General features: G+C 31.1%; 55 protein-coding genes (2 of these 55 cut by a window edge). 42 read left to right on the forward strand and 13 right to left on the reverse strand.

What is annotated here, in order from left to right:
* Both aroF and pheA read left to right on the forward strand, forming a co-directional pair.
* Window positions 1–907, forward strand: partial view of a 3-deoxy-7-phosphoheptulonate synthase gene (gene aroF, locus B8965_RS06965; RefSeq protein WP_084053121.1) — the 3' portion only. Its footprint begins 107 nt before the window's first position; the window shows 907 of its 1,014 coding nt (coding positions 108–1,014); its start codon lies off the left edge, out of view; its stop codon occupies window positions 905–907.
* A 16-nt stretch (window positions 908–923) separates the two neighbouring features.
* Complete coding sequence (gene pheA, locus B8965_RS06970; RefSeq protein ID WP_143334244.1) at window positions 924–1,757, forward strand: prephenate dehydratase; 834 nt, start codon at window positions 924–926, stop codon at window positions 1,755–1,757.
* A gap of 54 nt (window positions 1,758–1,811) precedes the next feature.
* Here the strand turns inward: pheA and B8965_RS06975 are convergent, their stop codons facing one another.
* Window positions 1,812–2,624 carry a septal ring lytic transglycosylase RlpA family protein gene (locus B8965_RS06975; RefSeq protein WP_341451584.1) on the reverse strand — a complete coding sequence of 271 codons (813 nt, stop codon included), beginning with the start codon at window positions 2,622–2,624 and terminating at the stop codon, window positions 1,812–1,814.
* A gap of 108 nt (window positions 2,625–2,732) precedes the next feature.
* The gene (cls, locus tag B8965_RS06980; protein WP_084053122.1) at window positions 2,733–4,193 is read right to left on the reverse strand and encodes a cardiolipin synthase; all 1,461 of its coding nucleotides are present in this window, start codon (window positions 4,191–4,193) and stop codon (window positions 2,733–2,735) included.
* A gap of 215 nt (window positions 4,194–4,408) precedes the next feature.
* Between cls and B8965_RS06985 the strand changes: the two genes are divergently transcribed.
* Complete coding sequence (locus B8965_RS06985; protein ID WP_084053123.1) at window positions 4,409–5,020, forward strand: rhomboid family intramembrane serine protease; 612 nt, start codon at window positions 4,409–4,411, stop codon at window positions 5,018–5,020.
* Between the two features lie 2 nt (window positions 5,021–5,022).
* Window positions 5,023–6,399: an RNA polymerase factor sigma-54 gene (rpoN, locus tag B8965_RS06990; RefSeq protein ID WP_084053124.1), complete on the forward strand. Its 1,377-nt coding sequence runs from the start codon at window positions 5,023–5,025 to the stop codon at window positions 6,397–6,399.
* 77 nt (window positions 6,400–6,476) lie between these two features.
* On the opposite strand, the gene B8965_RS06995 is transcribed toward rpoN, so the two are convergent.
* From B8965_RS06995 to B8965_RS07005, 3 genes are all read right to left on the reverse strand, one after another.
* Entirely contained in the window at window positions 6,477–7,868 is a 1,392-nt protein-coding gene (locus tag B8965_RS06995; RefSeq protein WP_084053125.1) for a sodium:solute symporter family transporter, read from the reverse strand.
* 2 nt (window positions 7,869–7,870) lie between these two features.
* Window positions 7,871–8,827 (reverse strand): agmatinase, encoded by a 957-nt coding sequence (speB, locus tag B8965_RS07000; RefSeq protein ID WP_084053126.1) that lies wholly within the window; start codon window positions 8,825–8,827, stop codon window positions 7,871–7,873.
* Window positions 8,828–9,065: 238 nt separating this feature from the next.
* Window positions 9,066–10,451: a sigma-54 interaction domain-containing protein gene (locus B8965_RS07005; RefSeq protein WP_159446300.1), complete on the reverse strand. Its 1,386-nt coding sequence runs from the start codon at window positions 10,449–10,451 to the stop codon at window positions 9,066–9,068.
* 327 nt (window positions 10,452–10,778) lie between these two features.
* Between B8965_RS07005 and B8965_RS12460 the strand changes: the two genes are divergently transcribed.
* Window positions 10,779–10,922, forward strand: coding sequence for a hypothetical protein (locus tag B8965_RS12460; protein ID WP_159446301.1), 144 nt, complete (start codon window positions 10,779–10,781; stop codon window positions 10,920–10,922).
* Between the two features lie 44 nt (window positions 10,923–10,966).
* On the opposite strand, the gene B8965_RS07010 is transcribed toward B8965_RS12460, so the two are convergent.
* Window positions 10,967–11,158 carry a PspC domain-containing protein gene (locus B8965_RS07010; protein WP_084053128.1) on the reverse strand — a complete coding sequence of 64 codons (192 nt, stop codon included), beginning with the start codon at window positions 11,156–11,158 and terminating at the stop codon, window positions 10,967–10,969.
* Window positions 11,159–11,338: 180 nt separating this feature from the next.
* Between B8965_RS07010 and crcB the strand changes: the two genes are divergently transcribed.
* The 14 genes from crcB to B8965_RS12955 all read left to right on the forward strand — a co-directional run bounded on the left by crcB (window position 11,339) and on the right by B8965_RS12955 (window position 25,027).
* On the forward strand, window positions 11,339–11,716 hold the full coding sequence (crcB, locus tag B8965_RS07015) for a fluoride efflux transporter CrcB (RefSeq protein ID WP_084053129.1): 378 nt from the start codon (window positions 11,339–11,341) through the stop codon (window positions 11,714–11,716).
* 49 nt (window positions 11,717–11,765) lie between these two features.
* On the forward strand, window positions 11,766–12,479 hold the full coding sequence (sigI, locus tag B8965_RS07020; RefSeq protein ID WP_159446302.1) for an RNA polymerase sigma-I factor: 714 nt from the start codon (window positions 11,766–11,768) through the stop codon (window positions 12,477–12,479).
* Window positions 12,469–13,587: an anti-sigma-I factor RsgI family protein gene (locus B8965_RS07025; protein WP_084053131.1), complete on the forward strand. Its 1,119-nt coding sequence runs from the start codon at window positions 12,469–12,471 to the stop codon at window positions 13,585–13,587. Before sigI ends, B8965_RS07025 begins: the two co-directional genes overlap by 11 nt.
* Window positions 13,588–13,777: 190 nt before the next feature.
* Window positions 13,778–14,428 carry a response regulator transcription factor gene (locus tag B8965_RS07030; RefSeq protein ID WP_084053132.1) on the forward strand — a complete coding sequence of 217 codons (651 nt, stop codon included), beginning with the start codon at window positions 13,778–13,780 and terminating at the stop codon, window positions 14,426–14,428.
* 2 nt (window positions 14,429–14,430) lie between these two features.
* Complete coding sequence (locus B8965_RS07035) at window positions 14,431–15,837, forward strand: sensor histidine kinase (RefSeq protein ID WP_084053133.1); 1,407 nt, start codon at window positions 14,431–14,433, stop codon at window positions 15,835–15,837.
* 123 nt (window positions 15,838–15,960) lie between these two features.
* Window positions 15,961–16,179 (forward strand): hypothetical protein, encoded by a 219-nt coding sequence (locus tag B8965_RS07040; protein WP_084053134.1) that lies wholly within the window; start codon window positions 15,961–15,963, stop codon window positions 16,177–16,179.
* Window positions 16,180–16,255: 76 nt separating this feature from the next.
* Window positions 16,256–18,079: a hypothetical protein gene (locus B8965_RS07045; protein WP_084053135.1), complete on the forward strand. Its 1,824-nt coding sequence runs from the start codon at window positions 16,256–16,258 to the stop codon at window positions 18,077–18,079.
* 112 nt (window positions 18,080–18,191) lie between these two features.
* Entirely contained in the window at window positions 18,192–18,830 is a 639-nt protein-coding gene (locus tag B8965_RS07050; protein ID WP_084053136.1) for a thiamine diphosphokinase, read from the forward strand.
* 11 nt (window positions 18,831–18,841) lie between these two features.
* Window positions 18,842–19,588: an ABC transporter permease gene (locus B8965_RS07055; protein ID WP_084053137.1), complete on the forward strand. Its 747-nt coding sequence runs from the start codon at window positions 18,842–18,844 to the stop codon at window positions 19,586–19,588.
* 13 nt (window positions 19,589–19,601) lie between these two features.
* Window positions 19,602–20,597: an ABC transporter substrate-binding protein gene (locus B8965_RS07060; RefSeq protein WP_084053138.1), complete on the forward strand. Its 996-nt coding sequence runs from the start codon at window positions 19,602–19,604 to the stop codon at window positions 20,595–20,597.
* 3 nt (window positions 20,598–20,600) lie between these two features.
* On the forward strand, window positions 20,601–21,335 hold the full coding sequence (locus tag B8965_RS07065; RefSeq protein ID WP_084053139.1) for an ABC transporter ATP-binding protein: 735 nt from the start codon (window positions 20,601–20,603) through the stop codon (window positions 21,333–21,335).
* Between the two features lie 114 nt (window positions 21,336–21,449).
* Window positions 21,450–22,487, forward strand: coding sequence for an N-acetyl-gamma-glutamyl-phosphate reductase (argC, locus tag B8965_RS07070; protein WP_084053140.1), 1,038 nt, complete (start codon window positions 21,450–21,452; stop codon window positions 22,485–22,487).
* A gap of 17 nt (window positions 22,488–22,504) precedes the next feature.
* Window positions 22,505–23,392: an acetylglutamate kinase gene (argB, locus tag B8965_RS07075; RefSeq protein WP_084053141.1), complete on the forward strand. Its 888-nt coding sequence runs from the start codon at window positions 22,505–22,507 to the stop codon at window positions 23,390–23,392.
* Between the two features lie 246 nt (window positions 23,393–23,638).
* Window positions 23,639–25,027, forward strand: a complete 1,389-nt coding sequence (locus B8965_RS12955; protein WP_084053142.1) for a methyl-accepting chemotaxis protein — start codon at window positions 23,639–23,641, stop codon at window positions 25,025–25,027.
* 90 nt (window positions 25,028–25,117) lie between these two features.
* On the opposite strand, the gene nuoB is transcribed toward B8965_RS12955, so the two are convergent.
* The 6 genes from nuoB to B8965_RS07110 are packed head-to-tail and all read right to left on the reverse strand — an operon-like array spanning window position 25,118 to window position 32,236.
* Window positions 25,118–25,834, reverse strand: coding sequence for an NADH-quinone oxidoreductase subunit NuoB (nuoB, locus tag B8965_RS07085; RefSeq protein WP_084053143.1), 717 nt, complete (start codon window positions 25,832–25,834; stop codon window positions 25,118–25,120).
* 9 nt (window positions 25,835–25,843) lie between these two features.
* Window positions 25,844–27,409 (reverse strand): NADH-quinone oxidoreductase subunit D-related protein, encoded by a 1,566-nt coding sequence (locus tag B8965_RS07090; RefSeq protein WP_084053144.1) that lies wholly within the window; start codon window positions 27,407–27,409, stop codon window positions 25,844–25,846.
* Window positions 27,410–27,421: 12 nt separating this feature from the next.
* Window positions 27,422–28,864 carry a proton-conducting transporter transmembrane domain-containing protein gene (locus B8965_RS07095; RefSeq protein ID WP_159446303.1) on the reverse strand — a complete coding sequence of 481 codons (1,443 nt, stop codon included), beginning with the start codon at window positions 28,862–28,864 and terminating at the stop codon, window positions 27,422–27,424.
* Between the two features lie 26 nt (window positions 28,865–28,890).
* Complete coding sequence (locus B8965_RS07100; protein WP_084053146.1) at window positions 28,891–29,517, reverse strand: hypothetical protein; 627 nt, start codon at window positions 29,515–29,517, stop codon at window positions 28,891–28,893.
* 12 nt (window positions 29,518–29,529) lie between these two features.
* On the reverse strand, window positions 29,530–30,459 hold the full coding sequence (locus tag B8965_RS07105; protein WP_084053147.1) for a respiratory chain complex I subunit 1 family protein: 930 nt from the start codon (window positions 30,457–30,459) through the stop codon (window positions 29,530–29,532).
* Between the two features lie 10 nt (window positions 30,460–30,469).
* On the reverse strand, window positions 30,470–32,236 hold the full coding sequence (locus tag B8965_RS07110; protein WP_084053148.1) for a proton-conducting transporter transmembrane domain-containing protein: 1,767 nt from the start codon (window positions 32,234–32,236) through the stop codon (window positions 30,470–30,472).
* Window positions 32,237–32,552: 316 nt separating this feature from the next.
* On the opposite strand from B8965_RS07110, the gene ilvD reads away from it, so the two are divergent.
* The 5 genes from ilvD (at window position 32,553) to holA (ending at window position 39,592) form a co-directional block, all read left to right on the forward strand.
* The gene (gene ilvD, locus B8965_RS07115) at window positions 32,553–34,229 is read left to right on the forward strand and encodes a dihydroxy-acid dehydratase (protein WP_084053149.1); all 1,677 of its coding nucleotides are present in this window, start codon (window positions 32,553–32,555) and stop codon (window positions 34,227–34,229) included.
* A 123-nt stretch (window positions 34,230–34,352) separates the two neighbouring features.
* Window positions 34,353–35,024, forward strand: a complete 672-nt coding sequence (locus B8965_RS07120) for a helix-hairpin-helix domain-containing protein (protein WP_084053150.1) — start codon at window positions 34,353–34,355, stop codon at window positions 35,022–35,024.
* Window positions 35,025–35,050: 26 nt separating this feature from the next.
* Complete coding sequence (locus B8965_RS07125) at window positions 35,051–37,333, forward strand: DNA internalization-related competence protein ComEC/Rec2 (RefSeq protein WP_084053151.1); 2,283 nt, start codon at window positions 35,051–35,053, stop codon at window positions 37,331–37,333.
* A gap of 26 nt (window positions 37,334–37,359) precedes the next feature.
* On the forward strand, window positions 37,360–38,556 hold the full coding sequence (locus B8965_RS07130) for a D-alanyl-D-alanine carboxypeptidase family protein (RefSeq protein WP_084053152.1): 1,197 nt from the start codon (window positions 37,360–37,362) through the stop codon (window positions 38,554–38,556).
* A 22-nt stretch (window positions 38,557–38,578) separates the two neighbouring features.
* The gene (gene holA, locus B8965_RS07135) at window positions 38,579–39,592 is read left to right on the forward strand and encodes a DNA polymerase III subunit delta (RefSeq protein ID WP_207651168.1); all 1,014 of its coding nucleotides are present in this window, start codon (window positions 38,579–38,581) and stop codon (window positions 39,590–39,592) included.
* Between the two features lie 25 nt (window positions 39,593–39,617).
* Here holA and rpsT read toward each other — a convergent pair whose 3' ends face one another.
* On the reverse strand, window positions 39,618–39,884 hold the full coding sequence (gene rpsT, locus B8965_RS07140; protein WP_084053154.1) for a 30S ribosomal protein S20: 267 nt from the start codon (window positions 39,882–39,884) through the stop codon (window positions 39,618–39,620).
* A gap of 168 nt (window positions 39,885–40,052) precedes the next feature.
* Here rpsT and B8965_RS07145 point away from each other — a divergent pair, with 168 nt between their 5' ends.
* The 18 genes from B8965_RS07145 to B8965_RS07230 all read left to right on the forward strand — a co-directional run.
* Window positions 40,053–40,382 carry a phage holin family protein gene (locus B8965_RS07145; RefSeq protein ID WP_084053155.1) on the forward strand — a complete coding sequence of 110 codons (330 nt, stop codon included), beginning with the start codon at window positions 40,053–40,055 and terminating at the stop codon, window positions 40,380–40,382.
* Window positions 40,383–40,443: 61 nt separating this feature from the next.
* Window positions 40,444–41,559, forward strand: a complete 1,116-nt coding sequence (gene spoIIP, locus B8965_RS07150) for a stage II sporulation protein P (protein WP_159446305.1) — start codon at window positions 40,444–40,446, stop codon at window positions 41,557–41,559.
* A gap of 56 nt (window positions 41,560–41,615) precedes the next feature.
* Entirely contained in the window at window positions 41,616–41,984 is a 369-nt protein-coding gene (locus B8965_RS07155; protein WP_084053157.1) for a hypothetical protein, read from the forward strand.
* A 14-nt stretch (window positions 41,985–41,998) separates the two neighbouring features.
* On the forward strand, window positions 41,999–43,567 hold the full coding sequence (murJ, locus tag B8965_RS07160) for a murein biosynthesis integral membrane protein MurJ (protein ID WP_084053158.1): 1,569 nt from the start codon (window positions 41,999–42,001) through the stop codon (window positions 43,565–43,567).
* Window positions 43,568–43,644: 77 nt separating this feature from the next.
* Window positions 43,645–45,444 carry a translation elongation factor 4 gene (gene lepA / locus B8965_RS07165; RefSeq protein ID WP_084053159.1) on the forward strand — a complete coding sequence of 600 codons (1,800 nt, stop codon included), beginning with the start codon at window positions 43,645–43,647 and terminating at the stop codon, window positions 45,442–45,444.
* Between the two features lie 11 nt (window positions 45,445–45,455).
* Entirely contained in the window at window positions 45,456–46,592 is a 1,137-nt protein-coding gene (gene hemW / locus B8965_RS07170; RefSeq protein ID WP_084053160.1) for a radical SAM family heme chaperone HemW, read from the forward strand.
* Window positions 46,593–46,690: 98 nt separating this feature from the next.
* Entirely contained in the window at window positions 46,691–47,713 is a 1,023-nt protein-coding gene (hrcA, locus tag B8965_RS07175; protein WP_084053264.1) for a heat-inducible transcriptional repressor HrcA, read from the forward strand.
* Between the two features lie 77 nt (window positions 47,714–47,790).
* A complete protein-coding gene (locus B8965_RS07180; RefSeq protein ID WP_084053161.1) occupies window positions 47,791–49,332 on the forward strand; it encodes a TCP-1/cpn60 chaperonin family protein in 1,542 nt (513 codons plus the stop codon).
* Between the two features lie 30 nt (window positions 49,333–49,362).
* The gene (grpE, locus tag B8965_RS07185) at window positions 49,363–49,893 is read left to right on the forward strand and encodes a nucleotide exchange factor GrpE (protein ID WP_084053162.1); all 531 of its coding nucleotides are present in this window, start codon (window positions 49,363–49,365) and stop codon (window positions 49,891–49,893) included.
* Between the two features lie 77 nt (window positions 49,894–49,970).
* Entirely contained in the window at window positions 49,971–51,797 is a 1,827-nt protein-coding gene (dnaK, locus tag B8965_RS07190) for a molecular chaperone DnaK (RefSeq protein ID WP_084053163.1), read from the forward strand.
* Window positions 51,798–51,877: 80 nt separating this feature from the next.
* Entirely contained in the window at window positions 51,878–53,038 is a 1,161-nt protein-coding gene (dnaJ, locus tag B8965_RS07195; protein WP_084053164.1) for a molecular chaperone DnaJ, read from the forward strand.
* Window positions 53,039–53,049: 11 nt separating this feature from the next.
* Window positions 53,050–53,997: a 50S ribosomal protein L11 methyltransferase gene (gene prmA, locus B8965_RS07200; protein ID WP_084053165.1), complete on the forward strand. Its 948-nt coding sequence runs from the start codon at window positions 53,050–53,052 to the stop codon at window positions 53,995–53,997.
* Between the two features lie 2 nt (window positions 53,998–53,999).
* Complete coding sequence (locus B8965_RS07205; protein ID WP_084053166.1) at window positions 54,000–54,740, forward strand: 16S rRNA (uracil(1498)-N(3))-methyltransferase; 741 nt, start codon at window positions 54,000–54,002, stop codon at window positions 54,738–54,740.
* A complete protein-coding gene (mtaB, locus tag B8965_RS07210) occupies window positions 54,737–56,041 on the forward strand; it encodes a tRNA (N(6)-L-threonylcarbamoyladenosine(37)-C(2))-methylthiotransferase MtaB (RefSeq protein ID WP_084053167.1) in 1,305 nt (434 codons plus the stop codon). Before B8965_RS07205 ends, mtaB begins: the two co-directional genes overlap by 4 nt.
* An 88-nt stretch (window positions 56,042–56,129) precedes the next feature.
* Complete coding sequence (locus B8965_RS07215) at window positions 56,130–56,474, forward strand: histidine triad nucleotide-binding protein (RefSeq protein WP_084053169.1); 345 nt, start codon at window positions 56,130–56,132, stop codon at window positions 56,472–56,474.
* A gap of 134 nt (window positions 56,475–56,608) precedes the next feature.
* A complete protein-coding gene (rpsU, locus tag B8965_RS07220; RefSeq protein WP_084053171.1) occupies window positions 56,609–56,791 on the forward strand; it encodes a 30S ribosomal protein S21 in 183 nt (60 codons plus the stop codon).
* Window positions 56,792–56,805: 14 nt separating this feature from the next.
* A complete protein-coding gene (locus B8965_RS07225) occupies window positions 56,806–57,258 on the forward strand; it encodes a GatB/YqeY domain-containing protein (RefSeq protein WP_084053173.1) in 453 nt (150 codons plus the stop codon).
* A 73-nt stretch (window positions 57,259–57,331) separates the two neighbouring features.
* A protein-coding gene (locus B8965_RS07230; RefSeq protein ID WP_084053175.1) for an NfeD family protein crosses the window boundary here: on the forward strand, window positions 57,332–57,671 show its 5' end (the start). 959 nt of this gene lie beyond the right edge of the window; 340 of the gene's 1,299 nt are visible here — the first part of the coding sequence; its start codon is at window positions 57,332–57,334; its stop codon lies beyond the right edge, outside the window.

Genomic DNA, 57,671 nt, shown 5'->3' on the forward strand with positions numbered 1-57,671 from the left:
AAGCATTTTAGGTTTAGTAGGAGATACAAGTAAAATTGACCCTGGCATAATTGAATCTAATAGAAACGTGGAAAAGGTATTATTTGTGCAAGAGCCTTATAAAAAAGCAAATAGACTTTTTCATCCTGGAAATTCAGTAATTAAGATTGGCGATCAAACTATTGGTGGAGATAAACTTGCAATTATCGCAGGACCTTGTTCAGTAGAGAGTGAAGACCAAATTACTAGTATTGCGCAAGATATCAAACAAGCTGGAGCAGGATTCTTAAGAGGAGGGGCCTATAAACCTAGAACCTCACCTTATAGTTTCCAAGGTTTAAAGATGGAAGGTCTAGAATTATTAAAAATAGCTAAAGAAAAAACAGGACTGCCAATTGTTTCTGAACTGATGTCAGCGGATGTCTTAGATAGCTTTCTTGAATATGTAGATGTAATTCAAATTGGTGCTAGAAATATGCAAAACTTTGATTTGTTAAAGAAAGTAGGTAAAACTAATAAACCTATACTTTTAAAAAGAGGGATGTCTTCTACAATTGAAGAGTTATTAATGTCAGCTGAATATATAATGGCAGAAGGAAATGAAAATGTTATTCTTTGCGAGCGTGGAATAAGGACCTTTGAAAGTTTCACAAGAAATACTTTAGATTTAAGTGCAATCCCTGCAATTAAAAGAAAAAGTCATTTACCTGTTATTATAGATCCAAGTCATGCTACAGGTTTATGGTGGATGGTTGAACCATTAGCTAAAGCAGCCATTGTAACAGGGGCTGATGGACTTATAATAGAGGTGCATAATGATCCTGCTAATGCAAAATGCGATGGACAACAATCAATTACCCCACAAAGATTTGCTAAATTAATGGAAACCTTAAAGAAAATAGCGGAGATTGAAAATAAAACTATCTAGTGTAAGGATGTTAAATATGATTAATAAGAATAATTATATAGGATATCAAGGCATACCAGGTTCATACAGTGAAGAGGCACTTAAGGAATACTTTGGCGAAAATGTACAAACAAAAAATTATCCAGAATTTCTAGGGGTGTTTGAAGCACTAAATGAGAAAGAAATAGATTATGGGGTACTACCCCTAGAAAATTCATCAACTGGTGCAATTAATGATGTTTATGATCTTTTGCGAAGTTATGGTTTTTATATAGTAGGAGAAAGAAACATTAAAGTGGATCATAATTTAGTAGTCAATAAGGGAACAAAAATAGAAGATCTTACAGAAGTTTATTCCCATAGTCAGGCCTTAGAGCAAAGTAGTAGGTATTTAAAAGAGCATCCTAACTGGCAGCTAATACCTTATAAAAATACAGCTATTAGCGCTAGATATATAAAAGAAGAAAATTTGAAAACTAAGGCTGCTATTGCAAGCAAAAGGGCTGCAGAATTATATGATTTAGATATATTAGCAGAAAATATAAATTATAATAAAAATAACTATACAAGGTTTATTATAATTGGTAGAAATTTAGAGGTTAGTGAAAGATGTAATAAGTTAAGTATTATTATGACCGTTTTACACGAACCTGGAATGCTAAATAAAAGTTTGCAAATTTTTTCTGATCATAAAGTAAATCTACTAAAAATTGAATCTAGACCAATTATCGAACGCTCTTGGGAATACTTTTTTTATATTGATTTAGAGGGGAATTTAGAAAAAAACAATCTTCAGGAAGTATTACATTTAGTTAAAAAAAATAGCAGTTATTATAAATTACTAGGTAATTATCAAAAAAGTGAAGTCTAATTAAAGAGAGAAGTTGCAAATAAACTTAATAGTTAATTTGCAACTTCTTCATTTTTATTCAATAATTTCTAATTTAACAGGACCCAAACCAGCACTTTTAAGGCCAATTGCTTCAGCTGAGGCCATGGATAAATCTATAACTCTATTACGAGAAAAAGGTCCTCGATCATTAATTCTAACATTTACACATTTACCAGTATTTAATGAAGTAACTTTTACTACTGTGCCAAATGGTAATGTTTTGTGAGCAGCAGTATATTCGTACTGATTAAATCTCTCGCCACTAGAAGTACAACCTCCATGGTGAGAACCTCCATACCAAGAGGCTGTCCCAGTTTCGTGGTAGATAACTTTAGGTTCTAAAACGGTTTTTTCTATAACCTTGTCCTCTTTTTCTTCAGTACAGGCTTGAGCCCGTTTAAAGTTTTCGAGTTGGGCTATAGATGCATCAGATTTTGTAGCTATAATAGTATTGGTGTTTTCTACCCAGGTTGCTTCATAACCTAGAGAAGAAGCCGCAAATTCTAAGTCAATATACATCTTTCCATCAACAAGTTTAGTTGGCACACACGTCTTTTGATTGATCCCATTGATGGTCACTTCATTGGATAAATTAGAAATTTGTATATTCTTATCCTCATAACTAATTACTGTACTTGAATCATCTGGTTGCCATTTAATCTCACTTCCAAAAAAATCATAGAATGATCTAACTGGAACAAGGATTTCTCCATTTTCTTTTAGATGATTCGTAACGTCTAAAATTGCTTTTATATTTACAGTATTAACTTCATCTTCAGCATTTACTAAGTTAGGTATTAAAGTGAAAAATGAAACAAGGATAAGAGTAAAGACAAATCTTCGAATAAAAACCCCTCCTAAAAGGAAATAATTTTAAAGCGACTACATTATATAATATATATAGGTTGTCGGTAAAGGGGAATTTTTATACATTTATATTTTATAGTATTAAAATTATAGGAGAGGTGAAAAAAGTCTTGAAATTGATTCCTTTGTTTTAGTCTTAAACGAACGGTTTTTATAGTTATCCAAAGTTAACTCGGTTGAATCAAACATATCTTTAATAAAGATACTTTCTAGCTCTTGAGCCTTTTCTGTACTATACATAAAAGCATTTATTTCAAAATTAACTTTAAAACTTCTAAGATCTAGGTTAGCCGTTCCTACAGATGAAATAAAGCCATCTGAAGTAGCCATTTTACTATGGACAAAGCCTTTATTATAGTGAAAAAAGCGCACACCTGCTTCTAATAATTCCCCCATATAAGATAAACCTGCCCAATATACAAATATGTGATCTGATTTTCCAGGGACAATAACCCTTATATCTACTCCTGATAGGGCAGCCAGTTTTAATGCATTAAAAATACTTTCATCAGGTATAAAGTAAGGAGTTTCAATATAAAGATGGTTGCGAGCAGTATAAATCATTTTAAGATAACCATTACGTATCGATTGCCACTGGGAATCTGGACCACTAGAAACAATTTGTATACCTGTTCTACCATGAATTGCAGAAGGTTGTTCAAGTATATATTTCGTGAGGGTAATTTCCTCCTTAGAAGCAAAACGCCAATCCAGTAAAAAACGAAATTGTAAATTGGCTACTGCAGATCCTTGAATACGCAAATGAATATCACGCCAATATCCAAATCTTTTCGATAAACCTAGATATTCATTTCCAATATTGAGTCCACCTGTATAACCTATTTGCCCATCAATAACAGTGATCTTACGATGGTTGCGGTAGTTAATACGTAAATTTACATAAGGTACAAATGGAGGAAAAAACTCAGCAACCTTTCCACCAGCTTTAATTAAAGGAGTAAAAAAACTCCGTTTTAAACGAATACAACCCATGCCATCATATAAAAGACGCACTTCTAATCCTTCTTTGGCCTTTTCGGTTAATAATTCAATGATTTTCCTTCCTAGAGAATCATTGCGAATAATATAATATTCCATATGGATGGAATATTTAGCATTTTTAATATCTTCAACTAATGTATTAAACTTATGTACCCCGGTAGAAAATATCTCCACATTATTATCTTGACTAAAGAGAGCATTATTATCTTTTAAAAAAAGGTTTATTGTATCTAAGTGGAAATAAGATTTAGATTCAAAGAATTTATATTGCCTATCATTAAGATGGGCCTTTTGCAAATAGACACTACGAATTACTTCAAGTTCTTCTTCCGTTTTCAAGGTGAAAAGAGACTCCTTACGTAAACTCTGTCCTAAAAAAAGATAAAATATAAATCCAACTACGGGAACAAATAATAGAATCATAAGCCAAACCAAAGTATCATTAGGATTACGACGTCTTTCAAAAAGAATAACGAAAGCAGCAAAGATTATATTCAAGATAAATAAATAACTAATTAAATTATAAAGCGAGCTAAAAGTTAACATTCTTTCTCCCTTTTCTGATAGAATTATAAAAATATTTAAATAAATATTTCATCTTAATCATTATACTTCTTGTCAAGTTATTAAACAATATTGCTTATAATCTATTATGATACATATTATAAGTTAAGGTTCAAATAAATATATTATTTTATAATGGCATAATGATTATTTAAAAAGTAGAATAGAATATAATATACAGAGGAGGTGTGTTTAAAATGTATTATAGAGGAGCTTTTGGTGGTGTTATTTCTTATGAATATATGAAAAAACACTCACCATTAACACTGGTTTTAATTGGGGTTAATGCAGCAATCTTTTTAATAGCGATGATTTTGCGTATACATAACGAAATAATTACTATAGGTGGAATGGTGCCGTTAGAGTACATACTTGTTTATAAGGAATATTGGAGGTTTTTAACTTCAATGTTTATTCATGGAGATTTGATGCATCTTGTTTTTAATATGATTATTTTATTACATGCAGGAGCATATTTAGAACAATTTCTTAAATCAAAGAAATTTATAAGTCTTTATCTTTTAACAGGTTTATTAGTTGCTTTGTTTACGGGTATTTTTTCTAGTGGCATTACTGTTGGAGCCTCAGGAGCAATTTTTTCTTTATTAGGATATATACTTTATTATGAATTAGAGAATCGAAAAAAGGGAATAAATAGTTATAGCGTAATAGTTCCTTTAGTTGCAATTAACGTTATCTTCACCTTTTTAGATCCTAGAATCAGCATAGTAGGTCACCTTTCAGGTCTAATTATCGGATATTTAGTTGCTTTATTTCAAAATAAAAGAAAGATAAACTTTAGGGGATAATTATGAATTTTAAGCAGGGATTAAATATAACTCAAAATCAAAAATTAATTATGACCCCTGAGCTTAAACAGGCAATTAATGTTTTACAATTACCAATAGCAGAATTAAATAGTTTTATTGATCAGCAATTAATGGAAAACCCAGTTTTAGAAATAGCTGATGAAAACCAGAAGGCTCAAAAGGATAACCAGAAAGATGAAGATAAAAAAAATGAAGTAGATTGGGCAGAGTATTTTCATGATGGAAGAGATTTTGGGTTTCCTAAAGAAAAAGGGGATCAAGTTTTATTTGAAAGGTTTACGACTTCAGATGTTACTTTAAAAGAATATTTAGAAAAACAGTTAAGTTTATATAATCTTAGTATGCAGGAATTTAGAATAGCCCAATATATAATAGGAAACTTGGATGAAAGAGGATATTTTTTATGTTCTTTTAAAGATGTTGCAAATATATTAAATACTAGCTCAGAAAAGGTAGAAGAAACTTTATCAATGATTCAAGATTTTGAACCATTAGGAATTGGAGCACGAAGTTTAGAAGAGTGCTTAGAAATTCAGCTAAAAAAGAAGGGATTGTTAACTAATGAATTAAGATTTTTAATATACAATTATCTTAATGATATTGGCAAAGGTAACCTTAAAAAGATAGCTAAAGATTTAGGAACTTGTATAGAAACTACACAACAAATGATTGATGTCATAAGGAATCTTAATCCTAAGCCAGGTGCAAATTATGGTTCAATAAATGGAAATAGATATATTGAACCGGATGTAATTGTAGAGAAGGTTGGAAAAGAATACTATATCATTGTTAATGAGTCCAATGTGCCAGGATTAGTAATTAATAGTTTTTATAAGAAAATATTAAATGAAGGGACTCAAGATAAAAAGACAGAAAGCTTTATAGAAAATAATTTTAATAAAGCAATATGGCTTATAAGAAGTATTGAACAAAGGAGAGCAACCTTATATAAAGTAGTTAGTAACTTATCCGAGCACCAAAGAGAATTTTTAGAAAAAGGTAGTAAGTACTTAGTTCCTTTAACCTTAAAAGATGTAGCATTACAAGTCAATGTGCATGAATCAACTGTAAGTAGAGTAGTGGCAAATAAATATATTCAAACACCTCAAGGATTATTTCCATTAAAACACCTTTTTCCTGGAGGATTGAAAAACGTTCAAGGTGAAAATATTTCCGCAACAAGTATTAAAAAGATAATTGAAGATATAGTTGCAAGTGAAAATGAAAAAGACCCATATTCCGACAGTAAGTTATCGGAGCTATTAAAAGAAAAAGGATTAGAGGTTGCTAGAAGAACTGTAGCTAAATATAGAGAGGAGTTAGGTATATTAGTATCAAGTAAAAGAAAAAGATATTAAAAAAGGAACAGTTCAGTAGTTTGAACTGTTCCTTTTTTTTATTCTATGATATTTTCAGGGTCACCAACTCTAGACTCCTATTCCCCCATTTTATCTTTAGGTGTAGGAGTAGTTAGCAAACTAACTACAATTAAAACAATCGTACTAGTTAAAACTCCGAACATAATAGGAGTAGTTGTTGTTTCTCCTGTTATAAGTATTATACTTATAATTACCAATGAACTAGATATTATAGAAGCTATAGCTCCTTGCCAATTAGCCCTTTTCCAAAAGAAACCAGCCATTATTGGTGCAAATATACTACCAGAAAGAAGGGCATAAGCTATATCTAATGCAGTTAAAACGTCTTGAATTAAGGTAGCCAGGGTTAATACTATTATACCGACTATCAATGTAGTTACCCTTGATAAGAAAAGATGCTTTTTGGGAGTTAAATCTTTTTTATAAGGAGCAATTAGATCATTTACAATTAGTGTTGAGGATGCTAAAGTTGTTCCTGTAAATGAAGATATTAAAGCTGAAAGGATACCTGCTAATACTAATCCTTGAAGTCCAGCGGGCATAACATTAAGTATAACTTCTGGCAAGACACTTTGCCCATTTTCTAATCCAGGAACTAATATAAGACCAAGTAAACCAACCATTGCCATAGCTACAGACCACGCCATAGTATAAAAGCCAGCTGTAATAGTTCCAACTTTAGCGATTTTTTTGTTTTTAGCTGTAAAAACTCTTTGCCAGATATCTTGCCCAATCATTAAACCTAATACAAATAATAGAAAAAATGAAAAAATGTTACTCCACCCAATATGTATGGGATTAAAATACATCGGATCAAGTTGGTTTGTTAAAGTGGAAAAACCACCTATTTTCCCTAAACCAATAGGTATAAGGAGGAAGAAAACCCCTACAGTCATAAGCACAAACTGTATAACATCAGTAATAGCTAAAGAACACATGCCTCCTGCAAATGTATAAAGTAAAGCAATACTACCTCCTATTAGGATTGAAGTTACTAGAGGTAAACCAAATAGAGAACTAAGAACTGTACCAACAGCAATAATTGCATTAACTGCAATCATAGCGGTATAGATTGCTGATATTACAGCACTTATTAATTTAGTGTTTACATCATATCGTAATCCTAACATTTCACTTAAACTTAATATTCTTAAATTTGATAATTTAGTAGTCATAAGGAAACCTAAACCCAAGATTCCAACCCCAAACATTACAACCATCCAAGATCCAGATATTCCATAAGTATAACCGAGCTTAGCTCCTCCAAAGGTTGCTCCACCGCCAATTATTATCGTGCACAAACAAGGAAAATATACCCACATGGGAAATGATCTCCCACCTACTAAGTAGTCTTCATTAGTTTTTGCTTTTCTAGATCCGATATAACCAGCTGCTATCATTATTCCAAAGTAAAATATTATAATTAAATAATCTAGGGTTGAAGCCATATCTATCCCCTCCTAATTTTTTTGTTTAAGGCGATTAAGGATATAAACTCATACATTAACCCTGCAGCAGCAAAAGAAGTAATTTTACTAGGATCACTAGCTGGTAATACTTCAACTAGGTCGTAGCCAATTACATTTTTTTCTCTTAAACCTTTCTGAACAATTTGTTGAGCTTCCCAAGTGGTAAATCCTCCTATTTCAGGTGTTCCTGTTCCGGGAGCATAAGCAGCATCTAAGAAATCAATATCAAAAGAAACAAATATAGGCTTATCTTGGGTTCTTTCTCTAATTTTTTTAATCGTTTCAGGGATACCAATTGTATGTAGTTCTGGTCCAGTTATAACCTCTAAACCTAAATCTTTAGCATCTTGTAAATTTTGAGGTTCATATAGATGTCCCCTAATACCTACTTGGATAGAGTTTTCTGGTATTAATAGATTTTCTTCAATGGCACGTCTAAAAGTAGTTCCATGATTATATTTTTTACCAAAGAATGAATCATAAGTATCGCTGTGCGAGTCAAACTGTACAAGGGCTACCGGTCCATATTTTTTTGCAGCTGCCCTTAACTCTGCTAAAGTAATGGAATGGTCTCCTCCCATCACGATAGGAATAATACCTTTTTCAAATACAGGTGTTAACCCTTCTTCGATATTATGATAGGTTTCTTCTATATAGCCTGGAACAGTATTAATATCACCATAATCAACACCTGAACAATAATCAAAAATATTAACATCAAGTACAGGGTTATAAGGCTTTATAATTGTAGAGCATTGGCGTATAGCCTGAGGACCAAAACGACTTCCGGTATTATAAGAACAAGCAGTATCAAAAGGAATTCCTGTAACAATAAAATCAACATCTTCTAAAGTTTTTACATTTGGTAAACGCATAAAGGTTGTTACTCCGGAAAATCTTGGAGATTCTAATGAATTTGCAGGTTTGTACTTAATCATAAATAATTCCCCCTTAATTTTCTTCTCAAACTATACTTATATTAATATGCAAGAATCATGCCAACATAATAAAACCAATAGTTATAGTCTTAATTAGTTTACATAAATTTATTAATATTCAATTTTGAATAAAAGAATAGACTTAGAAGAAAATAAACCTGGGAAAACATAAATAAATGAAATAATAGTTATTATTCAGGGTTGAATAATAACTATTAGAATTATTTATATATGAATACTACTTTATATATTTTTTTATCTTTCGTACAGCAGTAGGTTGGCTAATACCTAAAGCCTCAGCTACACCAATAGTGGTTTTAAATTCTTCATAAGCTTTTTGTACCATGTTTTTTTCTAACAATTCGATAGCTTCAGGTAAATTGAGACTTATGCTAATTTTATCTAAAAAGGATACTGTTATATTCTCAGGTAAAGTTTCTGTTGTAATTACTTCACCATCTGATGTAACAATACAGCGTTCAATCACATTTTGTAATTGACGCACATTACCTGGAAAATCATACGATAGGAGTTCATTTATTGCTTGACTAGAAAAATACTTATTTCTATTATATTTGATATTTAATTGTTCTAAAAAGTGCAGAATTAAAGGGAGGATATCTTCTTTTCGTTCCCTGAGGGGAGGTATATGTATGGGTACAACATTTATTCGATAGTAAAGATCTTCGCGAAATTGACCTTTATTTATTAATTCATTTAAATCTTTATTTGTAGCAGTTATCAGTCTGAAATCAACCTTTATACTTTTAGTATCGCCTATCTTAGTTAGCGTTTTATCTTGAAGGACTTTAAGTAATTTTACCTGTAGTGCTAGTGGCAATTCTCCTATTTCATCTAAAAAAAGTGTACCTTTATGAGCAAGCTCAATTAAACCAATTTTGCCTTTTTGTTGTGCTCCTGTGAATGCACCTGGAACATAACCAAACAACTCGGACTCAATTAAATTTTCAGGAATAGCACCACAATTAATTTCAATAAAAGGCTCTTTATCTCTGATGCTTTTTTGATGAATTAATTGAGCAATTAAATTTTTACCTACGCCAGATTCTCCAGTAATGATCACATTCGTATCTACAAGGGCTACCTTTAATGCATAATTAAGTACCTTTTGCATTGATTTGCTTTTTGAAATTATTCCAGGAAAATTCAAGTCTTTTTCTCTTAATTCTCTAATTTCGGAAGAATATTGATCTACTAATTTTTCCATCTTATCGTACTCATTTTTTAAAATAAAAAATTCATCTGGATCAAAAGTATAACTTATTATTAATTCAAGTTCTTTATTATTATTAAAAGTAGGAATTCCAGTAGCAATTAAACTCTTGCCCTTTTTATTTTTCTCTAATACTGTTGTTTTTTGTTTGCTTTTAATTACTTGGGCAGCAACTGAAGGATAAAATATACCTTTATTTGCTACTTCATAAGTAGTTTTTCCTAAAATCTCTTCTTTCCTAATACTATAAGATTCTTCAAAACAAGGACTAACCCAAAGGATAACTCCTTTATTATCAAGAACAACAACATTATTATACATAGATTTAAGTAAGTTAAATAAATTATTATCCTGTAATAACAAGGTTTGTTTCTTTATATATTTTTCCACACAAAATTTCCTCCTCATAGGTATTATTGTGTATATGTAATACAAAAAATATAAGTTTGAGAATTAACAGCATTACTTTATAAATCTTTGTCTTTGTATTACAAGAATATTTACATATTTTTACGTAAAACACACATAATAAGAAACTCTCTTAAATAGTATCATATTTTATATCTTCTTATGATTCTAAATAGGGGAACATTTCAATAAAATGTAAAAAAACATTGATAATTTATTGACAATCTGGCAAACATATAATATAATGTAATCAAGAAGATAAATAAAAGTAATTAGAGAAAGTTACTTTATGGAAGGGATCTGAATTATATGAGTATTTTCAATCATTTTATTGAAAATAAAGAACAAGGAGTTTTAGATCGTTTTTCGTACAAAAATTCTGACTTCAAAACACCTTTTGCGCTAGTACAAAAAACAAAGCTTAAGTTTTTTAAAGATATATTTTCAAAATAGTATACAATGAAAAAGGTTGCTGATTTAATATCAGCAACCTTTTTTTATTCACTAGGTATAATAAAGGCACAAAGAAAATAAAATAAAACTCCTCCAATTATAGCTGTGCCAAAGATAGTGATAAATACGTAGATTAATCTAATTAGAGTAGCATCAGTATTAAAATAATCAGCAACCCCAGCACATACCCCGGATATTTTTCTGTCTGAAACTGATCTATAAAGTTTTTTGGACATTTAAAATCCCCCCTATTAATTAGTTGATTATAAAATATTGACTTTGATTCAAAATAATAAGACTACTAAAGTACTATTTATTTATAGTTTCTTATTGTATCATAAAAACATTACTATATTATAGGTGAATCTAACTATTTAACATTAAACAAGGTTATTGTAAATAGAGGAGGAGTTTTTTTGTTTACTTATCTATATGTAGCTATTGGAGGATCTCTAGGTGCTGTAAGCAGGTATTTACTTTCTAATTGGGTTAATAATAAGGCACAATCTATCTTTCCTTTTGGTACATTTAGTGTCAATATGATTGGTTCCTTTATTATTGGGGTTTTTTATATTGTATCTATGGAAAGGTTAGTATCTCCAGAGTTAAAATTGATTATTAGTGTTGGTTTTTTAGGAGCATTTACGACATTTTCAACCTTTAGCTTAGAAACTCTAAATCTAATGCGGGAAAATCATATCTTGACAGCCTTCATTAATATTGGTTTAAGTATTATTATTGGATTAATTGCCGCATGGCTTGGGATTATCATTGGTAAATTACTTGTAAACTAACCCCCTAAAATGAAAAGAGTAATCGTATATGCAAGTGGAGTTGATTTCTTTGGAGAGTATTAGAAAATTTATTTGTTTAATTCAAAAAGGAGACTCTTTAAAAAGAGAGAGAATAATAAATGAATATAAAGGGCAAATTCATTTATGGGCAAATATGTACTGTAAAAGGTATTTGGATTGGTCAAATGATGATGAACTAAGTATAGCTTTAGGCGCATTTAATGAAGCAATTGATTCATTTGAAATAAAAAAGGGTTCAAATTTTTTAGCATATGCAAAAATTGTAATTAGAAATAAATTAATAGATTATTTTAAAAAAGAAAAAAGACATCAATGTTTACCATTAGAAATTGAATGTAATGATGATAAATTTACACCATTTGAAATAAAAACAGCTGAAGAAAATTATCAACGAGAAACAGAGCGAAATGAAAGGGTAGAGGAAATCAAATTATATCAAGAAAGGCTTTGCGAATATGGTTTAAGTTTTTCAGATCTGGTTAATATAGCACCTAAACACAAAGACACTAGGCAATCATTAATTAAAGCTGCTAACATTTTGGTAGAGGAAGAAGAATTAGCTATAAAATTAAAACGTACTAAAAGATTACCTATTAAAGAACTTATGATAAAGACTGGATTAAGTCGTAAGGTATTAGAAAGTGGAAGGAAATACATAATATCTGTTGCAATTATCTTATTTGAAAATGAATTCTATTATCTGAATAATTTTATCCAAAGGGGCACTTATAATGAAGAATAGAGCTATGATAATAGAAATAAAGGAAAAATCGATTATAATACTTACGTCTGATTCTGAATTTAAGGAAATTCCTAAAACAAAGAAGCTTCCCCGGATTGGTGAATACATTGAGTTTAAAGCGGTTAAGAAAAGGTTTGAATATATTAAGCTAATTAATATAGCTGCAATTATTAGTTTTATCATATTGATAAGCTTAATTACTAGTTTTTTATTTACACCTGCGGCAGTAGTTGCCTTAGATATTAACCCAAGTCTTGAATTTAATGTAAATAAAAAAGGGATTGTCGAAAAGATCGTACCCCTTAATGAAGATGCTAAGGAGATATTAAAGAATAATAATCTACAGAATATTCCTATTGATGATAGTTTAAATAAATTTATGGATTTATGTGTTAAAGAGGGATTTATAGCTCATGAAAAAGAAAATATGATAGTGGTATCATTAATTAATGAAAATAATAGTGTGAAAACTTTAAATTTAGGAAATATAGAAGAAAATATAAATGAGGTTTTAGCAAAAAATAACTTTGAAGGAGAAATAGCTTCTGATAATACTTCTAAAAAAGACTGGAAAGAAGCTAAAAAAAATGATATATCGGTAAATAAGCTTAAGGTAATAAAGAAATTACCGGATAGCAAAGAAAAAATCAAAGAAGATAGTTATAAAAATATGTCTATTAACTCTCTTGTAAAACAAGAAAATTTAGAACTTACGAAAAACTTTAAAAACGTAAAACATATTTCTACTAAAAATATTAAAAATAAAAGGACCTTAACTAAAGAAAAAATACTTAAAAAGAAGGAAAAGATTAAAAACAAACAAAAAGAAACTAAAATAAAACACGAAAACAAAATCCAGATAAATGGAGAGAAGGTTAACAAAAATATAGAACATAAAATTAAGAAAGACAAAATTAGAGTAAATAAAGATAATCTTAAACCAAATACGGAAAATAAAATTAGGGTAAAGCATGAAAGAGTAAAAGAAATTAAAAAGAAAAGTTTGAACAAAGAGAAAAACAAGAACAAAGAGAAAAACAAGAATAAAGACAAAAATAAGAATAACAAAAAAAATAAAAATAAAGATAAGGACATTACCCAAAAATAAAAACATAACTTTAAGATCTCGTTTTTTAAATAACGAGATTTTTTAAATATAGGAAAATTTAAGGGGAATTTTAAATCTAAGATTATTCAAAAGATACTTTTAAATACTTAAAATAACTTGAACTTTTTCTTTTTTACTTATAGTATTTTCTAAAGACTGATGTTAATTCTATTTAATTGGAGTGAAATAGATGGAAAAGATATTAATAATTGAAGATGAAGATCCTATTAGGGAATTAATAAAACTTAATCTTCAGGTGGCAGGATATGAAACCTTAGAAGCAAGTGATGGTAGTGAGGGACTAGAAAAATTCAAAACTGAAAAGGTTGATTTAGTATTATTAGATATAATGCTGCCAAAAGTAGATGGTTATGAAATTTTACCGCAAATAATAAAAAAAAGTATTCCAGTAATTCTCTTAACTGCTAAGGATGGTTTGCAGGACAAGGTTAAAGGATTAGATATGGGTGCAGATGATTATGTGACCAAGCCTTTTGAGGCCATGGAATTACTTGCTAGAATAAAGGCTGTTTTAAGAAGAAGTGCTAAAGATGAGATAAAAATAAAATTTGATGATATAGAAATTTACTTAGATCAGCATAAGGTTGTAAAAGAGGGCGAGGAAATAGAATTAACCTTTAAAGAATTTGATTTATTAAGACTCTTAGCCCAAAATAAAGGAATGGTAATGTCGCGGGATAGGCTTTTACAATTAGTTTGGGATTATGAATATGAAGGAAATACTAGAACTGTGGATATGCATATTCAAAGACTACGTAATAAATTAGGAACAGATAAGATTAAGACAGTATATAAGGTAGGTTATCGACTGGAGGATTAAGGATGAAATTTGGATGGAAAATATTTATTCTTTGTATGAGTATCTATATTGTTTCCTTAGCGATAACAGGAATTGTTGTTACTGAATATTCTTATAATAGTTTACTTAAAAAGGAAGTCCAACGAAGTTTAGAAGAGGAAAGTAATCTACATTCTACTTTAGCTTTATATTTACTGAATAATAAAAGAATTACTAAGGAAAAGATAGAGCTCGAAAAATATAGCCAAAGTATGGTTGATATGTTTAAAACAGATAATAATTATTTAGAAGTTTTTGATAAAAAAATGAATTTGTTAGCTAGCAATGCAGATAAAAACTGGCTCATGACCAGAGAAGAGTTAAAAATAGCCTTAGAAGGCAAAAAGAATTTTATTTTAAGAAGTGATGGTGGGAAACATTATCTGTTTATGGCTAATGTTTTGCAAATAGAGGATGAAACAATTATTTTATCTTTGATTAAAGATATTACTCATATCGATAATCAAAGAAAAGAACAATATTTGTTTTTTTTACGAACAGGTATAATTGGTTTAATTTTTGTGGCGGCAGTAACTTTCTTGCTTAGTAAACTAGTTATAAGACCAATCTTAGATTTAAGTAGGACTGCCCATAATATATCTTCAGGAAATTTTACGGATCGGGTTAAAGTAAATAGTAAAGATGAAATTGGCTTATTAGCTCAGCAATTTAATATAATGGCTTCAGAAGTTGAGGCGAAAATTTCAGAGCTTGAAAAGGAAAGTGAGAGGCAAAGAAGATTTATTGATAATTTAACTCATGAGCTAAGAACTCCACTAACCTCAATAATTGGTTATGCAGAATTATTAAAAACTTTGCAATATAATCCGGATATATACAATAAGGGTTTAAATTATATTCATGGAGAAGGAAAAAGAATGCTTAAGCTTTCTAATACTTTGATGGATATGATTTTATTAAGAGAAAAGGTTTTTCAATTAGAAAAGCAGGACGTTTTACCACTTTTAAGAGAAGTAAAAGATATTTTAGAAGTAAAGGCTATAGATAAGAATATTGATCTTGAAATAATAGGTGAAGATACTAGTATCCTAATTGATCGTGATTTATTTAAAGGTGTACTTATTAATTTAGTAGATAATGCTCTTAAAGCTAGTCAAAATGGGATGATTATTTACCTTGGGGTTAATAAATCAAGAGGAAGAACTCATGTTTATGTACAAGATGAAGGCTGTGGCATGGAAAAAGAAGAAATTAAAAAGATAATAGAACCTTTTTATCGAGTAGAAAAATCACGTTCAAGAAGAGAAGGAGGGGTGGGCCTTGGTCTTGCGATTTGTCAGCAGATTGTAATTGACCACGGGGCAACCCTTGAAGTGGAAAGCGAAATTAACAAAGGAACAAAGGTGAGTATTATTTTTAATTCTCTTTAAAGTTTTACAACTATTTTACAAATAGAATATAGATTAGATGAATGTTAGTGTTATTATAACTACAGAGTTAAGGTTTGAGAAGAAAACTTCTCAAAAAATATACATACCAAGGAGGAAGTTTAAGTGAAAAAGATTTTAAGTTTATTATTAGTTTTATCTCTAGGTTTATTCTTAGCAGTAGGATGTAGTTCTTCTGAAGAGAAAGCTCCAGCAGAAGATCAAGCTACTGAAGAAGGTACTACTGAAGATGCAGTAACTGAAGAAGATGCTACTACTGAAGAAGATGCTGCTGACGAAGAAGCAACTGATGAAGAAGCTCCAGCTGAAGAAGAAGCAAAGTAATTTTATAAAAAAAGGGTCTTCCTATTGGGAGACCCTTTTAGTATTTGTGGTAAAATAATAAGAGGGGAGGTTGGTCATGAAAAGAATTCTAATATTGTTAGTAGTTATTTTATTTACCTTGGTTGGATGTACTCAAGACAAAATAAAAGATAATCAAGTTTATGTAGTAGAAGATAATCCTAGTAGTGAGGGTGAAAATGTACAAAATGATTTAGTCACTAAAGGTCTTATACCTTTTGAAGAATATGAATACTCAAATGAAGATGAAGAATATGGTCAAATTTTATTAACAATTTCACCAGATAGCAATTATAAATATTATATGGAAATAGAACAAAATACAAAAAAGCATGAAATGATTAAGGGTGCAAATATAGAATTAGTTAAAATAATAAAAGTGAATATAAAAAATCAAGAAGAAAAGGTAATCGCGGAAAGTGTACCTTTTATTTCTCAAGTAAAATGGAATAAAGATGGAACTATCGTGGGATTTTGTGGTGGCGATAGATTAACGATATATGACACTATTAATAGTAAATTATTATTAGAAGAAAAACTTTTAAATGATGAGATATCTTATTTTGCGTGGTCACCTAAAGAAGTAAATAAATTATATACAGAACAATCAAGTTTAGCTAATGGTAGTATCTATTATACGGATCTGCAAAAGAAGCTTGAATCTTATGAAACGAAGGAAGATATTTATTATAAAGGAAATTTAGATAATAGATATCATTATGCAACGAAGTGGTTTGTTGTTGATGAAAAGGATAAATTAAAAACTAAAAGAGATAGTATAAATACAGTTGTAGTAAATGATAAGGGCTTAATTGTTAAAGGTTTAGGTGAGGGAAGATTTAGAGATTCTTATAAAAAGTCAGTAGTCAAAATTGGTGAAAATGGCTTTGGTTTATATTATATTAAGGATATAAATAATCCTGGGAAAACTAAAAAATTAACTAAGGAATACATTTACGATGTAAAATTCGTAGGTGATGGAAAAATAGCTTATCTTGTAGATGACAAGGATATTAATAAAAATTATTTTCTCTTAAAGATAATTGATAAAAATGGCAATTTTATTGATGAATTTGAAGTTTCAGGAGGAAATCTAGCTTTAGCACCTAATGGAAAAACAGGTTATATTGGAGGACCTTTATTAGAAAAGATAAACTTTGAAACTAATGAAATCTCGTATAAAAGAAATATAAATGATTATAATCAGGAAAAAAATCATCAAGCAAAAGTATTTAGAACAATAAGAGGAGCTATGGATACACTGTATCAGTTTGAATTGTCTAACAAAAAGAGCTATGAGGCAGTAGAAGAGTATTATATTGATAGCTTATCACCCGAACAATGGGCTTATTTTGATTTAAGTACTAACTTTAAAGAAAATAATGCACTTGTTAAAGAAGAAGCTTATAATTTAGAAATACTTATTAAAGAAGTAAAGGATGATTTTAAAACTAATAAAGCTTCTTATTTAATTAGGGTAGAAGCTAAAGATGCCACAGGACAAGAACAAGTAAGAGAACATTCTTTAGAACTTTTAAAAAAGGATAACAATTGGTATGTTACAGGAATGAGTACCTTTCCTGATAGCAAAGAAAGATATATTGTCGAAAGAATTGTAAATAAATATGTGGTAGATGCTCAAAAGGGAAAACTGTTTCCTAAAGTAATAGAAGATAAAGAGGTAAGTGTAGGACAAGTTCAATTTTGGAGTGCTAGTATGCCTCATTTAGCATCAAAAGTATCTAATGCAAGTTATGCTAAGGTGTATTTAATCGTAGGGAATCAGAAAGAAGAAATTTATAAATTAGTCCTCGAAAAGAAAAATAAAACCTGGAAACCAATAGCTTTAGAAAAGGAAAATTTGAGTAGCTTGTTACCTTGAACACAATAGTAAAGAAGGATTTTAGCTAGTTTTAGCGAATATATTTTAAGAATAACTTGTCATTTGACCACAATCCGTTATTGGGTTGTGGTTTTTTTAAGGAGAGAAAAACATGAAAACTGTCATTATAACCAATGGTGATATGAATAATTTAGATTATTATAAGGAAATTATCCAGAATCAAGAATACATAATCTGTGTGGATGGTGCAATTAGGTATTTATTAAAAATGAATATAAATCCTGATATTATTATAGGTGATTTGGATTCGACTGATCTAGAGTTTCTAGAAGTAATAAAAGCAAAGAATATTCCTATAGCTAAATATCCCAGTGAAAAGGATGAAACTGATACAGAGCTAGCTATTATGTTAGCCTTGGAAAAGAAAAGTAGTGAAATTATATTATTAGGTGGAGTGGGTAGTAGGATAGATCATTCTTTTACTAACTTTACCTTGATGGCTAAAACTGCAGAAAAGGGAATTAAATGCAGGATAATAAATGAAAAAAATGATTGCTATTTTGTGAAAGATTATATTTCTTTTAAGAATATTGATAAAGGTTACAATGTATCTATAATTCCAGTAATTGGTGACATAATAGTAAAAGAGACTGAAGGGCTTTATTATCCCTTGAAAAATGAGGTATTAAGTTTGGGTAGTTCTAGAGGGATTAGTAATGTAGCCTTAAAAGAAAATATAGCAATTACTATAAAAGAAGGAATGGCTATGATAATTTTAGCTAAGGATTAGGAGGACAATTTATGTCAAAAACAATTGATAAGTTAATTCCTCTGGGATTTAGCATATTTATTATTTTAGTTTGGGAGATTTTTGTCAAGGCCTTACAGATTCCAAAATGGATTCTACCTGCTCCAAGTATTATTATTAATAGTTTATTTAGTAATTTACCTTATATGTTTAATCACACAATAGCAACTCTAGCAGAAGCTCTTTTAGGGTTTGTTCTAGCTATAATTATTTCTTTTATAATTGCATTTTTAATGGATAGTATTTCTTTCATAAGGAAGGCAATATATCCACTTTTAATAATTTCTCAAACTATTCCAATTATTTCAGTTGCACCTTTATTTATAATTTGGTTTGGTTATGGAATTTTACCTAAAATTATAGTAGTTCAGCTTGTTTGTTTTTTCCCAATTGTTATTAGCCTTTTAGGAGGATTGGCCTCTGTGGATGATGATCAGATTAATCTTTTAAGATCAATGGGAGCTAGTAATTTAGAATTATTTAAAATGGTTAAACTTCCAGCCAGTATGCCTAGCTTTTTTTCAGGCTTAAAAATATCAGCCTCATATAGTATTATGGGCGCAATTATAGGGGAATGGTTAGGAGCAGAAAGAGGTTTAGGGGTTTTTATGACTTTAGCGCAAAAATCATTCCAAACTGAAAAGGTTTTTGCCGCTATTTTAATTATTACTGTCCTAAGTTTAGGGATATTTTTAGTTGTGTCAATAATGGAAAAAATAATTATTCCATGGAAAAATTAAAGGGGGTCAAAAGATGAAAAAATTAAGTATTTTATTAATTTCGTTATTAGCTTTATCTCTTTTTGTTGGTTGTGCAAAAGAGGAAGTAAAAGAAGGTCAAAAGGCTGATACAAACAAGGCTACTTTAATGCTTGACTGGTTTCCAAATACTAATCATACCGGTATTTATGTTGCTAAAGAAAAAGGTTTTTATGAAGCTGAAGGATTAGACATTAATATAGTTCAACCACCTGAGGGTGGTACCGTGCAAATAATTGGAGCAAAAAAGGCTGAGTTTGGTATTAGTTATCAAGAAGAAGTAACGAATGCTAGGTCTGAAGAAATACCTGTAAAGGCGATAGCAGGTGTTATCCAACATAATACTTCAGGCTTTGCATCTCCTATGGTTAAAAATATTAAAACTCCTAAGGATCTTGAGAATAAGGCGTATGGTGGTTGGGGAACTCCTGCAGAAACTGCCATGATTAAAGCTCTCATGGAAAAGCATGATGCTGATTTTAAGAAGGTTAAAATGATTAATATTGGCAGTGCTGATTTTTTTACTAGTGTCCAAAAGGATGTAGATTTTAGCTGGATTTTTTATGGATGGACAGGCGTTGAAGCTGAACTTAAAGGGATGGATTTAAATTATATTAGCTTAAATGAAGAAGAACCTATCCTTGATTTTTACACACCAGTTATAATTATTAATGAGGACTTGGAAAAGGAAAATCCTGCATTAATTAAAAAGTTCCTAAAAGCTACTTCTAAAGGATATGAATATGCAATTAATAATCCAGAAGAAGCAGCAAATATTCTTGTAGCAAAGGTACCAGAATTAGATAAAGATTTAGTAATCGCAAGTCAAAAATATTTAAGTGAAAAATATCAGGGTGATGCTGATAAATGGGGAATAATGGAGGAGGGTAGATGGGAAAACTATGCTAAGTGGATGTTTGAACAAAAGCTCATAGCCAAAGAAATAGATTCAAGCAAAGCCTTTACAAATGAATTTTTACCTAAGGAGTAAAGAGTGGATAAAATAAAGGTCACAAATATTAAAAAAACATACGAAAATCTAGATGCTATTAATAATATTAGCTTATCTGTAGCTAATGGTCAGTTTATCAGTATCTTAGGCCCTAGTGGGTGTGGTAAAAGTACTTTACTTAATATTATCTCTGGGCTTGAAAAGCCAACTTCAGGGGACGTATTAATTGATGGTGAAAGCTATATTGGGAAAAGTGGCCGAGTAAGCTATATGCATCAAAAGGATTTATTACTTCCTTGGAAAAACATCATAGATAATGTTAGTATACCCTTGGTGCTTCAAGGATTAACACGCGAAAAAGCAAGAAAACGGGCAATGACATATTTGGATGATTTTGGATTACGAGGTTTTGAAAAGGTTTTCCCAGGGCAGTTATCAGGGGGTATGAGACAGAGAGCAGCACTGCTTAGAACCTATTTATTTAAAAGTGATGTTATGCTTTTAGATGAACCTTTTGGTAGTTTAGATGCAATGACAAAGAGAAAAATGCATTTATGGTTAATGGATATATTTAATAATTATAAATCATCTATTATATTTATCACTCATGATATAGATGAAGCAATTTTTCTATCAGATAAGGTTTATCTTCTATCTGAAAGACCAGCCGAGGTGAAAATAGAATTAGATGTAGATCTTGAACGTCCAAGAAACAATAAAACCTTTTCTAATCCTAAATATATTATGTTAAAAGAAAAAATACTCAATATTCTTTAAACAAATTAACCTCTGATTAATCAGAGGTTTTTTATTATAAAAATAAATTTAAGAGGGTTGCATATTTATTAGCTGTAATGTATAATTATACAAAAATACACACGAGGTGTTATTATGATTAAGGCAAGTATAATTGGTGCAACAGGATATACGGGACAAGAATTAGTAAAGATGTTATCAGGACATCCTCATATAGAAATAGTGGGTTTAGGTTCAAAAAGTTATGCAGGTGAAAATTTTTCTAAGATATATCCTCATTTTAGAGGGATAGACCTTATTTGTGAAAATCCAGAAAATGATGAGATAATAGATAAGGCAGACATTATCTTTTTAGCTTTACCTCATGGTTTATCGGTTCCATATGTAAAAAAGGCTCTCGAAAAGGGTAAAAAGGTAGTTGATTTAGGAGCGGACTTTAGAATAAAAGATCGAGATATTTATCAAAGTTGGTATAAAACACAAGGTCCTGAAGAGGATTTGTTAGAAAAGGCAGTGTATGGTCTGTGTGAAATCAATAAAGAGAAAATTGCTGGAGCACAGATAGTGGCTAATCCAGGATGCTATCCTACTACAATTTTATTAGCTTTAATTCCTTTGTTACAAAAAGGTGCAATTAAAAAGCAAAACATAATTATTGATAGCAAATCTGGAGTAAGTGGAGCAGGAAGGTCTTTATCTTTAAATACTCATTTATGTGAAACTAATGAAGACTTAAAGGCCTATGGATTACCTTTACATCGTCATATTCCGGAAATGGAACAAGAGTTATCTTTAAATGCTGAAGAAGAGATTAATATTACCTTTACGCCTCATTTAATTCCTATGACGAGAGGAATGTTAAGTACGATTTACCTAGAGTTAGAAGAGGGATTTACTGGAGAAAAAGTGCATAGTTTATTAAAAGAATTTTATAAAGATAAGCATTTTGTGAGAATTATAGGTGAGGGAGAAAGTCCTCATACTAAATGGGTGTCAGGAAGCAATTATTGTGATATAGGTATATTTAGTGATCCAAGAAATAATAGAATAACAATTTTATCAGCTATAGATAATTTAATTAAAGGGGCTAGTGGTCAGGCTATTCAAAATATGAATATTATGTTTGGTCTTGATGAAAAGGCGGGCTTACCTTTATGGGGGATGTATCCATAAGAGATGGGGGTAAATAAATGTTAAGTTTAGCAACCGAAAAAGCAGAAGTTTTAATAGAAGCTTTACCATATATTCAAAAATTTGCAGGAAAAACAGTGATAATTAAATTTGGTGGTCATGCCATGGTAAATAAAGAACTTGAAAAAATGGTATTACAAGATATTATTCTTATGAAATTAGTTGGCATGAATCCTGTAATTGTCCATGGCGGGGGACCAAGTATAAATACCTGGTTAAAGAAGGTTGGCATTGAGTCGAATTTTGTAAATGGACTTCGTGTTACTGATGAAGAAACCATGGAAATTGTTGAAATGGTGTTGTGTGGTAAGTTAAATAAAAGCCTAGTTAGTTCTATTAATGAAATGGGCGGCAAAGCTATCGGCTTATGTGGTAAAGATGGTTCATTAATAGAGGCTGAGCCTAAAAAGGCATTAGTCAAATCTAAAAATGGAGTGGAAGAGGAAGTTGATTTAGGTTTAGTAGGTGAGATTACTAAAGTTAATCCTAGCTTAATTCATACTTTAACAAATGAAGGGTATATACCTGTAATATCCCCTGTCGGTATTGGATCTAAGGGAGAAAGCTTAAATATTAATGCAGATCATGCAGCAGGTGCTTTAGGTGGATCTCTAGGTGCTCATAAGCTAGTCTTATTAACCGATGTAGAAGGAATTTACTTAGGTGAAGATAAAGATTCATTAGCTTCTAAACTATCTGCACAAGAAGTTAACAAGTGTATAGAAAGAGGAGTAATTAACGGTGGCATGATTCCTAAGGTAGAAAGCTGTTTAAAGGCTTTACAATGGGGTGTAAAGCATGTTCATATTATTGATGGACGTAGACCTCATTCTGTATTATTAGAGATATTTACGGATGAAGGTATTGGTACTATGGTAGTAAAATAATAGAGTTAGAATATTTTAAATAGTAAGAGGGTACAGTTAACATTTTAATTGTTAACTGTACCCTTTTTGCGTGAAATTACTTATTTATTTCTTTATCCAGAAGGAGGTTGCATAAAATGACAAATTAACACAAATTATCCTAGAATGAGCTTGACGTTTTATTGAAATTTGCATAATATAACATAAGCGAAGATTCATAGGGTAATTTTGCTAGATATTCAAATTGCCCCTAAAGGAGAGGAAATCATGTTTGGTTTTAAATCCAAAAATACAGAAGTAAAAGAACAAAGGATGCAAAACTTACTTAATAAAGATATTATATTAAAAGCAATCACCGAGCTTGCTAATGGCAAACCAAACTATCTAAAAGGAGAAGATTTAGGCTGCCCCGAAACTGCAAAGATGTGGAATTCCCTGATAGATAGTATGGTAACTGAAAAACGTAAAAATGCAACAAATATAAATAAATTATTACAACAAGTAACTAGAATGGATATTATTAATGATATGATTAAAAGTGTTAATAACCAAGCAAGTTCCCTCCATTCTATGGTAGCTAGTAGTGAAGAACTAAGTGCTTCTATTGAAGAGGTTACGGGTATTTCACAAGAAATAGCAAGCCATACCCATATTACAAGGAATAATGTTGAAACTGGGGTCGTGAATATTGAAAAAGCAATGGATTTTGTGATCGATTCTTTTGAAGAAATTAAAATAATTAATACAGAGATGAATCAGGTAGAACAGAAAACGGAAGCAATTAATCAAATTATTGATATTGTTAAGAATATTGCCAATCAAACAAATTTATTAGCCCTAAATGCAGCTATTGAAGCGGCGAGAGCTGGTGAGCATGGCAGGGGATTTGCAGTAGTGGCTGATGAGGTAAGAGAACTTGCCGATAGGACAAAGGTTTCAGTTGAACAGGTGCAAAAAGATATCAAGGAACTTCAGGGGGCTATTGATTTATCTGTAAAAAGAATAAATTCTACTTCTGCTCAGCTTGAATCAGGTAAAACTTTAGTAAATGATACCATCGTTACAATTCAAGGAATAAATGATTCCATTCAAGAAATTGATAAAACTGTAAATCAAGTAGCAGCAAATGCAGAAGAACAAGCAGCAGTAACAGAAAGTTTTACAGAGGGTACGGTTGATATTTCCAATGAATCGGACTATTTAGCCAAAACTTGTAGAGATACAGGCTTAGCTATTTATGAAGTAAGTAAAGACCTAGATAAATTTAGATTAGATTTAATCCAAAATAGAAACTTTTTAAAAGATGCAGATATGATGGAGGTCTATAAGACAGATCATTTATTATGGAGATGGCGAGTGTATAATATGCTCTTAGGTTTTGAAAAGGTAGACGTAAATGTTGTTAGTGACTATAAAAATTGCGGTCTTGGAAAATGGTATTATGGAATAGAGTGCGATAAGATAAGACATATTAATGCTGTTAAACAAATGGAAAAACCTCATATAGAACTACATCAAGCCGCAAAAGATGCTGCAATTGCTTTTAATAATGGAGACATAGCGGAAGCTGAAAGGTCACTTGCAAGAATGGATGAGTGCTCTGTAATTGTCTTTGGTTATATCGATGAAATTAAAAAGGTATTGATGAAAGATTAGGTAAAATAACAAATAAAACAGTATTTAGATAGGAAGTGCACCGTAGATATCAGGAGACAATAATCTAATATCTACGATGCACCTTTTTGTTCAAATCCTATTCATTAATTTTAACAATCCATGAATTACAGCTTGAGGAGATGGAGGACAACCTGGAATATATAAATCTACGGGTAATATTTTGTTTAAGCTTTCAAAATTACCATAACAATCTTTAAATATTCCACCATCATAAGCACAACTTCCCATGGCGATTACCATTTTAGGCTCTGCTGTAGCATCATAGGTTTTTAAAAGAGCATCCTTCATATTAAGAGTAACAGGTCCTGTAATAACTAACCCATCGGAATGTCGAGGAGAAGCTGCTACCTTTATGCCAAATCTGGAAGCGGCATAAAAGGTATTTTGGGTAGCTGCAAGTTCTAACAAACAAGCTTCACAAGATCCTGTATCTACAGAACGTAACACTAAAGAACGATTAAATTTTTGATAAATTTTCTTTTTTAGTTCTAAGGCACTAGTTTCTAAATCATTAAAATGAGCTAGTTTACAATCATTTAACATAGTCAGTGCATTTTCGGGACAAGTCGAGATACAGTTACGACAATAGATACAATGATCTTGATTAACTACGATTTTCGCGTTCTTAATTTCAATTGCCTTAACTAAACAGCTTTTTTGGCACTTGCCACACAAAGTGCATTTTTTTTCATCAATTAATAGTTCCCCATAAGAATGAGGATTTTCATATAAGACATTTTTAACAGTTTCAGTTTTATTTTTTAATCTATCTAATAGATTTCGCATAATCAATTCCTACCTATCATTTTCAGAATATGACATATTAAAGGATTTATTACAAAGCGGAAAATCAGGTACAATTTCCCCAAGGACAACTTCAGCTAAACCATGAAAACTAGTAAAAGAAGGGGTTTTAAAGTAGAGGCGATTAAATTTATTGTCTTTACCAACTTGGCCATAAACCACTAGTTCGCCTTTAACTGTTTCCACAGCTACTATTGCTTCCATTCCTTCTTTAAGATTTAGAGGGGTCTTTTTCCTTTTAAGATCAGTCTTAATATAAGAAGTGGCTTTTTCTATGAACTTAAAAGAATCTTTAATTTCCTCAATTTTAATTTTATACCGTTCAAATGCCCCGCCAATTATTTCGGTATGATTACCTTCTTTTAATTCAGGGTATATTTCATAACCAAACTTTGTACGAACATCGGTATTAAGGCCACTAGCCCGTGCTACTACACCAGTTAAACAAAACTTCCTAGCTGCATCTGTATCAAGCATGCCTGTACTTTCTGTCCTATCTAAAAAAGTAACGTTATCTGTAGCTAAATGAAAAATAGTAGTTAAGCGCACTTTAATACTTGTAAGGGTTTCTTTAATATCCATAATATCTTTTTGGGTAAAATCTATATTAGATCCTAAAGGAATAATAGCATTACGAATAAAGCGGCTACCGGTTACCCTTTCACATAACTGATGAATAATTTCTGCAAAATATTCAAACTTCTTTGCTGGATAGCTAAAGCCAACATCAGTGCAAATTCCCCCTATATCCCCTAGAAAATTATAGATTCGCTCTAATTCTAATAAGATAACCCTAAGTGCTTGAATTTCTTTGGGTGGTGTGTAATTAAGCATTTTTTCGACTAAGAGTGCAAAGCTTTCTCCATAACTTACAGAGCATTCACCTGATACCCTTTCGAAAACTAAATTAAGATTATTAGCATCTACATTTTCAGCTAATTTTTCAATGCCTCTATGTTTATACATTAATCTAACTTCTAGGTTTTCTATGTCTTCACCAATAGCACTAAAGCGAAAATGACCAGGGCCTATAATTCCTGCATGTACTGGTCCTGCAAAGATTTGATGGCCTCCACCGGTTACTTCTTTATAAGGATACCTAGAGAACTCATTACTCTCTTTTATCTTTTGACCAAAGGCAAATTCTTTACGTAAAGGAAAAACATCTTTAGGCCATTTTTCATGTTTTACTATAGGCCTAGTATCTAAACCATTTTTTATAGAGATACCATATAAATCACTAATTTCGCGTTCATATAAATAGCTTTGAAAAATTATATTTTGCAAAGAATTAAGTTCTTTTTCTGTAGGATAATCTATTTTCACAAAACAGGGACATTCTCTGCTTACAAATAAAATACTAATTATAAAGATATCCTTTTCTTGTCTTGCAAACTCCGCTAAAAATCTTATGCTAAATTCTTTGAGCAACTGATCGACTAGAGTTACTATTTTTTCCTTAGTTGTAGTAATATGAATCTCGTTTCCCAGGGAAATCGTTAAATCTAAAGCATTATCATATTCTTTAATTTGTCGACTTAAAACATCGATGTCCATAAGTTTACCTCCTTAACCACCGATTATAAGAGCAGCTCGATTGATAATAGTTAAAATAGGTTCTTTATAAGGTATGCTAATAAAAATCATTAAAATAAGTGTTAAGCATAAAGGGAAAATATTTTCATTATCTTTATACGATTTAGTGGATTCTTGTTCGCTGCTGCTAAAAATCATTTTTGTAAAGGCATTAATAAATCCTGAAAATACGAGTAGTAGACAGAGAACGTAAATAAAGATTGTAATATAGTGACCACTTTCAATGCCAGCTATTAAAATGAAGAACTCGCTATAAAATGAAGCAAAAGGTGGAACACCTGTAATAGCTAGGACCCCCAGTATTAAAAAGACTGCATTTTTAGGCATTGTTTTAATTAAAGTATGAATATTATTAATTCTTCTAGTTTTATATAGTCCGAAGATATTACCCAAGGTTAAAAATAATAAAGTTTTAGTAAAGGCATGAATTAAGGAATGTAAGAGAGCACCAAAGGTACCTAAAAATCCTCCGATTCCAATACCTAAAGACATAATTCCAATGTTTTCAACAGATGAAAAAGCTAATAAGCGTAAATAATTTGTTTGTCTTAATAAACTAAAGGCTGAAACTATTAAAGATATAGCACCAAAAACAATAAATAAATATTTTAAATTAATTAAACTTTCAATATTATTAACAATAGCATAAAATCTAATAATTACATAAAGAGCTAGATTGTGTAATACCCCTGCTAAAAGAGCATTAATTGGAGCAGGTGCTTCACTATGAGTTTGCGGTGACCAAGTATGCATAGGAGCTAGACCAGCTTTTGTACCAATTCCTACGAAAATAAATGTAAAAGCAACTAGTACTACATTTTTATCTAAGAACTCATAATTTTTCATTAAGTAATCCCAGTGGACTGCTTGATTTGGATCTAATGTATTAGCTGAATAAATAAATATTACAATTCCTACAAAGCCTAAACTTATTCCAATAGAACAAATAATTATATATTTCCAAGCTGCTTCTAATGATAGCTTACTTCTATTAAAACCAATTAAAAAGGCAGTAGAAATTGTTGTAGCCTCAATAGATATCCACATAGCTACAATATTATTTGTAATACTTGTTAGCACCATAGATAGATAAAAAACAACTAACATAAAATAAAAGAGTTTAGCATTAGCCAAATTAATAGTATCTTCCTTAATTTCATTTTTGAGATATTTATAGGAATAAATAAGAGAAATTAAAGCAACAAAACTAACAATTAATAGTTGAATAACACTTAAACTATCAATATAGATAAAGTCATTAAATAAGGTTAATGATTGATGGTGGTAGATATATTCAGTAACCTGTAATGTAATTATAGATATTGCAATAGAACCTAAAATATTAATAAGCGACATCCATTTTAACTCAGTAAATAATACTGTACCCACAATCATGATTATAAAAATAATACTCATTATGGAGATAAACATAACAACACCTACTATTCTTCAGGATTTGAAAAATGATCTGTATTAATAGTTTGGAATGTTTTGTTTATATGAAAAATCATAATTCCCATAATTAATGCTAAAAGCAATCCTTCTAGAATAATTACAGATTCAATTATTAAAGATATATGAGCAATAGAAGTTTCAATTAAAACAATTCCATTTTCCATCGTTAGAAAACCAATCATTTGCGTAATAGCCTTTTTTCTGGTAATGATTAAAAAAGCTCCAATAATCATTATTACTCCACCTGTTGTTAGCAGATAGTTATGTGCATCTTGGAGAAAATAGTAAGTCATTACGACTGCAAATGAAGCCAAAAAATAAGAATTAAATGGAGTAATCAAAGGACCTAGTTCACGATTATGTTTTAAATTTCGTATAGATGTTCTAATTATATAAGGAATAAAAATTACCTTAGTAATAATACCAAAGATAGCTAAGGTATAAAAATGACTCTCTCCCGTAGTATAACCTAGATAAATAGAAATACAACTTATCGCTAGCGACTGAAGAGCGAAGGTTTGGGTTAATAATTTTATTCTGCGAAAACCAGACATAAATATTGCTGAAGTAAGGATTATCGCAATCAAAATTTCTAATTGAGGTGTTTCTACCATGAGAATCCTCCTTTACATAAAATAGTTGATAGTTAAGGCTACCATAGCAACAGAAAATGCAGAGGCTAATAATTCAGGTACACGAAATAGCCTGAATTTAGCCATAGAAGTTTCTAAAATGGCGATAATAAACAAGATGCTAATTAGTTTAAGACTAAAGAAAAGCATCCCTTTAAAAATTGAGGCAATAGATAAAGATTCGGCAATTCCAAAAGGAATAAAGCCATTGATAAATAGGGTTAAGAAGATTATAAATTTTAAATAACTAGAATATTCAATTAGGGCTAAATCACTACCAGACAAATCAAGAACCATAGCCTCATGAATCATGGTTAATTCTAAATGTGTTTCAGGATTATCCACAGGAACTCTAGCATTTTCAGCTAAGATAACTATTAAGAAAGCAATCCCAGTCATAATATGAGCCACAGTATAGTTATTCAGCGTATTATTGATATGAGCTATTTCAAAAAAATTAAAGCTATTAGTTTGAAAATATAAAAAGGTGATAATCAAAAACACAACGGGTTCTGCTAAAGTAGAAATAAACATTTCCCTACTTGCCCCTAAGTCTCCAAAACCACTAGCGCAGTCTAAACCAAGCAAAACGTTTAAAAATTTCATAATACTTAATAAGAAAAAAATCATAAATATGTGACCAAAATAATTATGAGGTAAAGTATAAAAAACAGGAATTAAAAAAGCCGTGGTAATAGCTGCCGCAAAGGAAAGAACAGGAGTTAAGAGCGTTATAAAAGAACTACTGTCAGAAATAAATCTTCCTTTTCGAAACAATTTAATAAGATCAAAGTATATTTGAAGGATAGGTATCCCTTTGTAACCTCTTAAAAATGCTTTAAACTTTTTTAAGATAGCAATAAATAAAGGAGTAAAAAGTATTAGTAAAATACTTTGAAAAAAGCACATTAAACTATAAGTCATGAGAACCTCCTTAGATAAAATTTATAACCAAGATTAAAGTAACAATTAGAGAAACAAAGATATATAAAATATTTAACTGTATTCTACCGTAATTTACCTTATCAATAATTTTTGATAAGAAATAAATAATGCTAATGACACCTTTATAAATATAAGTTTCAATTATATCTATCGTTTTTTGTTCAACATGAACAGTAGTATCAATGGAAATTTCTTTCTTATATCCTACATAATTACCTAAAACTCTTGTTAGAGGCTGAGAAAAACCGTCTCCAGAATACTGTAATTTTGATGTTACATTATTAAAACCACAAGCCCAAGTTTTATTAGTAGATTTAATAGTTCGTTTATTAGTAATATTGGTTAAGACAAAGGTCAATAAAACAATGGCAAGAAATACAAAGATAACAATAGTTAATTCGTTACTTAATATTATAAGTGGTACATCAAAAGTAGTTTGTAAAATAGAAGATGATACAGTATTTGCAATTTTATTAACAGCTAAAGGAGCAAATAGTCCCAAAAGAAGAGCATAAAGACTAGTAATACCTAATGCAGAATTCATAGAAGGTGGAATTTTGTGAGTATCTATGGCTTTAGATGTCCTAGGTTCACCTAAATATGTTATCCCAAAACTTTTAACTGCCGCATACATAGCTCCTGCACTAGTAAGGGCTAAGAGAATTCCACATCCAATAATGAGAAAGATTAATTCAGTACTTGTTATAGAATTAAGTGCACTAATAAAGCTTTTAAAGATTAAAACTTCACTAGCAAAACCATTAAGAGGAGGTAAGGAAGAAACTGCTATTGTTCCGATAAATGCACAATAAGTAGCAAACTTCATTTTTCGCTGCAAGCCACCTAGTTCATCCATATTTTGAGTACCAGTACTATATATAACACTACCCACACTCATAAAAAGAATACTTTTAAAAACAGTATGGTTTAAGGAATGAAATAAAGCAGCGCTTAAAGCTATGATAGCTAAGATATGCTGATTTTCACTTTTAAATATTATAGAAAGCCCAATAGCTGCAAAAATAATACCGACATGTTCTGCGCTAGAATAAGATAACAATCTTTTTATATCCTTTTGCATAAGAGCATTGAGTATTGAATAGATAGCAGTAATTATTCCAACTATCATCACGATAAGGCCTAAATTAGAATAAAAATCTCCTATAAAATCAAAGCACACTCTTATAAAACCATAGATAGACATTTTGGCCATTAAACTTGACATAAGTGCAGAAACATTTGATGGTGCTGCAGGGTAAGCTTTTGGAATCCAAGCATGAAAAGGTAATAATCCTGCTTTTGCACCAAAGCCAAATAAGGCTAAAAAAAAGAGCAATGTTTGTTGACTGCTTGTTAAAAGGTTTGTTTTTTGGCTAATTTCAGAAAATTCAAATGAACCTGTGTACTTATAAAGGCATGCAAACATTACCATTAGAAAAAGTCCGCTGATATGTGTCATGATGAAGTACATGATTCCAGATGTAATGTTTGTGCTTTTTTTATATTCATAGATAACTAAGAAAAACGAAAGCGTTGACATTAACTCCCAAAAAACTAAGAAAACAATACTATTATTTGCTAATGCTACTCCTAGCATAGAAAGAATAAAAAGTAATGTCATGGCAAGTATATATTTAATAGAATATTCACCACTATATTGTTTAACAAATCCTATAGAGTAGATCCAAACAGGTATAGCAGTAAAACAGATTAAAAAGGCAAAAAAAATTGACAGATTGTCAGTTAATAAAAACATATATTTCTCCTTCCTGAAAAGTTTTTTCATAACAATTTAATTATATATTGTATTAGTAGGGTTACCAAGATTAAAATAACTTTAAATTAGGTATAAAACCTTGAAATAGACGGTGTAGAGTAAAAGGATAGTGAGTTGCTTTAATTACCTTCAAAATATTGCTGTTTTCATTAGTTTTAAACGATATTAAAAAGGTTTATAATATTCCCTACTTAATATTATAAATTAACAGTAGAAAAAACTCCATTGTTATAGTATAGTATATTAAAAAATCACTCTTTTATATAACTGAATCTTTTAAATAGGGGGAAAAGTTATGAATAGTCATCAAATTACAAAAGGAATTGCTAGAGCTCCTCACCGTTCGTTATTATATGCAACTGGTTATTTACCGGAGGATTTAGAAAAACCTCTAATCGCAGTTGTTAATGCTCACAATGAAATTATACCAGGGCATTTTCATTTAAATGAAATCACTCAGGCAGTAAAATTAGGTGTAGCAGCAGCTGGCGGAACCCCTATGGAATTCCCTGCAATTGGTATTTGTGATGGAATTGCCATGAATCATAGTGGAATGAGATACCCACTAGCAAGTAGAGAATTAATTGCTGATTCAATTGAAGCTATGGTAATAGGACATAAATTTGACGGTATGGTTTTAGTTGGTAATTGTGATAAAATTGTACCAGGAATGTTAATGGCAGCAGCTCGTTTAAATATTCCTTCCATATATATTAGTGGAGGTCCAATGCTTCCAGGTAGATATAATGGAGAAGATACAGATTTAATTAAAGGAGCATTTGAAGCTGTAGGTGCATGTGCAAGTGGTAAAATCACTGAAGATGAATTAGAAGAAATGACGCAAAAGGCTTGTCCTACTTGTGGAAGCTGTGCTGGAATGTATACAGCTAATACTATGAACTGCTTAGCTGAAGCTTTAGGTATTGCACTACCTGGAAATGGAACTATACCTGCTTCTTATGGGGCAAGAAGAGGATTAGCAAAAAGAGCCGGTCTTAGAATAGTTGATTTAGTGCAAAAGGAAATTAAACCAAGAGATTTATTCACTAAAGAAGCTTTTTGTAATGCAGTAACTTTAGATATGGCAATAGGTGGTTCAAGTAATACAGTACTTCATTTACTAGCTATTGCAAGACAAGCAGAAGTTGATTTTGGTTTAGAAGAATTTGATCGCATTAGTGGTATTACTCCAAATATATGTAAATTAAATCCTTCTGGAGAACATAGAATTACTAATTTATATGAAGCAGGCGGGATATCTGCAGTACTAAAAAGATTATTAGATGCTTCCTTAATAGATGGAAATCAAAAATCAGTTACGGGTTATACTATCGCTGAAAATGTGAAAGATGCTAAAGTTTTTGATGAAGAAGTTATTAGAACTTTAGATAATGCTTATTCAAAAACAGGTGGAATAGCGGTGCTAAGAGGAAACCTTGCTCCTGAAGGTGCAGTAGTTAAGCAATCGGGAGTGGCGAAGGAAATGCTGACTCATGAAGGACCAGCTAGAGTATTTAATTCAGAAGAAGAAGCCTTTGAATCAATTATGAGTGGAAAAATTAACAAAGGTGATGTAGTTGTTATTCGCTATGAAGGACCAAAAGGTGGACCAGGTATGAGAGAAATGCTAAGTCCAACTTCTTCAATAATTGGTCAAGGACTAGATAAAGAAGTAGCTTTAATTACAGATGGAAGATTCTCTGGTGGAACAAGGGGAGCAGCTATTGGTCATGTTTCTCCTGAAGCAGCTGAAGGTGGAACTATTGGCCTCATAGAAGAAGGAGATATTATCCAAATAGATATTGTTAATCGTAAGTTAGATGTAAAGGTTTCAGAGGAAGAATTAGTTAAAAGAAAAGAAAAGTGGGTAAAACCTAAAACTAATACTTTTGCTAATTCTTATTTAAAAAGATACGCAGCACTTGTGACATCAGCTAGCACAGGAGCTTCAATGAGAGACGATTTTGAATAAAAATATTAAATAATATAGAATATGGAAATGCTAAAGAAGCAGAGGATTAATTTACCTTCTGCTTCTTTTTTGTTTTTGTTTTGATTCATTTATATTTTAATTTTAATTGGAGGCTAATTTTAAATGGATGAAAGATTAAATAAAAAGGCAATTTTATTTTTAATAATTATAATTACTATCTTTGTTTTTTGGTCAGGTGGAAAATATCATGAATGGAGAACGGCAAAGGATGACATTCAAATAGAAAATGAACTAGACGAAGAGGAATTAGAAGAAGATGAAATAAATGAAGACGATGCGAAGGATAATGAAACTAAAAGTTCTTATATTATGGTACATGTTTTCGGAGCAGTACATAAACCTGGTATATATGAACTGCCAGAAGGGGCAAGGGTTGAAGATGCTTTAAACTTAGCTCAGCCAACTGTAGAAGCTTTAATCGATAAATATTTAAATAGAGCTAAAATATTAGAAGATGAAGAGCCTATCTTTGTTCCAAGTGCGGCAGATATAATAGAAGATGAAAATTTAGAGTCCATGCCAGTTATGGCTGATGGTTTTAACCCTTTAAATACCGAAGGAAGGGGCACAACAAATAAGGATCAAATAAATATTAATAAAGCCTCAGCATCAGAGTTACAAAGCTTACCAGGAATAGGGCAAGTAAAAGCAGATGCTATTATTGAATACAGAAATAGCAATGGTAACTTTAAATCAATTGAAGAAATTACAAATGTTAAAGGAATAGGAGCGGCAACTTTAGAAAAATTAAAAGATAAGATTTCAGTGCGGTGAAATAATAGTCGTTCTGGAGGAAACAAATGAATGTTGAAAGAAAAATAGTGAATTTTACTTTAGTTTATATTGTGGGAATAATTGTAGGTTTTAATAATTTATATTTAGCCTGTACTTTAATTTTTTGCGGGATTTGTTTAAGTCTAGGAATGGTGAAAATTCACAAAAATTACCTTAAGGTAATTTTCATCTTATTGCCTTTAATTTTAGGTATTGTGATAGTCAATCTACATAATATTGTTGATGAAAGCTTAGCTCCTTGGGAAGGAGAAAACGTTGAAGTTACCGGGAAAATAAAACCTAAAATACTAAGTAATAATAGATATATAATTGAACTAGAAAAAATCAATAAGACAAAATTAAAAAATAAGCCACTTGTCTTAATCCAATTTAAGAAAGATTGTCCTGAATATTTTTCGTGGAATGATAAAGTTAAATTAAAGGGTAAATTAAATGGTTTAAAAGTAGCGACAAATCCGGGACAATTTTCAGAAAAGGATTATTGGAGTAAACAAAAGGTCTACCAGAAAATATATGTTTTAGAAAAAGGAGAAGTATTAAAGCAAGGTACAGGCTTTTTTGCGTACACCTTTAAATTTAGAGAAAAAGTAGCTAAAAAGATAGTAGATCTCTTTCCAGAAAAGCAAAGTGGGATAATTTTAGGTATAATTTTAGGAGATAAAAGCAATTTAGATGAGCATTATTATGACCTTTTTCAAAAATTAGGCATTGTCCATATTTTTGCAGTTTCAGGTCTACATGTAGGATATATTTTAGGGGCATATCTTTTATTAAGTAAGGTTTGTAAAATTTCACCAACATTCAATTTGTTTTTTGCAATAATACTTTTGTTTTTTTATAGTTTAATTACAGGTCTCAGCCCATCAGTTATAAGAGCTTCTTTAATGAGCATATTAGTGCTACTGGGGACTAATTTGCTTAAGTATAAGGACTTTTATACAATTATTGCAAGTAGTGCTTTAGTAATTTTAATTTTCAATCCTTTAGCTTTATTTACGATTAGTTTTCAATTATCTTTTATAACCGTGTGGGGACTAGTTTATTTTAGTCAAATTACCCGGGAAATATTTGTTCGTTTTCCGTCGAAAATAAGGGAAATATTGTCTATTTCTCTTGCGGCACAAATAGCTTCTTTGCCTATTGTAGTTTATTATTTTAATTTAATCTCATTTGTAGCACCATTAGTAAATGTTTTGATTGTTGGCATAGTATCTGTTCTTGTACCTTTATTATTGGCTACAATACTCATTTCTTTTGGATCAACTTTAGTAGTTAGTCCCTTAATCTTTTTCTGTAATGTATTATTAGATGGGATTATGCTGTTTAGCGATCTAATTATGAAGATATTTTCATCAGGCTATACATTTTTTCCAAGTCCCCCTCTTATAGGGATAATTTTATATTATTTTATTCTGATTTTAATTAGAGAACGAAAAACAATTTATCCTTATATACCTAAGAAAATTAGAATAATAACTAGTATTATTTTAGTAGTAATTTTGTTATTATTAACTATACCTATTAACCAGGAAATAAGGATGACATTCTTAGATGTAGGTCAAGGGGATAGCTGTGTCATCCAAACAAATCAAAACAAAAAAATTGTTATAGACGGGGGCCCAGATACTACTACTTTATTTAATTATTTAAAACATATTGGTACTAATAAAGTAGATTTAGTTGTATTATCTCATCCAGATTCTGACCATATTAATGGCTTGTTTAAAGTGTTAGAATCTATTAAAGTAAGTACTTTATTAGTACCTCCAGATGCGTATAACAATGAAGCTTTACAAGAACTAAAAAATATAGCTAAGAAAAAAGAAACTAAAATTATCGAAGGTAAACAAGGAATGAAACTAACTGTTGGAGGTCAAATTATATTAAAGATTATTGCTCCACATCCAAATAACTTAAGTGCACTAGATGTAAATAACGCTTCTATAGTTTTTATTTTCACTTATGGAAAGCAAGATATCCTATTTACCGGAGATGTTGAAAATAAAGGAATAGAAAAATTTGTTAATCAGCTAGATGAGGTAGAAGTAATTAAAGTGCCTCATCATGGAAGTAAAAGTTCAGATTCGGCTGAATTATATGATAATACAAATCCAAGTATGGCGATTATTTCTGCAGGTAGAAGTAACCAGTATAATCATCCGCATCAAGATATAGTGAAAAAACTCAAGAAAAGAAAAATAGAAACTTTTAGAACTGACAAAAACGGTGCTATTATTTTAAAGGTTAAAAAGGATAGACTTAAACCAACTACAACACTAGTTAATTAAAGCACCAAATTAGGAGGTAATATGTTTTGTATAAAATACTACGAAATTTATTTTTATGTCTGTTAATAATATTAATAGCCGATAAAGCTATAGCAGCTGCTCCCCCAGAAACAAATGGTAAATCCTATATTTTATATGATCCTAGTTCAAATCAAGTATTAGCAGGAAAGGATGTACATAGGAAACTATTTCCGGCCAGTACAACTAAAATTTTAACTGTAATAATTGCACTTGAAGAAGGAAAACTAAATGATAAAGTAACAATAGGTGCTAATCCTCCTAAAGCAGAAGGTTCAAAGGTTTATTTAAGAGAAGGTGACCAAGTGACCTTAGAACAACTTGTTAATGCTGCAATGGTTCATTCTGCAAATGATGCTGCGTTAGCTATCGCCGAACATATAGGTGGATCTGAAGAAAGTTTCATCAAAATGATGAATAAAAAAGCACAAGAGATTGGATGTAAAGAAAGTAGTTTTTGCAATCCCCATGGTTTAACAGATGATAAGCATTTAACCTCAGCTTATGATTTAGCCTTAATAGGTAAGTATGCGATGAAAAATCCTACCTTTAGAGAATTAGCAGGTAAAAAAACTTATAATTGGGTAGGAACAGAGTGGCAAAATAATCTTGTAAATATCAATAAACTATTATGGAAAATGCCAGATAGTACAGGAATGAAACCTGGATATACTTCGGAAGCTAAAAATACTTTAGTTGCTTCAGCAAAAAGAAATGGAAGAGAATTAATTTGTGTAATTTTAGGTGTTGAAACAGGTAATATTTATGATGAAGCTCAAGCTTTTCTGGAATATGGTTTTCAAAACTTTCATAGTATGAGTTTAATGGAAAAGGATAATACCGTAGCTTCAATTAAGTTTACTGATACTAAAAATGTAGAACTGCTAGCTGCAAGACCCTTTAATATTTCTATTCCTAGTGGAGAAGAATCTAAATTAGAAAGACAAGTAGTCCTACAAAAAACCAGTTTACCTGTTAAAAAGGGAGAAATTATAGGGGAATTAATTGTCTCTTTAAATGGACAAGAAAAAGACCGGATACCTTTAAAAGCAAAGGAAAGTGTAAAGGAACAATATAACCTTTTACAAGGATTTTTAAATGTTATTGCTGTAATATATTTACTGCAAATAGTTGTAAGAATGTACAGAATGTTTAGTAAAAAACGAAGAAGAGTTTATCGTTACTACAATTCAAAAAATTTATAAATATAGTTTTAAGGAGTAAATGATGGACTACCTAGGTTTTATGAATAGTTTAAAAAGAGAAGTAATTTCACCTTTATATATTTTTGAAGGAACTGAAAAATTATTAATGAATCAAATGATAACCAAAGTAAAAGAAAAATTCCTACCAGAAGAAGTTGAAGCGTTTAATTTTGACTATGTTGAAGGCGATAAAGTATCTTTAAAGCAAATAGTAGATTTAGCTAATACCATGCCGATAATGAGTGATAAACGGATTGTTGTTATTGAAAATCCACCTTTTATAATGACCGTTAAAAACAAAGAGGAGAAAGGTGAAGAAAAGTTTTTACTAGAATACTTAAAAAATCCTAATCTAAGTACGTGTTTAATTTTGAAAGTCATAGGAAAAGTAGATAAACGAAAAAAGATTTATAAAGAAATGCAGAGTATTGGACAGATTATTGATTTTCAAGGATTAAATAGAGAAAAAATGGAACAATGGATTTTGAATTATTTAAAACAAAGAAATGTGAAAATTGACGCAGAAGCTTTAAGCTATCTAATTATAGTTGGAGGAGAGGGACTAGAATTTCTTACTAATGAGTTAGACAAGATAATCTTATATGTACAAGATGAAAAAATAACTTTAGATGTTGTCCAAAATTTAGTTGCTAAAACTTCTGAAATCAATATCTTTCATTTGATTGATAATATTGCTAATAAACAAGGTAAAAAAGCTTTAGAACAATTAAATATTAGTCTTTCTATGGGAGAAGCACCTTTAAAATTAATTCATTTATTAGTAAGACAATTTAGAATGATAATTATAGCAAAGGACCTTTTGACCACTGGGTACTCTGAAAAACAAATCAGAGAAAAGTTAGAACAAGCTCCATTTATTGTTTCTAAGGTAATCGGACAAGGTCGGAAGTTTTCTATAGAGGAATTGATAATATCGCTTGAATACTTATTGGACACAGAAACTAAATTAAAATCAAGTGGAGGTTTAACTCGGGAGCTTATGGAAAATCTAGTGATAAAGCTATGTTACCAATAAAAAAAAGTCGCCAATGGCGACTTTTTTAGCCTGCAATTTTATTGAACATTTTTGTAAGACGGGATTTTTTATTAGCAGCATTGTTTTTATGAAGAAGACCTTTGGAAGCTGCTTTATCAATAACCTTAACTGCGTTAGTAAGGGTAGCCTTTGCCTCATCAATACTTTTAGCGTCTATAGCTTTTTCAAAATTTTTGATAGCTGTTTTTAATTTTGATTTAAACATTTTGTTTTTTAATGCACGCACTTGAGCTTTTTTAGCTCTTTTAATAGCTGACTTAATATTAGCCACAATCGTCACCTCCTTCAAAGCAGACCGGAAGCCTTTTAATTTAGAATACAATTTCAACAAATTTTATTTTATCATGCAAGTCCCTAAAATGCAATATTACATATTTATTATAATTTAGGGAAAGATAAAATGAAACAAAATAAAATAACTTTAATTTAGGAGGTTAAAATGATAAGTACAATTGTTAGATTTATTGTATCGGCTTTTGCAATTTTATTTACAAGTTGGTTATTACCTGGGGTAACTGTTAGTGGTTTTTGGGGTGCACTTATAGCTGCAGTTGTAATTGCAGGATTAGGATGGGGTGTAGAAAAACTATTAGGAGAACACGTTTCCCCCGCTAGTAGGGGTTTAACTGGATTTGTAACAGCGGCAGTAGTGATTTATGTAGCACAAATGATTATTCCAAATCAACTTTCAGTATCACTTATTGGCGCAATGTTAGCAGCATTTGTTATTGGAATAATAGATTATTTTGTCCCGACAGCAATAAGATAAGGAATAACCTCTTTCTTTAGTTCATATATATTTATTAATGGATCTAAAGGGAGGGGTTATATTGTTTTTTAGAACCCGTAAACTAATTTGGGGTAAATATCGGCATCGAAAAAATAGATATTATACAAAGATATTTTTAGCCTTTTTTTTGCTATTATTATTTTTAACGGCTGGTTCATTCTGGAAAAATGCTGATAGCATAGAAGTAAGTACAAATAATACTAAAGATTCTGTAAGTAATTATGAAAAGGTTGAAAAAATATTAAACTTCGTAGGTATGAATGAAAGTGAGTTACGAGATATATTAGGACAGGGATGCCCTTTATTTATAGATAATGAAAAAGAAGGATCTGTTACTTTACTTAATTATTTTTCTGATAAGTTTATAAACATTACAGAGATATCAAAAAGTGAACCTACTTCATATTTAAAATATCAATTAGCCTATCTTTCTAATGTAAGTCCGGTAGGAGTTCAAATGGTACATGGTGGTGAAGAAGACTTTTATTTAGAAACCCCACCTGAATTAGAAGAGTGGAATTTTGAAGTAAAAAAAGACATATTACAAGTATTTGACAAGGATTCTGTGATACTATTATACAATACACATAATGCTGAAAATTATAAGCCGGAAGCAGCTAAACTAGAAGGCCAAAATGCGGGAGTATTCAAAGTTGCACAAAGATTAAAACAAAAGCTTGAAGATGAATATGGTGCAAAAGTTGTTCAATCTGAAAATATTCATGATTATCCTGATTGGACTCGTTCATATATTGAATCTTTAAAAACTGCTCAACAGCTTTTAGGTGAAAATAAAAATGCAAGCATGATGTTTGATATACATAGAGATGCGGGATATAAAAGTAAAGATCCAACAACTATAAATATTAATGGAAAAAATGCGGCTAAAATTTTACTGGTGATAGCAACTGAACATGAGAATTGGAAGAAAAATCTAGCTTTTGCTCAACAATTAGAAAGTAAGAGTAATGAGCTTTATCCTGGTTTAATCCGAGATATTAGAATCAGGGATAATCGTAGATATAATCAACAACTACATCCACAAGCAGTACTCTTAGAATTTGGTTCGGATTTAAATACTTTAGATGAGGCCTTATATAGTGCGGAATTACTTGCAGATATTATAGCAAATGTTGTAAAAAAACCAGAGAATTAGTATAACCCCTAACAAGTGTGGTAACGCTATTACCATAACTATTTAGGGGGTTAATCATGACTATTAAAAACTATTTTTCGGTAACTATGATTACTATTATGTTTATTTTATTGATTATTCTAGGAAGTAATTTGTCAATTATTAGATTATCCCAAATTACAGGAAAAAACATTATACCACCTTTTTATATTGAAAATATGGGACAGGAGAAATTACAAATAAATATAATTGGAGAAAGTTATAATTTTACCCTCAGTAAAACTAATGATTTTATGGTTAATATTAAAATTTATATACAAAATTTTATAAGTACGGTAAAATTTATAATGATTCCTAGATTAGAGTACTTATTAACTTTATGGATTAAGGGTGTACAAAAGTTCTTAAGCGATTTTAACGGATATCTAAACATATTATTAAGATGAAAAAGGTGAATCAAATGGCTGAAAGTCAGCAAAAGGGAGTATTTAAGGCAGCAGGGTTACTTATGGTAGCCATGTTTTTATCACGTATATTTGGTTATGTCAGAGATGTAGTTATTTATACTAAATTTGGTCAAAACTATTTAACAGACGCTTATAATGCAGCATTTTCTATCCCGGATTTTTTATATTACTTATTAGTAGGTGGAGCATTGAGCTCTGCCTTTATCCCTGTCTTTTCAAGTTACATCGCAACGAAAAGAGAAGAAGATGGTTGGATAGTAGCAAGTACAGTGTTTAACCTAGTGCTAATCCTTATGACCATAGGTATTACAATTGGAATTATTTTCACACCACAGTTAATTAATATCTTAGTTCCAGGGTTTGATGCCAAAGGGTTAGCTTATACTGTATTACTTACAAGAATAATGTTTGCTCAAAGCTTTATTATGGCACTTAATGGAATAAGTCAAGGGATTTTACATTCTTACAAGCATTTTTTCTCCCCTGCACTAGGATCAGTTTTATATAACTTTAGTATTGTTATAGTAGGGGTATTATTATCTAAAAGATTTAGCATCATGGGTTTTTCAATTGGAGTAGTATTTGGTGCTTTTCTTAGTTTAGCGGTACAAATACCGGCACTTATAAAAGTAGGACTTAAATATAAACCAGTTATAGATTTAAAGCATCCAGGGGTAAAAAAGATTCTAGCACTTATTTTGCCTGTACTAATTGGATTATCAGTGACGCATGTTAATCTTTTTATTAATCAAAATTTAGCTTCAAGCCTGCCTTCTGGAATGATTTCAGCAATGCGAGCTGCCCAAAGAATAATGCAACTACCCGTTGGTATTTTTGGTGTAGCAGTAGCAGTAGCAGTTTTTCCAACCTTAACAGGACAAGCAGCTAATAAGCAAACTAAAGAGTTTAAAGATACTATGTCTTTAGGGGTTAGGACGATAATATTTATAACACTTCCTTCTGCTGTAGGTATAATTGCTCTAAGAATGCCTATAGTTAGGGCAATGTTTGAACAAGGACAATTTACAGAGGCAAACACTATAGCCACTACATATGCTTTATTCTTTTATTCTTTGGGACTTATTGGGTATTCTGCTCAGCAAGTATTAAATAGGGTTTTTTATGCTATTCAAGATACGAAAACTCCTGTAATCGCAGGTATTATCACTATACTTGTTAATATTGTGTTAAACTTTATTTTAATTAAGCCTTTAGCTCATGGAGGTTTAGCTCTAGCATATTCAATAGCAGGACTTGTAAACATGATATTATTATTATATTTATTAAGAGTGAAAATAGGAAAGATAGATGGGACCAAAATGCTTGTTTCATTTATGAAAACATTAATTGCTTCTTTGTTTATGGGGCTAATAGTGTATCTGGCGTCTATTTTTATGGAACATAGTTTAGATATGAGCTTAAAACTTAATCAAATTTTACAAGTTTTAATTTCTATTGGGATAGGTACAATTGTTTATATTATTGTTGCGAATTTAATGAAAATGGAGGAAGCAAATATGGCCTCTAAAATTATTATGAAACGTTTTAAAAAGAAAAGATAAGTCTTTTCTAGGAAGTAATAGTGAATTTTGTTATAATATCCTGTAATGCTATAGGTAATATGTAAGGGGGAAAATTTGTGAGGCAAGATCGTATAAGGAATTTTTGTATTATTGCACATATTGATCATGGAAAATCTACATTAGCGGATAGATTATTAGAATATACTGGTGCGTTATCACAAAGAGAAATGACAACGCAATTTCTAGACAATATGGACTTAGAAAAAGAAAGAGGCATTACGATTAAGCTACAAACAGTTAGGCTTAATTATAAAGCAAAAGATGGACAAGAATATGCCCTGAATTTAATAGATACTCCTGGTCATGTGGACTTTTCTTATGAGGTTTCTCGTAGTCTAGCTGCATGTGAAGGGGCTATTTTAGTAGTAGATGCCGCCCAGGGAATAGAAGCACAAACCTTAGCCAACGTTTACTTAGCCCTAGAAAGTGATTTAGAGATTATTCCTGTTATTAATAAAATAGATTTGCCAAGTGCTGAACCAGAACGAGTACGCCAAGAAATCGAAGATGTAATTGGAATAGATGCTAGCGAATCTATTCTTTGCTCAGCTAAGGCTGGTATAGGGATAGAAGATATTTTAGAATCTATTGTTGAAAAAATCCCAGCACCTATGGGAAATGAAAAAGAACCATTAAAAGCACTTATTTTTGATTCGAACTATGATAGCTATCGTGGTGCTATGTCATATATCCGAATTTTAGAAGGTACATTGAAAAAGGGTATGAAAATTCAAATGATGTCAACTGGTAAAAGTTTTGATGTTACTGATGTTGGGGTGTTTTCTCCTCAAATGACATTTTTAGAAGAACTAACTCCCGGAGAAGTTGGTTTTGTCGGAGCTAGTATTAAAAATGTAAAGGACACTCAAGTCGGAGATACTATAACAGATGCTAATAATCCAGCAACTGAACCTTTAGCTGGTTATCGTAAAGCAACATCTATGGTTTTTTGTGGATTATATCCTGTAGAAAATTCCGAGTATGTAAATTTAAGAGATGCCCTTGATAAACTACAATTAAATGATGCATCTTTAACCTTTGAAGCTGAAACTTCAATTGCATTAGGATTCGGATTTAGATGTGGGTTTTTAGGATTACTGCATATGGAAATAATTCAAGAGAGATTAGAAAGAGAATATGGTATTGAATTAGTAGTTACAGCTCCTAGTGTTATTTATAAAATAACTAAAACTAATGGAGAGGTAATCATGGTGGATAACCCTGCAAACTTACCAGCTCCCCAAGTTATAGATATTTTAGAAGAACCAATTGTTCAGTCTTCAATTATGGTTCCTAATGATTATGTGGGTGCAGTAATGGAGTTAGCCCAAGAGAAGAGGGGCATCTTCATAGACATGCAGTATTTAGCTGAAAATAGAGTTCAACTTAAATATGATTTACCATTAAATGAAATAGTTTATGACTTTTTCGACCAATTAAAAACAAGAACTAAAGGATATGCCTCTTTAGATTATGAAATGAAAGGCTATCTAGCATCTAACTTAGTTAAATTAGATGTTTTAGTTAATACAGAAGTAGTTGATGCACTTTCGTGTATTGTTCATAAAGATAAAGCATATGCCAGAGGCAAGGCTTTAGTAGCTAAATTAAGACAATTAATACCACGTCAAATGTTTGAAGTACCTATTCAAGCGGCTATTGGTAATAAGGTAATTGCTAGAGAAACAATAAAGGCTCTCAGAAAGAGTGTATTAGATAAATGTTATGGTGGAGATATAACTCGTAAAAGAAAGCTTCTTGAAAAACAAAAAGAAGGTAAAAAAAGAATGAAGCAAGTGGGTAATGTTGAGATACCACAAGAGGCATTTATGGCTGTATTAAGTCTAGAAGAATAGGATGTGAAGTTATGGCCAAATCTTTATATATTCATATCCCATTTTGCGAAAGTAAATGTAATTACTGTGATTTTTTAAGTTACCCTAGCTGTGACAATGAGATTAAAACAAGATATGTAAAAGCACTTGAAAAAGAAATAACACTTACAAACAATAAAAGTAGTACTCCACTAAAATCTGTTTTTTTTGGTGGAGGTACTCCTACTTCTCTATCAGGTAGTAGTTTTTGTACTTTAATGGATACCATAAAAAAAAATTATTATGTAAATCAGCAAACAGAGATAACTACAGAAGCAAATCCGGAAACAGTGGATTATACTAAACTATGTATGTTAAAAGACTCTGGAATAAATAGAGTATCTTTTGGAGTGCAAACCTTTGATGAGGAATTATTAAAGAGTATTGGAAGAATCCATTCAGCCAAAACTGTTTATAAAAGTTATGGTACTGCTAGAAAAGCAGGATTTTTAAATGTAAATTTAGATTTAATGTATGGTCTTCCTGAACAAAGTCTTAAAAAATGGGAGCATACATTATTAGAAACCTTAGCTTTAGAACCAGAACATATCTCGTTATACCAACTTAAAATCGAAGAAACAACCCCTCTAGGAAAAGAGCTACAAAAAGGAAAGATAGAAATATTTGATGATGAAATAGCCTTAGAAATGTATAAGATGGCAAGAGCTTATTTGGGGGAAAAAGGATATAAACAATATGAAATCTCAAATTTTGCAAAACCAGGCTATGAATGTAAGCACAATAAAACATATTGGTTAAATGAACCATATATTGGTATAGGACTAGGAGCATGTTCTTATAAATCCCCTACTAGAAAAATCAATGTAGGAGGATTAGAAGAATACTTAGAAAACCTAGAAAATAATCAATTACCTTTTTATGAAGAAGACATCCATGATAAGAAAATAGAAATGTCAGAAACTGTTTTTATGGGCTTAAGATTAACCGAAGGTGTTAGCTTAGACCAGTTTGAGAATAGATTTGGTGAAAAATTAGAAATTGTTTTTAAAAGGGCAATTAATAAATGCATAAGTCTAGGTTTAATAGAGCTAAACCCAGAAAGAATAAGGCTTACAGATAAAGGACTATATATTGGCAATTTAGTTTTTGAAGAATTTTTACTTAAATAAGTGAAGAATCATTGACATTTTCATAGGTTAATGATATTTTTTTATTATAAATTAGCACTCAACAAAGGAGAGTGCTAACAAAACAAAGGGTGGATGAAATGGAATTGGATGCTCGCAAGAGGAAAATACTCGAAGCAGTAATCGTTGATTATATCTCTACTGCTGAACCTGTAGGTTCCCGAACCATTTCGAAAAAGTATGAATTAGGGGTTAGTCCAGCTACTGTTCGAAATGAGATGGCGGATTTAGAAGAACTAGGTCTTTTGGAACAACCTCATACTTCTGCTGGGAGAATTCCATCTGATTTAGGTTATAGGTATTATGTTGATTGTTTAATGAGAAAAGTAGCTATAGAAGATAAATTAAAAGATACCATTAGAGAAAGCTTTGGTGTGAAGGCTAAGCAAATCGAAGATATTATTAAACACACTAGTAAAACTTTGTCGACCATGACTAATTATACATCTCTAGTAATAGCTCCTAAGGCAGGCAGTAATTCTTTACAAATGATTCAGTTAATTTTCATTGAACCAGGTAAGGCTTTAATTGTAATTATTACTGATGGTGGTAGAGTTGAAAATAAATTTATCGAAATTCCTCAATCTGTTACTAAAGAGGATCTTGATATAGTTTCAATGTGTTTAAATCAAAAGCTAAAAGGTTTAACATTGGAGGATTGGGATAAAAATATTTTAAAAGAATTACAGTTAAATTTAATAAAACAACAAAAGGTTTATACTAAGGCAATTGACTTATTGGATAGTATTTTAAATACCCATACGGAAAATAAAATTTATTTAGGTGGAGCTTTAAATATTTTAAATCAACCTGAATTTATGGATGTAGATAAGGCTCGTAGCCTCTTGACTTTACTAGAGCAAGAAGAAGAACTAAATAAGGTGATGAAAAATAATCTTGAAGAAGGTGTAGCAGTCAAGATTGGGACAGAAAATGACTGTGAAGGCATTAAAGATTGTAGCTTAATAACAGCAACTTATAAACTTAATGGCAATGTAATGGGGACGATAGGAGTATTAGGACCGACAAGAATGCAATATTCTCATGTTGTATCAATAGTTGATTATTTAACCCAAGTTTTATCCCGACTTATATTAAAGTGAAACAAGTGCATCTTTTTGGTATAAGTGGGAGAATATACATTAGATAAAAGTGGATAAAAATTTAGGAGGTAGTAGTTTTGAGTTCAAGCCATGGAGCAAACAATTCTGATTTAGATAGTAGATTCACTGCTTTAGAAACTAATATTGAAGCCATTCGTGCTGTAGCTAGTGCTGTAAAGGGAACAATAGGCCCTAAGGGCTTAGATACAATGCTAGTCGATCAAATGGGGGATATAGTGATTACTAATGATGGTGTTACTATTTTGAATTTGATGGAAGTAAACCATCCTGCTGCCAGAATGTTAATTAATATAGCAAGAGTGCAACAAGAAGAAATTGGTGATGGAACCACAACTGCAACCTTAATGGCTGGAGAAATGTTAAGTGAAGGGCTAAAACAAGTAACTCAAGGTGTTCCCATAGCTAGGGTGATTGAAGGGCTTAGGATAGGCTTAGCGCAAGCTATAGAAGAATTTGAAGCTAGGACCCAAGAGATTGATCAAGATAACTATTCGTTATTAACAAAGATAGCTTTAGTTGCAGGCAGAGAATATGAAGATATAGCTAATTTAGTTGTAAAATCGGCTCAAATAATGGGATCTGAAAAATTACTAGAGCCTTCTTTTAAATTATCTGATTCTATTAAAGCAATAGAGGGAGCTAATAACGAAGTTTTTGTAGGTACATTAATTAATAAAGAAAGAATGAATAAACAATCTCCAAAAGAAGTATTAAATGCAAAAATATTGATCATAGATGATGCTCTTGAACCAGAAGCAATTGATGATGCTGCTCTTGCAACTGAAAAGGGTTTTACTAGGTTTATGGAACTACGTGAAGAATTTAAACAAAGTATCGAAAAAATTGTGGAATCAGGTGCCAATGTAGTTTTAGTTGATAGAGGTGTAAATGATTTAGCTGAAGAAATCTTAATTGATAATGGCATAATGGTTGTGGAAAGAGTAGCTAATAAAGAATTACAAAAAATCAGTAAGCATACTAAAGCCAAAATGATCAAAAGAACGGGTTTAAATAAGCAAGTAGAAGCCATTAAAAACTACATAGGCTCAGCCGAAAAGGTATATGAAGATGAAAAACTTGAAAATATTAGAATTTTAAATGGAATAGGTGAACCTATTGCTACCGTTATTGTCAGCGCCTCTACTAGTGAAGTAGTAGGTGAAAGGGAAAGAATTGCTAAAGATGCAGCTAGTAGTGTTCAGGCCACATTTAAAAAAGGCTTTGTCCCTGGTGGAGGTTCTATAGATTTATATATAGCAAGAAAATTAGAAAGTCTGCAAAAGGATATTAAAGGAATGACTAGCTTTGGGGTGAAATGTGTTGCTAGCGCTTTAGAAAAGCCTTTTATGCAAATAGCGACAAATGCAGGTTATAATCCATTAGAAAAAATAGGAAATGTAACTCAAGCACAAGTAGAACAAAATAACTTTGCTTTAGGTATAGATTGTGATACAGGTGATGTCAAGGATATGTTGGTAGAGGGGATTATTGATCCTACTTTAGTAAAAATACATGCTTTAAAAGCAGCAGGAGAAGTTGCTGAAGCTATTTTACGTATTGATACTATTATCCGAAAAAAACAAGAAAGTAATCTTTAATATATATAACAATACACAGGTGGTGGGGAAATGACTAATAATGAAGAAAATGTAGAATTAGAAGAAGATATTATTGAAGAAGAGGAAAATACAGAGAGTACAGGTAAAGTAGAAATCGTAGAAGAAACAAATGAAGTTGATGAGCTTAATCAAAGACTATTAAGAGTTTCTGCAGATTTTGATAACTTTAAAAGAAGAACTAGAGAAGAAAAGGCAAGTATTTTAAAATATGCCAATGAAAAACTACTAATAGATACTTTGCCAGTTTTAGATAATTTTCAAAGAGCAATTGATGTTAAAGAACCAAGTGAAGAAGTAAAAAAATTCATTGAAGGTATGGATATGATTTATCGTCAATTGTATGAAGTTTTAAAGAAATCAGGACTTTCTGCAATTGAAGCTAAAGGAAATGAGTTTAATCCTGAACTTCATGATGCAGTTATGCAGGTAGAAAACAATGAGGTTCCTGACAATACAGTAATTGAAGATTTAAGAGCAGGATACCTATACCATGATAAGGTAATTAGACCAAGTATGGTACAAGTAGCAAAGAATAGTTAATGACAAATAATAATAAAAGTACTTAAAAAAAAGGATGAATTCCTTAAATTAATATTGAATATAGGAGGTTTTTTATAATGAGTAAAGTAATTGGAATAGACTTAGGTACAACAAATTCTTGTGTAGCAGTAATGGAGGGTGGGGAACCAGTAGTTATCCCAAATCCAGAAGGTAATAGAACAACACCATCGGTGGTAGGGTTTTCTAAAACTGCTGAACGTTTAGTAGGTCAAGTTGCTAAGCGTCAAGCAATCACAAATCCCGATCGTACTATTAGTTCAATTAAAAGACATATGGGTACAGATTACAAGGTTAGTGTTGATGATAAACAATTTTCACCTCAAGAAATTTCGGCTATTATTTTACAAAAGTTAAAAGATGATGCAGAAAGCTATTTAGGAGAGTCAGTTTCAAAGGCTGTAATTACTGTTCCAGCTTATTTTACTGATAGTCAAAGACAAGCAACAAAGGATGCTGGAACAATAGCAGGACTTGAAGTTTTAAGAATAATTAATGAACCTACAGCAGCTTCATTATCTTATGGTTTAGATAAAGAAAATGACCAAACAATTCTAATTTATGACTTAGGTGGCGGAACATTTGACGTATCTATTCTGGAATTAGGTGATGGTGTATTTGAGGTAAAGGCTACTAGTGGTAACAATCGTTTAGGTGGAGATGACTTTGATCAAAAAATCATTGAATGGATGATTGAAGAGTTTAAAAAAGAAACTAGTGTAGATTTAAATAAAGATAAAATGGCTGCCCAACGTTTAAAAGAAGCAGCTGAAAAGGCTAAACATGAATTATCTGGAGTACAAACAACTAATATTAATTTACCTTTCATCACTGCAACAGCTGATGGACCTCAGCATTTAGACTTAAATTTAACAAGAGCAAAATTTAACGAGTTAACAGCAGATTTAGTAGAAAAAACTTTAACTCCAACAAAACAAGCATTAAAAGACTCAGGTTTTTCTGCTAATGAAATAGATAAAGTAATTTTAGTAGGTGGATCTACACGTATCCCAGCGGTTCAAGAAGCGATCAAAAACTTAATTGGTAAAGAGCCTTATAAAGGTGTTAACCCTGATGAATGTGTTGCGCTAGGTGCAGCTATTCAAGCAGGTGTATTATCAGGGGAAGTTAAGGACGTATTATTATTAGACGTTACTCCTTTATCTTTAGGTATTGAAACTTTAGGTGGAGTATCGACTAAGTTAATCGAAAGAAATACAACTATTCCAACTTCTAAGAGTCAGATTTTCTCAACAGCATCTGATAGTCAAACATCAGTTGATATTCACGTATTACAAGGTGAAAGAGAAATGGCTCAATATAATAAAACTTTAGGACGTTTCCAATTAACTGGAATACCAGCAGCTCCTAGAGGAGTTCCACAAATTGAAGTTAAGTTTGACATTGATGCTAACGGAATTGTAAATGTTTCTGCTAAAGATTTAGGAACAGGAAAAGAACAAAAAATTACAATTCAATCTTCAAGCGGACTTTCAGATGAAGAAATTGAAAACATGGTAAAAGAAGCTGAAATGAATGCTGAAGCAGATAAAAAACGCAAAGAAGAAGTTGAAACTAGAAATGGAGCAGATTCATTAGTATACCAAACTGAGAAGACTTTAAAAGAAGCAGGAGATAAATTAGATGCTGATGAAAAAGGCGAAGCAGAAAAAGCAATACAAGAATTAAAAACAGCATTAGAAGGTGATAACACCGAAGACATTAAAGCTAAATCTGAAGCTTTAACTGAAATAGTTTATAAATTATCATCAAAATTATACGAGCAAGCAAATCCTGAAGCTGGGCAAGAAGCACCTGAAGGCGCTCCAGAGCAAGATGATAATGTAGTAGATGCTGACTTTACAGAAATTAAGGAAGATAAATAATAAAAATATCAGCAGGAGTGAATGTACTCCTGCTTGATTTCTTGTGTATTAAATAAACTAGAAAAAGGAGGTGAACCGGGATGGCAAAAAGAGATTATTATGAAGTTTTAGAAATTAGTAAAACAGCCGGCGAGGATGAAATTAAAAAAGCATATCGCAAGCTAGCCCGGAAATACCACCCTGATGTGAACCCAGGAGATAAAAAGGCGGAAGAGAAATTTAAAGAAGTATCAGAGGCCTATGAAATTCTTTCTAATCCAGAAAAAAGATCTGCTTATGATCAATTTGGTCATGCGGGTACAGATCCTAATGGTTTTGGTGGAGCAGGAGGATTTGGTGGCGGAGATTTTGGTGGATTTGGTGATATATTTGATGTATTCTTCGGTGGTGGCGGAGGAGGCTTTGGCGGTGGTAGAGCCCGTAGAGGTCCTACTAAAGGAAATGATCTTCGCTATGATTTAGTAATAGAATTTGAAGAGGCAGCTTTTGGGGTAGAAAAGACAATCTCTTTACCACGATATGAAAATTGTTCTAAATGTAAAGGAACAGGGGCTAAAGAAGGAACCGAAGCCGAAACTTGTGGAACATGTCATGGTACGGGTCAAGTAGCTCATACTCAAAGAACAGCATTTGGTCATTTTCAAACAGTTAAACCTTGCTCTACTTGTAATGGTGAAGGTAAAATTATTAAAGAACCATGCACAAAATGTAAGGGTCAGGGAAAGGTTCGCGCAACTAAGAAACTACAAGTTAAGATACCTGCTGGTGTTGACTCTGGATCGCGTTTAAGAATGGCAGGAGAGGGTGAACCTGGTGAATTAGGTGGACCACATGGAGATTTATATATTTATATTTCAGTTAAACCACATGAGTATTTTATTAGGCAAGGTAATGATATAATTTTAGAATATCCAATCAATATTGTGCAGGCTTCCATAGGAACTGAAGTAGAAATCCCGACTCTAGAAGGACCAGTTAAATTAAAAATTCCGGAAGGAACTCAAACAGGAACTGTATTTAGATTAAGAGGAAAGGGTATTACTAGTATCAAAGGTTTTTCTAAAGGAGACCAGCATGTTCAAGTGAAAATTATAACTCCTAAACATCTTACTTCTGAACAAAAAGAGTTACTTCAAAAGCTAGAAAAATCATTTGCTGAAGGACAGCATACGGATCAAGATGAAAATGATGGAAAAGAAAAAGGCTTCTTTGAACGAGTAAAGGATGCTTTTAAAGGTTAGGAGAGTATATTATGAATTGGTTAGAGGTTAAAGTTACAACTGTACAAGAGGCAATTGAGGGTATAGCTAATATTTTTCATGAGATTGGAGCTGGGGGAGTCGTGATTGAAGACCCCCAGCTTATCTCTATATATGCAGCTAAAGGTACATGGGATGCACATGACTTCACTAAAGAACTGTTAGATAAAATGGACGTAGTAGTCAAAGGATATTTACCAGTAGACGAGTTCATTTTTTCAAGATTAGAAGAGTTAAAACTTGAGCTAGAATTATTAAAAGTTAGGATAGGCGAAATCCCAACAATTATTGAAGAACAAGAAGTAAAAGAAGAAGATTGGGCAAATTCATGGAAAATTTATTTTAAACCTGAAAAAATTGGAGAAAAGACTGTAATTAAACCTTCCTGGGAAAATTATAAAGAAAAACCAGGAGACTTAGTAATAGAACTGGATCCTGGCATGGCATTTGGTACTGGTAATCACGCAACCACATCTTTATGTATAAATTTGTTAGAAAAATATGTAAAACCAGAGATGAATGTTATTGATGTAGGTTGTGGTAGTGGTATTTTAAGTATTTTAGCAGCCAAGTTAGAAGCTAAAAATGTAGAAGCTTTAGATTTTGATAATGTTGCAGTTAGAGTTGCTAAAGAAAATGTCGTTATAAATAATTTACAAGATAGTAATATTACAGTATGTCAAAGTGATTTACTCCAAAAGGCTACTTTAAAAGCTGATTTAATCGTAGCTAATATAGTTGCAGATATTATAATCAGAATGATTCCATCTGTTCAGAACTATTTAACCGAAAAGGGAATTTTAATTTGTTCGGGAATCATAGATGAAAGAAAAGATGATGTTATTAAAGCTCTAGAAGAATATGATTTTAAAACACTAGAAATAAAGGAAAAATCAGGTTGGGTAGCTATCGTAGTCCAAAGCGGGTTACAGGAGAGATAAGAATGCGAAGATTATTTATACCGACAAGTGAAGTTGAGAGTGATTTAATTATTATAGATGGTAGTGATGCGCATTATCTTTTAAATGTTTTAAGAATAGAAGAAAAAGAAGAGATTATAATTTTTGATGGTAAAGGAACTGAGTATTTAGTAGAAATTAATAAAACAAGTAAAACTCAAGTTGAAGGTCTTATAAAGGATACCTATTTTGTTGGTCAAGATACTGAGGTACAAGTTACCTTAATTCAATCCATAGCTAAAGGCGATAAAATGGATTATATTATTCAAAAATGTACAGAAATAGGTGTAGGTAAGATTATTCCGATAATTACAGAAAGAACAATAGTAAAACTTGATGCTAAAAAGAAAAAAGAAAGAAAAGATAGATGGCAAAAAATAGCTACTGAAGCTGCGAAACAAAGTAAAAGAGTGATCGTGCCTGAAGTAACAGAGATATTAACCTTGGAAGAATTAATAAAGAAACTAGATAATACTGAAAAAACCTTGATTTTATGGGAAGATGAAAATAAAACTAAAATGAAAGAATATCTTAAAAAACAAGAAAGTATCGAAAACATAAACATCATCATTGGACCAGAGGGTGGATTATCAGAAGCTGAGGTTAATAAATTACAAGAAAAAGGTGCGATAGCAGCTTCGCTAGGTTCTCGAATTTTAAGAACCGAGACAGCTGGATTAGTAGCCTTAACTATAGTCTTATATGAATTAGGTGAGTTAGGATGAGTAATGAAAATAAGAAAAGGGTTGCCTTATATACTTTAGGATGTAAGGTAAATCAAGATGAAACTGAAGCAATTGAGGGACTATTTAAAGACCGAAATTATGAGATTGTATCTTTTGAAAATAGAGCTGATGTATATATTATTAATACATGTACAGTAACTCATTTAGCAGACCGAAAATCACGTCAATTTATTCGAAGAGCAATTAATACAAATCCCAATGCTTTAATTGTAGTAACAGGATGTTATGCTCAGACATCTGCAGATGAGTTAGAAAAAATACCGGGTGTAGATTTAATAATTGGAACTAGTGGACGAGAAAAAATAGTAGATGTCATTGAGGAACATCAAAAGGTGAATATGGCTACTACCTTCGTTTCTGATATTAGAAAAGCTAAGGATTTTGAAGAATTACCAGTTGATCGTTTGATTCATAAAACAAGGGCTTATTTAAAGGTACAAGAAGGTTGTGAACAATTTTGTACTTATTGTATCATTCCTTATTCAAGGGGACCTTTTAGGAGCCGTAGCCTTGATAATTGTATAAACGAAGCGGGGAGACTAGTTGATGCAGGGTTTAAGGAAATTGTCTTAACTGGTATACATCTAGGCGCATATGGTATTTATGATGAAAAGCTTAGCCTATTTGATTTATGCAAGAATTTATTAGATAAAACTGATATTAAACGTTTACGACTCAGTTCTATTGAGCCTACAGAAATAAATGATGAAATTATAGAATTAATGAAAAATGATTCTCGTTTTTGTCGTCATTTACATATTCCACTGCAAAGCGGGGATAATAAAATACTTAAATTGATGAATCGACCTTATGATGCTGAACAATTTCAGCAGTTAGTAACAAAGGTTAAGCAAGAAGTACCAGGGGCTTCGATAACCACAGATTTCATTGTCGGATTTCCAGGTGAAGATGATGAGTCTTTTGCAAATAGTGTTGAGCTTATAGAAAAAGTTGGTTTTAGTGATATTCATGTATTTAAATATTCTCCTCGCAAAGGAACTCCTGCTAGTAAATATCCAGATCAAGTTGAAGCTAGTATTAAAGAAAAAAGAAGTAAAATTATTAGTGATCTTGCAACTAGAGGATTTGTAAACTTTGCTAGTCAGTTTATAAATCAAACAGTTGAAGTATTAGTCGAACAAGATGTTAAGGGAATTTGTGAAGGTCATACAGATAATTATTTACCTGTAAAATTTAAAGGTAAAATAGATAAGGGGCAAATCGTAAAAGTAAAAATAAAAAATCTTGAAAAAGGATTTTTAAGTGGCGAGTTGATTTAATAGCAGGATTTTCTGCTTTTAGTGCGAATTTATAATAATAAGGCTAAGAATATATACTTTATTAAAATAGTAGCTAGGAGGTGAAACAATGTCAGATTGTCTTTTTTGTAAAATAGTCAATAAAGAAATACCTTCTGAAGCTGTTTATGAAGATGAATTTGTTTATGCCTTTCATGATATTAGCCCTGTGGCTACTATTCATATAATAGTTATACCTAAAAAACATATCAAAAGTTTAAATGATATTGAAGAAAATGATTTATTATTAATGGGAAAGATTTTAAGTGCCATTAATAAAATAGCAAAAGATAAAAAAATAGATAGCGAAGGCTATCGTGTAGTTAATAATTGTGGAGAAAATGGTGGACAAACTGTTGATCACATACATTTTCATCTATTAGGTGGAAGAAATATGATGTGGCCTCCGGGTTAATCTTGCTTTAAATATAGATATTTAGTATAATTAAAAATGTGCAATTTTCAAGTTCCCATGGAATAAGTCCACTAGCCAAAAATTTTAAATAAAGTTAAAAAGTAAGATGGTTAGTAGTGGAGGGAGGGATATTAGTGAGTGAAATTAAAGTGGGTAAAAACGAAACATTGGATAGTGCCCTTCGTAGATTTAAGCGTTCTTGCCAAAAATCTGGGGTTTTATCTGAATGGCGTAAACGTGAACACTATGAAAAGCCAAGTGTGAAAAAGAAAAAGAAAGCCGAAGCAGCAGCTAAAAAGAAGGCTAAGAAAAGATAATTTGGGGTGATAAGATGTCCCTACAAGATCAATTGATGGCAGATATGAAAGATTCTATGAGAGCTAAAGAGGCTGGTAAGAAAAAACTAACTGTTATTAGAATGGTTAGGTCTGCTATTAAAAACATAGAAATAAATGAAAAAAGAGAATTAAACGATGCAGATATCGTTGAAGTTCTTGCAAAAGAAGTAAAGCAACGCCGTGATGCAATACCTGATTACGAGAATGCCAACCGACCAGATATAGTGGAAAGCTTATTAAGTGAAATTGACATATTAATGGAGTATCTTCCTAAACAATTATCAGAAGAAGAAATTCGTAGCTTAGTAAAAGAAGTTATTTCTGAAGTAGGAGGAAGTTCTCCTAATGACATGGGAAAAGTCATGGGCAAATTAATGCCCAAGGTTAAAGGTAAAGCTGATGGTAAGTTAGTTAACCAAATAGTTAAAGAATTGTTAGTTAATTAAAATAAACAGGTAGTCTAAACATGAATAATGCTAGACTACCTGTTTTGTATTCTTTTGAAAGGAGTTGAATTATTTGAAAAGATTAACTTGGATATTTTTCTTATTAATTTTCATAAGTTTAAGTATTGTACCAGGGTTTTCTGCTAATGATAAGGTTATGGTTGTACCAATTGATAGTACTGTCGAAAAAGGATTATCCTCTTTTGTACAAAGAGCCTTTATAAAGGCTGAAAGTGAAAAGGTAAAGATGGTTATTTTAGAAATAAATACACCAGGTGGAAGAATTGACGCCGCTAGAGATATTGAAAGAATTATTTCAAATTCAAAGCTACCTACCACGGCTTTAATCAAGGATAGGGCCATTTCAGCAGGATCTTTAATTGCTTTAGCCTGCGACACAATCGCTATGCAGC

Origin of the sequence: Desulfonispora thiosulfatigenes DSM 11270, assembly GCF_900176035.1 — a bacterium.
Taxonomy (GTDB): Bacteria; Bacillota; Peptococcia; order Peptococcales; family Desulfonisporaceae; genus Desulfonispora; species Desulfonispora thiosulfatigenes.

What these genes read in the sequence shown, in the direction of transcription:
- pheA (WP_143334244.1), top strand. Translation starts at nt 924, where the DNA reads ATGATTAATAAGAATAATTATATAGGATATCAAGGCATACCAGGTTCA.
- cls (WP_084053122.1), bottom strand. Translation starts at nt 4,193, where the DNA reads ATGTTAACTTTTAGCTCGCTTTATAATTTAATTAGTTATTTATTTATC.
- B8965_RS06985 (WP_084053123.1), top strand. Translation starts at nt 4,409, where the DNA reads ATGTATTATAGAGGAGCTTTTGGTGGTGTTATTTCTTATGAATATATG.
- rpoN (WP_084053124.1), top strand. Translation starts at nt 5,023, where the DNA reads ATGAATTTTAAGCAGGGATTAAATATAACTCAAAATCAAAAATTAATT.
- B8965_RS06995 (WP_084053125.1), bottom strand. Translation starts at nt 7,868, where the DNA reads ATGGCTTCAACCCTAGATTATTTAATTATAATATTTTACTTTGGAATA.
- speB (WP_084053126.1), bottom strand. Translation starts at nt 8,827, where the DNA reads ATGATTAAGTACAAACCTGCAAATTCATTAGAATCTCCAAGATTTTCC.
- B8965_RS12460 (WP_159446301.1), top strand. Translation starts at nt 10,779, where the DNA reads ATGAGTATTTTCAATCATTTTATTGAAAATAAAGAACAAGGAGTTTTA.
- B8965_RS07010 (WP_084053128.1), bottom strand. Translation starts at nt 11,158, where the DNA reads ATGTCCAAAAAACTTTATAGATCAGTTTCAGACAGAAAAATATCCGGG.
- B8965_RS07025 (WP_084053131.1), top strand. Translation starts at nt 12,469, where the DNA reads ATGAAGAATAGAGCTATGATAATAGAAATAAAGGAAAAATCGATTATA.
- B8965_RS07030 (WP_084053132.1), top strand. Translation starts at nt 13,778, where the DNA reads ATGGAAAAGATATTAATAATTGAAGATGAAGATCCTATTAGGGAATTA.
- B8965_RS07035 (WP_084053133.1), top strand. Translation starts at nt 14,431, where the DNA reads ATGAAATTTGGATGGAAAATATTTATTCTTTGTATGAGTATCTATATT.
- B8965_RS07045 (WP_084053135.1), top strand. Translation starts at nt 16,256, where the DNA reads ATGAAAAGAATTCTAATATTGTTAGTAGTTATTTTATTTACCTTGGTT.
- B8965_RS07050 (WP_084053136.1), top strand. Translation starts at nt 18,192, where the DNA reads ATGAAAACTGTCATTATAACCAATGGTGATATGAATAATTTAGATTAT.
- B8965_RS07055 (WP_084053137.1), top strand. Translation starts at nt 18,842, where the DNA reads ATGTCAAAAACAATTGATAAGTTAATTCCTCTGGGATTTAGCATATTT.
- B8965_RS07060 (WP_084053138.1), top strand. Translation starts at nt 19,602, where the DNA reads ATGAAAAAATTAAGTATTTTATTAATTTCGTTATTAGCTTTATCTCTT.
- argC (WP_084053140.1), top strand. Translation starts at nt 21,450, where the DNA reads ATGATTAAGGCAAGTATAATTGGTGCAACAGGATATACGGGACAAGAA.
- argB (WP_084053141.1), top strand. Translation starts at nt 22,505, where the DNA reads ATGTTAAGTTTAGCAACCGAAAAAGCAGAAGTTTTAATAGAAGCTTTA.
- B8965_RS12955 (WP_084053142.1), top strand. Translation starts at nt 23,639, where the DNA reads ATGTTTGGTTTTAAATCCAAAAATACAGAAGTAAAAGAACAAAGGATG.
- nuoB (WP_084053143.1), bottom strand. Translation starts at nt 25,834, where the DNA reads ATGCGAAATCTATTAGATAGATTAAAAAATAAAACTGAAACTGTTAAA.
- B8965_RS07090 (WP_084053144.1), bottom strand. Translation starts at nt 27,409, where the DNA reads ATGGACATCGATGTTTTAAGTCGACAAATTAAAGAATATGATAATGCT.
- B8965_RS07095 (WP_159446303.1), bottom strand. Translation starts at nt 28,864, where the DNA reads ATGAGTATTATTTTTATAATCATGATTGTGGGTACAGTATTATTTACT.
- B8965_RS07100 (WP_084053146.1), bottom strand. Translation starts at nt 29,517, where the DNA reads ATGGTAGAAACACCTCAATTAGAAATTTTGATTGCGATAATCCTTACT.
- B8965_RS07105 (WP_084053147.1), bottom strand. Translation starts at nt 30,459, where the DNA reads ATGACTTATAGTTTAATGTGCTTTTTTCAAAGTATTTTACTAATACTT.
- B8965_RS07110 (WP_084053148.1), bottom strand. Translation starts at nt 32,236, where the DNA reads ATGTTTTTATTAACTGACAATCTGTCAATTTTTTTTGCCTTTTTAATC.
- ilvD (WP_084053149.1), top strand. Translation starts at nt 32,553, where the DNA reads ATGAATAGTCATCAAATTACAAAAGGAATTGCTAGAGCTCCTCACCGT.
- B8965_RS07120 (WP_084053150.1), top strand. Translation starts at nt 34,353, where the DNA reads ATGGATGAAAGATTAAATAAAAAGGCAATTTTATTTTTAATAATTATA.
- B8965_RS07125 (WP_084053151.1), top strand. Translation starts at nt 35,051, where the DNA reads ATGAATGTTGAAAGAAAAATAGTGAATTTTACTTTAGTTTATATTGTG.
- holA (WP_207651168.1), top strand. Translation starts at nt 38,579, where the DNA reads ATGGACTACCTAGGTTTTATGAATAGTTTAAAAAGAGAAGTAATTTCA.
- B8965_RS07145 (WP_084053155.1), top strand. Translation starts at nt 40,053, where the DNA reads ATGATAAGTACAATTGTTAGATTTATTGTATCGGCTTTTGCAATTTTA.
- B8965_RS07155 (WP_084053157.1), top strand. Translation starts at nt 41,616, where the DNA reads ATGACTATTAAAAACTATTTTTCGGTAACTATGATTACTATTATGTTT.
- murJ (WP_084053158.1), top strand. Translation starts at nt 41,999, where the DNA reads ATGGCTGAAAGTCAGCAAAAGGGAGTATTTAAGGCAGCAGGGTTACTT.
- hemW (WP_084053160.1), top strand. Translation starts at nt 45,456, where the DNA reads ATGGCCAAATCTTTATATATTCATATCCCATTTTGCGAAAGTAAATGT.
- hrcA (WP_084053264.1), top strand. Translation starts at nt 46,691, where the DNA reads ATGGAATTGGATGCTCGCAAGAGGAAAATACTCGAAGCAGTAATCGTT.
- grpE (WP_084053162.1), top strand. Translation starts at nt 49,363, where the DNA reads ATGACTAATAATGAAGAAAATGTAGAATTAGAAGAAGATATTATTGAA.
- dnaK (WP_084053163.1), top strand. Translation starts at nt 49,971, where the DNA reads ATGAGTAAAGTAATTGGAATAGACTTAGGTACAACAAATTCTTGTGTA.
- dnaJ (WP_084053164.1), top strand. Translation starts at nt 51,878, where the DNA reads ATGGCAAAAAGAGATTATTATGAAGTTTTAGAAATTAGTAAAACAGCC.
- prmA (WP_084053165.1), top strand. Translation starts at nt 53,050, where the DNA reads ATGAATTGGTTAGAGGTTAAAGTTACAACTGTACAAGAGGCAATTGAG.
- B8965_RS07205 (WP_084053166.1), top strand. Translation starts at nt 54,000, where the DNA reads ATGCGAAGATTATTTATACCGACAAGTGAAGTTGAGAGTGATTTAATT.
- mtaB (WP_084053167.1), top strand. Translation starts at nt 54,737, where the DNA reads ATGAGTAATGAAAATAAGAAAAGGGTTGCCTTATATACTTTAGGATGT.
- B8965_RS07215 (WP_084053169.1), top strand. Translation starts at nt 56,130, where the DNA reads ATGTCAGATTGTCTTTTTTGTAAAATAGTCAATAAAGAAATACCTTCT.
- B8965_RS07225 (WP_084053173.1), top strand. Translation starts at nt 56,806, where the DNA reads ATGTCCCTACAAGATCAATTGATGGCAGATATGAAAGATTCTATGAGA.